The sequence below is a fragment of the Empedobacter sp. R750 genome (assembly GCF_030324345.1).
Lineage (GTDB): Bacteria > Bacteroidota > Bacteroidia > Flavobacteriales > Weeksellaceae > Empedobacter > Empedobacter falsenii_C.
The window spans coordinates 230687-288357 of the sequence record NZ_JACAGF010000001.1; the positions used below are offsets into that span (position 1 = coordinate 230687).

General features: G+C 35.6%; 55 protein-coding genes, 1 pseudogene and 1 riboswitch (2 of these 57 running past the window's edge). Of the genes and pseudogenes, 38 read left to right on the plus strand and 18 right to left on the minus strand.

Annotated features, from left to right (window positions below):
- Positions 1 to 192, minus strand: the beginning of a protein-coding gene (locus HXZ74_RS01210) for a dipeptidase (protein ID WP_286473457.1). The gene continues 1191 nt to the left of window position 1, outside the view; 192 of the gene's 1383 nt are visible here — the first part of the coding sequence; it begins with the start codon at positions 190 to 192; its stop codon lies beyond the left edge, outside the window.
- A 111-nt stretch (positions 193 to 303) separates the two neighbouring features.
- Between HXZ74_RS01210 and HXZ74_RS01215 the strand changes: the two genes are divergently transcribed.
- The 3 genes from HXZ74_RS01215 to HXZ74_RS01225 all read left to right on the plus strand — a co-directional run bounded on the left by HXZ74_RS01215 (position 304) and on the right by HXZ74_RS01225 (position 1774).
- The gene (locus HXZ74_RS01215) at positions 304 to 618 is read left to right on the plus strand and encodes a DUF4286 family protein (RefSeq protein WP_280050922.1); all 315 of its coding nucleotides are present in this window, start codon (positions 304 to 306) and stop codon (positions 616 to 618) included.
- 311 nt (positions 619 to 929) lie between these two features.
- On the plus strand, positions 930 to 1367 hold the full coding sequence (locus HXZ74_RS01220; protein ID WP_280048881.1) for a hypothetical protein: 438 nt from the start codon (positions 930 to 932) through the stop codon (positions 1365 to 1367).
- Positions 1364 to 1774, plus strand: coding sequence for a hypothetical protein (locus HXZ74_RS01225; protein WP_280048879.1), 411 nt, complete (start codon positions 1364 to 1366; stop codon positions 1772 to 1774). Before HXZ74_RS01220 ends, HXZ74_RS01225 begins: the two co-directional genes overlap by 4 nt.
- Before the next feature lie 41 nt (positions 1775 to 1815).
- Here the strand turns inward: HXZ74_RS01225 and hemL are convergent, their stop codons facing one another.
- The 3 genes from hemL to HXZ74_RS01240 all read right to left on the minus strand — a co-directional run bounded on the left by hemL (position 1816) and on the right by HXZ74_RS01240 (position 7430).
- Entirely contained in the window at positions 1816 to 3099 is a 1284-nt protein-coding gene (gene hemL / locus HXZ74_RS01230; RefSeq protein ID WP_280050921.1) for a glutamate-1-semialdehyde 2,1-aminomutase, read from the minus strand.
- A gap of 62 nt (positions 3100 to 3161) precedes the next feature.
- Complete coding sequence (locus HXZ74_RS01235; protein ID WP_286473459.1) at positions 3162 to 6608, minus strand: ATP-dependent helicase; 3447 nt, start codon at positions 6606 to 6608, stop codon at positions 3162 to 3164.
- A gap of 21 nt (positions 6609 to 6629) precedes the next feature.
- The gene (locus HXZ74_RS01240; protein ID WP_286473460.1) at positions 6630 to 7430 is read right to left on the minus strand and encodes a hypothetical protein; all 801 of its coding nucleotides are present in this window, start codon (positions 7428 to 7430) and stop codon (positions 6630 to 6632) included.
- A gap of 374 nt (positions 7431 to 7804) precedes the next feature.
- On the opposite strand from HXZ74_RS01240, the gene HXZ74_RS01245 reads away from it, so the two are divergent.
- Positions 7805 to 9034, plus strand: coding sequence for a site-specific integrase (locus HXZ74_RS01245; protein ID WP_286473461.1), 1230 nt, complete (start codon positions 7805 to 7807; stop codon positions 9032 to 9034).
- A gap of 87 nt (positions 9035 to 9121) precedes the next feature.
- Here the strand turns inward: HXZ74_RS01245 and HXZ74_RS01250 are convergent, their stop codons facing one another.
- On the minus strand, positions 9122 to 12187 hold the full coding sequence (locus HXZ74_RS01250) for a DEAD/DEAH box helicase (RefSeq protein WP_286473462.1): 3066 nt from the start codon (positions 12185 to 12187) through the stop codon (positions 9122 to 9124).
- A gap of 869 nt (positions 12188 to 13056) precedes the next feature.
- Here HXZ74_RS01250 and HXZ74_RS01255 point away from each other — a divergent pair.
- The 25 genes from HXZ74_RS01255 to HXZ74_RS01375 all read left to right on the plus strand — a co-directional run bounded on the left by HXZ74_RS01255 (position 13057) and on the right by HXZ74_RS01375 (position 40372).
- Complete coding sequence (locus HXZ74_RS01255; protein ID WP_286473465.1) at positions 13057 to 13848, plus strand: phage tail-like protein; 792 nt, start codon at positions 13057 to 13059, stop codon at positions 13846 to 13848.
- A 24-nt stretch (positions 13849 to 13872) separates the two neighbouring features.
- Positions 13873 to 14223 carry a hypothetical protein gene (locus HXZ74_RS01260; RefSeq protein ID WP_286473468.1) on the plus strand — a complete coding sequence of 117 codons (351 nt, stop codon included), beginning with the start codon at positions 13873 to 13875 and terminating at the stop codon, positions 14221 to 14223.
- A complete protein-coding gene (locus tag HXZ74_RS01265) occupies positions 14220 to 15665 on the plus strand; it encodes a relaxase/mobilization nuclease domain-containing protein (protein ID WP_286473470.1) in 1446 nt (481 codons plus the stop codon). The genes HXZ74_RS01260 and HXZ74_RS01265 overlap by 4 nt, the downstream gene beginning before the upstream one ends.
- Before the next feature lie 52 nt (positions 15666 to 15717).
- On the plus strand, positions 15718 to 16365 hold the full coding sequence (locus tag HXZ74_RS01270; RefSeq protein ID WP_286473675.1) for a ParA family protein: 648 nt from the start codon (positions 15718 to 15720) through the stop codon (positions 16363 to 16365).
- Positions 16366 to 16427: 62 nt separating this feature from the next.
- A complete protein-coding gene (locus tag HXZ74_RS01275; RefSeq protein ID WP_286473472.1) occupies positions 16428 to 16880 on the plus strand; it encodes a hypothetical protein in 453 nt (150 codons plus the stop codon).
- A 118-nt stretch (positions 16881 to 16998) separates the two neighbouring features.
- Entirely contained in the window at positions 16999 to 17322 is a 324-nt protein-coding gene (locus HXZ74_RS01280; protein ID WP_286473473.1) for a DUF4134 domain-containing protein, read from the plus strand.
- 1 nt (position 17323) lies between these two features.
- Positions 17324 to 17638, plus strand: a complete 315-nt coding sequence (locus HXZ74_RS01285) for a DUF4133 domain-containing protein (protein WP_286473474.1) — start codon at positions 17324 to 17326, stop codon at positions 17636 to 17638.
- Positions 17610 to 20678: a TraG family conjugative transposon ATPase gene (locus tag HXZ74_RS01290; RefSeq protein ID WP_286473477.1), complete on the plus strand. Its 3069-nt coding sequence runs from the start codon at positions 17610 to 17612 to the stop codon at positions 20676 to 20678. Before HXZ74_RS01285 ends, HXZ74_RS01290 begins: the two co-directional genes overlap by 29 nt.
- A gap of 50 nt (positions 20679 to 20728) precedes the next feature.
- Positions 20729 to 20989 (plus strand): hypothetical protein, encoded by a 261-nt coding sequence (locus tag HXZ74_RS01295; protein WP_286473478.1) that lies wholly within the window; start codon positions 20729 to 20731, stop codon positions 20987 to 20989.
- Complete coding sequence (locus HXZ74_RS01300) at positions 20986 to 21642, plus strand: hypothetical protein (protein ID WP_286473480.1); 657 nt, start codon at positions 20986 to 20988, stop codon at positions 21640 to 21642. The genes HXZ74_RS01295 and HXZ74_RS01300 overlap by 4 nt, the downstream gene beginning before the upstream one ends.
- A 10-nt stretch (positions 21643 to 21652) precedes the next feature.
- Positions 21653 to 22375 carry a hypothetical protein gene (locus HXZ74_RS01305; protein WP_286473481.1) on the plus strand — a complete coding sequence of 241 codons (723 nt, stop codon included), beginning with the start codon at positions 21653 to 21655 and terminating at the stop codon, positions 22373 to 22375.
- Between the two features lie 74 nt (positions 22376 to 22449).
- Positions 22450 to 23118 carry a hypothetical protein gene (locus HXZ74_RS01310; RefSeq protein ID WP_286473483.1) on the plus strand — a complete coding sequence of 223 codons (669 nt, stop codon included), beginning with the start codon at positions 22450 to 22452 and terminating at the stop codon, positions 23116 to 23118.
- A gap of 4 nt (positions 23119 to 23122) precedes the next feature.
- Positions 23123 to 23953: a hypothetical protein gene (locus HXZ74_RS01315; RefSeq protein WP_286473485.1), complete on the plus strand. Its 831-nt coding sequence runs from the start codon at positions 23123 to 23125 to the stop codon at positions 23951 to 23953.
- Between the two features lie 2 nt (positions 23954 to 23955).
- The gene (locus HXZ74_RS01320; protein WP_286473488.1) at positions 23956 to 25197 is read left to right on the plus strand and encodes a TraJ family protein; all 1242 of its coding nucleotides are present in this window, start codon (positions 23956 to 23958) and stop codon (positions 25195 to 25197) included.
- 2 nt (positions 25198 to 25199) lie between these two features.
- Positions 25200 to 25814 carry a conjugative transposon protein TraK gene (traK, locus tag HXZ74_RS01325; protein WP_286473490.1) on the plus strand — a complete coding sequence of 205 codons (615 nt, stop codon included), beginning with the start codon at positions 25200 to 25202 and terminating at the stop codon, positions 25812 to 25814.
- A 2-nt stretch (positions 25815 to 25816) separates the two neighbouring features.
- Positions 25817 to 26170 carry a hypothetical protein gene (locus HXZ74_RS01330; protein WP_286473492.1) on the plus strand — a complete coding sequence of 118 codons (354 nt, stop codon included), beginning with the start codon at positions 25817 to 25819 and terminating at the stop codon, positions 26168 to 26170.
- The gene (traM, locus tag HXZ74_RS01335) at positions 26166 to 27371 is read left to right on the plus strand and encodes a conjugative transposon protein TraM (protein WP_286473677.1); all 1206 of its coding nucleotides are present in this window, start codon (positions 26166 to 26168) and stop codon (positions 27369 to 27371) included. Before HXZ74_RS01330 ends, traM begins: the two co-directional genes overlap by 5 nt.
- A gap of 4 nt (positions 27372 to 27375) precedes the next feature.
- Positions 27376 to 28245, plus strand: coding sequence for a conjugative transposon protein TraN (gene traN / locus HXZ74_RS01340; RefSeq protein WP_286473493.1), 870 nt, complete (start codon positions 27376 to 27378; stop codon positions 28243 to 28245).
- 1 nt (position 28246) lies between these two features.
- A complete protein-coding gene (locus tag HXZ74_RS01345; protein WP_286473496.1) occupies positions 28247 to 28552 on the plus strand; it encodes a hypothetical protein in 306 nt (101 codons plus the stop codon).
- A gap of 4 nt (positions 28553 to 28556) precedes the next feature.
- Positions 28557 to 30542, plus strand: coding sequence for a type IV secretion system DNA-binding domain-containing protein (locus HXZ74_RS01350; RefSeq protein ID WP_286473498.1), 1986 nt, complete (start codon positions 28557 to 28559; stop codon positions 30540 to 30542).
- A 32-nt stretch (positions 30543 to 30574) separates the two neighbouring features.
- The gene (locus tag HXZ74_RS01355) at positions 30575 to 31417 is read left to right on the plus strand and encodes a M23 family metallopeptidase (RefSeq protein WP_286473502.1); all 843 of its coding nucleotides are present in this window, start codon (positions 30575 to 30577) and stop codon (positions 31415 to 31417) included.
- Complete coding sequence (locus tag HXZ74_RS01360; protein ID WP_286473504.1) at positions 31410 to 32129, plus strand: hypothetical protein; 720 nt, start codon at positions 31410 to 31412, stop codon at positions 32127 to 32129. The genes HXZ74_RS01355 and HXZ74_RS01360 overlap by 8 nt, the downstream gene beginning before the upstream one ends.
- 196 nt (positions 32130 to 32325) lie before the next feature.
- Positions 32326 to 34413 carry a hypothetical protein gene (locus tag HXZ74_RS01365; RefSeq protein WP_286473506.1) on the plus strand — a complete coding sequence of 696 codons (2088 nt, stop codon included), beginning with the start codon at positions 32326 to 32328 and terminating at the stop codon, positions 34411 to 34413.
- Positions 34414 to 34482: 69 nt separating this feature from the next.
- Positions 34483 to 35163, plus strand: a complete 681-nt coding sequence (locus HXZ74_RS01370) for a hypothetical protein (RefSeq protein WP_219035390.1) — start codon at positions 34483 to 34485, stop codon at positions 35161 to 35163.
- Positions 35164 to 35167: 4 nt separating this feature from the next.
- The gene (locus HXZ74_RS01375; RefSeq protein WP_435653705.1) at positions 35168 to 40372 is read left to right on the plus strand and encodes an Eco57I restriction-modification methylase domain-containing protein; all 5205 of its coding nucleotides are present in this window, start codon (positions 35168 to 35170) and stop codon (positions 40370 to 40372) included.
- 412 nt (positions 40373 to 40784) lie between these two features.
- On the opposite strand, the gene HXZ74_RS01380 is transcribed toward HXZ74_RS01375, so the two are convergent.
- The 7 genes from HXZ74_RS01380 to HXZ74_RS01410 all read right to left on the minus strand — a co-directional run bounded on the left by HXZ74_RS01380 (position 40785) and on the right by HXZ74_RS01410 (position 45764).
- A complete protein-coding gene (locus HXZ74_RS01380) occupies positions 40785 to 41540 on the minus strand; it encodes a type 1 glutamine amidotransferase domain-containing protein (protein WP_219035389.1) in 756 nt (251 codons plus the stop codon).
- 68 nt (positions 41541 to 41608) lie between these two features.
- Positions 41609 to 42364, minus strand: coding sequence for an SDR family oxidoreductase (locus HXZ74_RS01385; protein ID WP_286473508.1), 756 nt, complete (start codon positions 42362 to 42364; stop codon positions 41609 to 41611).
- 58 nt (positions 42365 to 42422) lie between these two features.
- On the minus strand, positions 42423 to 42818 hold the full coding sequence (locus HXZ74_RS01390; RefSeq protein ID WP_219034828.1) for a helix-turn-helix domain-containing protein: 396 nt from the start codon (positions 42816 to 42818) through the stop codon (positions 42423 to 42425).
- Between the two features lie 158 nt (positions 42819 to 42976).
- Positions 42977 to 43153, minus strand: coding sequence for a BF3379 family histone-like protein (locus tag HXZ74_RS01395; RefSeq protein ID WP_219034823.1), 177 nt, complete (start codon positions 43151 to 43153; stop codon positions 42977 to 42979).
- A 61-nt stretch (positions 43154 to 43214) separates the two neighbouring features.
- On the minus strand, positions 43215 to 43970 hold the full coding sequence (locus tag HXZ74_RS01400; RefSeq protein WP_219034826.1) for an amidohydrolase family protein: 756 nt from the start codon (positions 43968 to 43970) through the stop codon (positions 43215 to 43217).
- 12 nt (positions 43971 to 43982) lie between these two features.
- Positions 43983 to 44399 carry a thioesterase family protein gene (locus tag HXZ74_RS01405; RefSeq protein WP_219034825.1) on the minus strand — a complete coding sequence of 139 codons (417 nt, stop codon included), beginning with the start codon at positions 44397 to 44399 and terminating at the stop codon, positions 43983 to 43985.
- Between the two features lie 57 nt (positions 44400 to 44456).
- Positions 44457 to 45764, minus strand: coding sequence for a voltage-gated chloride channel family protein (locus HXZ74_RS01410; RefSeq protein ID WP_219034824.1), 1308 nt, complete (start codon positions 45762 to 45764; stop codon positions 44457 to 44459).
- 30 nt (positions 45765 to 45794) lie between these two features.
- Positions 45795 to 45862, minus strand: a riboswitch (Fluoride riboswitch).
- A gap of 186 nt (positions 45863 to 46048) precedes the next feature.
- On the opposite strand from HXZ74_RS01410, the pseudogene nhaA reads away from it, so the two are divergent.
- Positions 46049 to 47219: pseudogene (gene nhaA / locus HXZ74_RS01415) on the plus strand (Na+/H+ antiporter NhaA).
- Between the two features lie 35 nt (positions 47220 to 47254).
- Here the strand turns inward: nhaA and HXZ74_RS01420 are convergent.
- The 4 genes from HXZ74_RS01420 to HXZ74_RS01435 form a co-directional block, all read right to left on the minus strand.
- On the minus strand, positions 47255 to 47431 hold the full coding sequence (locus tag HXZ74_RS01420; protein ID WP_219034823.1) for a BF3379 family histone-like protein: 177 nt from the start codon (positions 47429 to 47431) through the stop codon (positions 47255 to 47257).
- A 163-nt stretch (positions 47432 to 47594) separates the two neighbouring features.
- Positions 47595 to 48035, minus strand: coding sequence for a hypothetical protein (locus HXZ74_RS01425; protein WP_219034822.1), 441 nt, complete (start codon positions 48033 to 48035; stop codon positions 47595 to 47597).
- A gap of 74 nt (positions 48036 to 48109) precedes the next feature.
- Positions 48110 to 48874 carry a type I methionyl aminopeptidase gene (gene map, locus HXZ74_RS01430; RefSeq protein ID WP_219034821.1) on the minus strand — a complete coding sequence of 255 codons (765 nt, stop codon included), beginning with the start codon at positions 48872 to 48874 and terminating at the stop codon, positions 48110 to 48112.
- Positions 48875 to 48916: 42 nt separating this feature from the next.
- Positions 48917 to 49240: a MerR family transcriptional regulator gene (locus tag HXZ74_RS01435; protein ID WP_219034820.1), complete on the minus strand. Its 324-nt coding sequence runs from the start codon at positions 49238 to 49240 to the stop codon at positions 48917 to 48919.
- A gap of 102 nt (positions 49241 to 49342) precedes the next feature.
- Between HXZ74_RS01435 and HXZ74_RS01440 the strand changes: the two genes are divergently transcribed.
- The 3 genes from HXZ74_RS01440 (at position 49343) to HXZ74_RS01450 (ending at position 51967) form a co-directional block, all read left to right on the plus strand.
- Positions 49343 to 49999, plus strand: a complete 657-nt coding sequence (locus HXZ74_RS01440; protein WP_219034819.1) for a cysteine hydrolase family protein — start codon at positions 49343 to 49345, stop codon at positions 49997 to 49999.
- 608 nt (positions 50000 to 50607) lie between these two features.
- Positions 50608 to 51693 (plus strand): Fic family protein, encoded by a 1086-nt coding sequence (locus tag HXZ74_RS01445; protein ID WP_219034818.1) that lies wholly within the window; start codon positions 50608 to 50610, stop codon positions 51691 to 51693.
- 46 nt (positions 51694 to 51739) lie between these two features.
- Positions 51740 to 51967 carry a hypothetical protein gene (locus HXZ74_RS01450; RefSeq protein ID WP_219034817.1) on the plus strand — a complete coding sequence of 76 codons (228 nt, stop codon included), beginning with the start codon at positions 51740 to 51742 and terminating at the stop codon, positions 51965 to 51967.
- Between the two features lie 115 nt (positions 51968 to 52082).
- On the opposite strand, the gene HXZ74_RS01455 is transcribed toward HXZ74_RS01450, so the two are convergent.
- The gene (locus HXZ74_RS01455; protein ID WP_286473681.1) at positions 52083 to 52457 is read right to left on the minus strand and encodes a site-specific integrase; all 375 of its coding nucleotides are present in this window, start codon (positions 52455 to 52457) and stop codon (positions 52083 to 52085) included.
- Positions 52376 to 53053: a phage integrase SAM-like domain-containing protein gene (locus tag HXZ74_RS01460; RefSeq protein ID WP_257468189.1), complete on the minus strand. Its 678-nt coding sequence runs from the start codon at positions 53051 to 53053 to the stop codon at positions 52376 to 52378. The genes HXZ74_RS01455 and HXZ74_RS01460 overlap by 82 nt, the downstream gene beginning before the upstream one ends.
- A gap of 274 nt (positions 53054 to 53327) precedes the next feature.
- Here HXZ74_RS01460 and HXZ74_RS01465 point away from each other — a divergent pair, with 274 nt between their 5' ends.
- The 5 genes from HXZ74_RS01465 to HXZ74_RS01485 form a co-directional block, all read left to right on the plus strand.
- Complete coding sequence (locus tag HXZ74_RS01465; RefSeq protein WP_286473510.1) at positions 53328 to 54068, plus strand: hypothetical protein; 741 nt, start codon at positions 53328 to 53330, stop codon at positions 54066 to 54068.
- Between the two features lie 116 nt (positions 54069 to 54184).
- Entirely contained in the window at positions 54185 to 55177 is a 993-nt protein-coding gene (locus HXZ74_RS01470; protein WP_286473512.1) for a C-type lectin domain-containing protein, read from the plus strand.
- An 11-nt stretch (positions 55178 to 55188) separates the two neighbouring features.
- A complete protein-coding gene (locus HXZ74_RS01475; protein WP_219034814.1) occupies positions 55189 to 56130 on the plus strand; it encodes a C-type lectin domain-containing protein in 942 nt (313 codons plus the stop codon).
- A gap of 21 nt (positions 56131 to 56151) precedes the next feature.
- Entirely contained in the window at positions 56152 to 57174 is a 1023-nt protein-coding gene (locus HXZ74_RS01480; protein WP_286473515.1) for a C-type lectin domain-containing protein, read from the plus strand.
- 379 nt (positions 57175 to 57553) lie between these two features.
- Positions 57554 to 57671, plus strand: partial view of a hypothetical protein gene (locus HXZ74_RS01485; protein WP_353655978.1) — the 5' portion only. It continues 230 nt past the right edge of the window; the window shows 118 of its 348 coding nt (coding positions 1-118); its start codon is at positions 57554 to 57556; its stop codon lies off the right edge, out of view.

Sequence of the window (57671 nt, forward strand, 5' to 3'; positions counted from 1 at the left end):
TCCTTCTGTTTCGCATACTTCAACATTATCAGCACCTGCTTCTTTTAAATATTTTGCAACCATTTCGGCAGCATCATTTACGTCTTGTGTGTAGGCTGGATCAGCACTAACTGAAGGAATTTTAAGTAATTCGATTAATTCATCAAGAAAACGTTGTTTATTCTCTTGTATAAATTGTTGCGTATTGTTCATCTTTGTTTGTTATGAATAATAGGTAAATTTAAAAATAAAATCTTGATTAGACTTTCTTTTTCAAGAAAAATATAATGCGAAAACCTTTGTATCTTTGCAAAAAATTAGAGAATGATATTATATAATACAACTTTTATTGTTGAACAAGAGGTGCATGACGACTGGTTTGAGTGGATTCAGAAAGAGCATATTAATGATTATTTGAAATCAAATTGTTTTATAGGAGCTCGTTTAGGAAAAATAACTTCTCATGTTGAACCAGGAGCGGTTTCTTATTCGTTGCAATTATTTGTGAATGATGAATTGACTTTAGATAAATTCAAGAATAATTTTTTATCAGAAATTAAGCAAAAAAGTTTGCAAAAATATGCCACTAAAGTGCTAAGTTTCGAAAGTGAAATGGAACATATAGGAGATTTTAGTTGATAAAAAACTGTCTAAATTGACAGTTTTTATCAATAATCATATTCTGCTTCTTTTTTTTTCTTTTTTCTAAATTCAAGATACTTCTTTCTCAACTCTCCTTTTTGTAATAAATATTGAGCATATTCAATCAAAATATTTTTTCTGTAATTTTCTTTAAATTTTTAAGACAGATTTCTATTATATCTTCATGATACAGTCAATAGAGTAAATTGATGAAAACCAATAAGTAAAAATACTTCATTTGAGGTATTTTATTTCATTTATAATTGAAAGAAATTTACTTCAAATAAACTGGTTATAAATATTTCGTTATGAAAAAAATAATTATACTATTTGTGTTCGTTTTAGGAGTTGGAAGTGCGAAAGCACAAGATTTAAGCTTAAAAGAGAAGATTAAAATTTTGACTGAAAATAATTGGCGGCTTATTCGGTTAGAAGATCAAAATGGTAAAATGTACAGTCTGCCTGATGATTTGAGAAATAAAACACTAGTTTTAAATCCTCATAATAAAACCGCTTTTTTTTATCTTCCAAACTCGAACGAAGAGGTTTATATCTATGATGGTTATAAAATTACAGATGATAAAATTTTTATTGGAAAGGATTTTGTTTTGCAATATAAACTTGACAATTTGATTGGTGTTAAAATAAGAATTTGGGATCCTGACTATGAAGCTGATTGGGTTTGGATGGATATTCCGAAAGAAACAGATGCTGCATATTTAAAAAGTATAAATTATATCAAATGAAAAATTTATTGATATTAATTCTTTTGTTTTTCAGCTTTGTATGGGTAAATGCTCAAACAGAAGAACAAACACTCGAATGGTTGAATACAAAAAAAGCGGAAGTTTATGACGTTAGTTCTATCACAGTTCAGGAAGGAGCAAGGAGATTAGAAATTAACGGTGATATAATTCATGCTTATTCCGACAATGGAGCATATACGAAAATTAATTGGAGTGGAATAAAAGATGTATCCAAAAAAGATACAAAAAATCAAATTGTTGTTATTTCAAATACAATGTATAACGGGCTGAATACTTGTATATTTTTCAAAATAGATAATCCTGAATTAATAGAAAAATACATCAAAGCACTTCGTTATATGGCAACCTTAAAAGGAGCTAAAATGATCGATGATGATTTATTTTAATAAAAAATGCAGTAGAAAACTACTGCATTTTTTGTTTATTATTAACCTTCGAAGCTTCTCACAGCATCTAATGTTTTATTGATTTCTGTATCTTTAATTGCATCAGAAATAAACCAAGTTTCGTATCCAGAAGGAGCAATGTAAACTTCATTTGTCAACAAATGATGGAAAAATTTATTGAATCTTTCGTGATTACATTTCGTTACATCTGTAAAGTTTTTGATTTCTGTTTGTTCTGTAAAGAACACAGACATCATCGAACCTAAACGATTGATATGATTTGGAATTCCTTTTTCTGCAAAGATTTTAGAAATCTCTTTATCTAAAGTTTCAGTTGCGTTATCAATACGATTAAATAATTCTCTATCATTATTAATAATATTCAACGTTGTGATACCAGCACGCATCGCAATTGGATTTCCAGATAAAGTTCCAGCTTGATAAACAGGACCAAGAGGAGCAAGGTGATTCATGATTTCGCGACGAGCAGCAAAAGCTCCAACAGGGAAACCACCACCAATTACTTTACCAAATGTTACGATATCCGCATTGATGTTTAAACGCTCTTGCGAACCTCCCATCGCTTGACGGAAACCTGTCATTACCTCATCAAAAATTAATAAAGCACCGTTTTCATCACAAATTTGTCTCAAACCTTCTAAGAAACCTTTTTCTGGAACAATACACCCCATGTTTCCTGCGATTGGCTCAACAATAATGGCTGCAATTTCATCTTTATTTTGTTCGAATAAAGCTTTTACATCTTCCAAATTATTGTATTCTGCCAACAACGTATCTTTCGCTGTTCCTTGCGTTACACCTGGAGAATTTGGATTTCCAAAAGTTGCAGCACCAGAACCAGCTTTAATCAAAAATGAATCTGAATGTCCGTGGTAACAACCTTCAAATTTTACAATTTTATCACGATTTGTATAACCTCTTGCCAAACGAATTGCAGACATACACGCTTCTGTACCAGAGTTCACCATACGAACCATGTCGATATTTGGAACAACGGATGTGATTAACTTAGCAATTTCAGTTTCCAATTCAGTTGGTGTACCAAAAGAAAAACCATTTTTCATTTGTTCAACAGTCGCATTCAAAACACGCGGATCTGTATGCCCAATAATCATTGGTCCCCAAGAATTGATGTAATCCACGTAAGCACGTCCATCTTCATCATAAATATAGGCACCTTCGGCTTTTTTGATAAAAATTGGCGTTCCTCCAACAGATTTAAATGCACGAACAGGAGAATTTACACCTCCCGGAATATATTCTTGCGCGTCTTTGAATAATGCGCTACTTCTTTGATACAACATAATTTTCTACAAATAGTTGCACAAATTTACTGAATCTTAAACGAATTAAGAAGTGATTTTAATTAGATTGTTAGTTTATAGGTAGATTTATTTTCTAAATAATCAATTAAGGTTTTAATCAATTGATTTTCTTTCAAAATGGCTTGATTTCCAATTAAAAATAATTGTTCTTTTGCGCGCGTTAAGGCAACATTCAGCTTTCTATCTACATTTCCTTGATCGTTCATATTCACCAAGGCATTCAATTGCGAATGATACGTCACAGCAAAACTATACAGAATAATATCGCGCTGACTTCCTTGATAGCGTTCCACTGTATCAACTGTAATTTGTTCGTGATTTGGAATATTTGCTAATTCTAATTTTTGTTTAATCAACGCAATTTGATTTCTAAAAGGGGCAATAATTCCAATTGTTTTCTTTGGATCAAATGGTTTTTGATTGATTTCATATAAATGAATAATTTCTTGCACAAACTTCACAATCAAATCGGCTTCTTGTACATTCGTTGAAGGCAAATAAGGATTTTCGTCAACATTGATAAATGCAAAACGATGATTCGTAATAAAGTTTTGTAAATCATTTGCTTGATTATAATGTTCAAAATGTAAATCTGCACGTTGACGATTTAAACTTTGTTTTATTTCATCATTTAAATTTGGAATATCAAAGGCTACGTTTAATTTTCCATCATAAAAATAATTGTTCGGAAAATCTGCGATTTCAGCGTGCATTCTTCCTTGATAAGTCAATTGGTCAAACGCATTTTCGTAATTATTTCGTTCACAAAATTCATACAAACGCTCGAAAATAGAATTTTTACGATTGATTAAACCAATATTTTCTAATAATTCGTTATTTGTTTTCGCCAATTCAGGATTTTGTAAAACGATTGCAGGCAACTGTTTGTGATCGCCAATCATAATAAAACGTTCTGCTTTTGGTAAAATTCCAACAATTTGTGGCTCTAAAATTTGAGAGGCTTCATCAATAATAATTGTATCAAATTTCTTTAATTTCAGAATATCATTTTTACTCGAAATCGAGGCTACAGTCGAAACAAAAATGCGTTGTTTACGAATAATATCTTGAATCGTTTTTCTCGAAAATTTTTCTCCTTTTTGTTCTAAATTAGCATCTTTTTGCTCAATAATTTTATTCAATAAATTTTGATGAAATTCAGGAGAAGTAGATAATTCATTCCCAATTCTGATGAATTTTTGTGCAATTTGATCAGAAATAGCCGAATTGATCGATTCACATAATTCATCAACTGCACGATTTGTATAAGCTAAAAGCAAAATATTACAATCCTGTTTTTCATAGATTTCTTTCACCAATTCTTTGATGATGATTGATGTTTTTCCTGTTCCCGGAGGTCCATTCAACAAAAAGTAATCTTTTGCAGAAAGTGCTTTTTTCAGAATTCGATTTTGTTCATCCGAAAGATTTGAATTAAAATAATCATAATTCATTTGACTTCTTGGAACAGATTGCGTTAAAATCAAATCTTTTTTCGCTTTAGAAGAATGAATTAATCCATACAAATTTCGATACATCGAAACAAAAGAAGAATCCATAAAATCTCGTTCTAAAGCCCATTTTCCTGTTGAATCAAACGAATCAAAAAAGCGTGTATTAGGTTGTTGATAACGAAAACGCAACACAATAAATTCTCTCGAAATACTTTTGATCGTACACTTAAAAACCTGATTCGTTAGAACAGAATCTTTGAAATTATTTCGAGTATAAAGAATGCAAATATCACCTTCGCGAATCGAAATAAAATCATTCGCAGGATTGGTTCTTTTTAGCTTGATTTCACGTTTTGGATCAGAAATATGATTTTCTACAATTTCTAAATCATAAATAATCTCGAAATTATTATTTTTTTCTTCGAAAGTATTCAGCCACAAACTCGCCAAACCATTGTTGGAAGTCGATTGTCCCAAACCAAGTTTCGCCATATATTGCTCTTTCGCAATGAAATTCGTAAAAGAGTAGAAGTAAGCCTTTTCTAATGGCGAACTATTTTTAATTGGATAGATAAATTTATCCAATTGTTCTTCTAGAATTTCTTTGAAACGAGGGTTGATTTTTCGTTTAATGAAGTTTGCAGGTTTAATCGAATAAATAGTTGATTCAATATCGGTTAATGTATGATTTGCTAAACGATTTTCATTGATAATTATTCGATTTCTTAAATCAAAAATGCGTTGAACTCGTGCTAAAGTTGGTACATCAAAACGTAAATTTCCTTGATATACTTTCGAATAGAAAATATAACCTTCGGTGTTTTTTGTGACATCTTTAAACTCTAAATCATACAAAACACCAATAATTTGGTAGTATAAAAAGAGCTGCGTCGCATGATTTGGCTTGACACTTTTTCCGTCATCAGGAAAAGGTGCACCACCAGATTTTAGCTCGATAATTTTATTCTTTCCTTCAGGATTAATGTCCAATAAATCCAAACGACCTTGAATTCCGTACTGTTCGCACAAAAAAGAAGGCTCTATTAATGCACGATCCAACGAAATATCATATTGCGGAAAGTCCTCTATCAACACTTTTTGAATACGATCAAAATGACCTTTCGCTTCCAAGTAATAATCTTTCAAATCTTGTGGATTCGTCAAATCGTTGCACGCCGTATATTCTAATGGATAATTTTTGAAATCATTCTTGAAAATCTCATTAAAGTCCGTGTTTTCAATGTTTTCTGTTGAAAAATGATCGACAACTGAATTGGCAAAATTTCCTAATCGAATGTGTTTGCTGTTTGGCGCTTCTTCAAATTTTTTCTGAATATAATGTAATTCGGAAGTTCCATAATCTTGAAAACATTCAGCAATTGCCGAAATGTCAACCAAATAATCTGGTTCGAGAATGATGAAACGTGGATGATAAATTCCTTCTTCGTCAATCGTCGAATTGACTAAATTTAATTGTGCACCAACCCAAAAATCCTCAACAGAAGTGAAGTTTTCATTTACGCCATCTTCATCAATTTGAACTGTAATATTCTCATCTGTTTCATTATCTTCATGATCGCAAATCAAACAATCTCGTTTGATTTCAATTACTTGAACACGCAATTTTTTAACCCGATTTCGAGTAAGAATTTTGTTGGTATAAAATTCTTTTTCAGGAAAATAGTAGATAATTTCTGCAGGAATCATTACTTCATAAATAGAAGAAATAAAATCCGCAACATATTTATAATGTGTAAAATATTCGTGTTCTATCGGTTCATATTTTTCGCTCAGAATTCGTTGAGCCGTTTTGCGAAACGAATGAATTTTAGTGGAAACTTGGTATTGATTACAGATAAAAGATAGTTTCGAGAAAAAGTTAGAAAACTGTAACGCTTCGTTTTTTGTCAACTCAAACGCAATATTTTCAACCAAACGTTTTAAATCTAAATATTTAGAGTTGATTGGTTTATTGGCAAGTTGGATTTGTAAAACTTCATTTAGCAGTTGATTTCCTATTTCTTCTCGATTCACGGCGATTAATTTGGTGTAAAATTAATCAATTTTTTGAAGAAGTTTTTTGAATATAAAATCATCACTTGCAAACATACTCTTTTTATGTTTTACGGCAAAATCAATGTATTTTTTTCCTCTTTTTTCATTACCTAACTTCATAAGGGCGATGCCAAAAACTAATGAATTGAGTAAATTAGTATGATGAGTAATTGTTTTTGAAACTCGATTATTTAATATAGTACATATTTCTGACCATTGTTCATTAAAAGCTAAACAAACGGAACGTGTTGAAATAAAATTTATAGATTTTGTTAATTTATTTACATCTTTTGAATATAAATCTGCCAATTCGTAATTCTCATTTAAGCTGTAGTAATAAGAAACATTATTATTTACATATTGCTTATATTGTCTATTTTTTTCTAAATTATTTAGTAAATAATCTATTTTGTTTTGGCAATCGTTTGATGAATTATTTCGGACATCTAAATAAAAATCAATGAAATGAGAATAATAATCATTTGGTTTTTGTTGCAAAATTTTTTGATTGATTTCTCTTAGACTTTCATATTTATCATTATAAATCAAATAGTTTCTTTGTTCTTCAATTTCTGAAATATGAATTATTTTATTTTTATTCAATATCAAATTGATAATGCTCAACATATCATTATCACCTGAAATCCCATTATAGTTATATTTAAATGGGATAAATGTGCTAAGAAAAAGAATGACATTAGGAAACATAATTAAATAACCAAGTATTCCATTTTGGATAAAAATTATGAATCCAATAAAAATTAAGATTGCGTTAAATATAAAGCCAGCAGAAAAAATCAAAATTCTTTTATACTTATTAAGGTTAGGATTATCTAAACTTACATGTACTGACCCAGAATTAATATGATTATAAATTTTTCTTTTAAAATTATATAATAATCACTACTATGCAGACAAACCCTGACAAAAACAGGACAACGTCAACATATTGATGATTTTATGAGGAACAAATTTAGACAAAAAAAGCCATAAATCTGCCATAGAGAGCCAAAGTTGACGCTCTAAATCGTACCCCCTTTTTATGCAGACAGAAGGGAGACACCAAAACGGTTGAAATGGCACCATTTGACTTATAACCGACTGATATTGTCCACCCTGCAAACCGCTCATTTTTAGAGGTTGAATTTAATTTTACAACAATAAAAATGAAGCGTATGAGAAGTACATTCAAAGTCCTTTTCTTTCTGAAAAGAGACAAACAGAAAAAAGATGGAAGCGTGCCTGTGTATTGCAGGATTACCATTGACGGAAAAGAAGCCCGTTTCGGGATGAAGAAAGACATTGACCCAAAGCTCTGGAACATTAAAGAAGGAAAAGCAACAGGGAAAAGTGCAGAATCTTCTGAAGTCAATGTTCTGCTTGAAAAAACAAAAGCAGGAATTCACAAAATTTACAGGGATGTTCAGGAACGGGAAAATGCAGTTTCAGCAGAAAAAGTAAAAAATATTTTCTTGGGAATCGACAGTAAGCAATATATGCTGATGAAAGCATTTGATGAACACGTTGAAGAAAAGTTTAATTTGATAGGTAAAAGAATTGTAAAATCAACCTATTATAGATATTACTATTTACGAATCAGGCTATCAGAATTTCTTTTAGAAAAATATCATCTTTCGGATATTCCACTCCGAGAAATCAACTACCAATTTATTCGTGATTTTGAAATATATCTGCTGACGGTTCGGGGAAACAAGCAAAGTACCATTGCCCAATATTTAATCAATCTGAAGAAGATTGTTGAGCTGGCTTACAAAAACGAATGGATTTTCCGGAATCCTTTTATCAATTATAAAATAGAAGACGAAAAATCAGAGAGAGGTTATTTAACCCAAAGAGAAGTCGAAATTTTGATGAATTGGAAACTGGATAAAAGACTGGAACGTACAAGAGATGTTTTTATTTTTTGCTGCTTTACCGGCTTATCTTATATTGACGTCTTTAAATTAACCAGAGAGCAAATCCAGTTATCCATTGATGGACAACAATGGATTATGGGAAAACTGGAGAAAACCGATATTGATTATTTTATCCCGATGATGGAGATACCTAAGAAAATCCTTGAAAAATATAAAAGTCACATCTTCAAAGACGGAAAACTCCTTCCTGTAAAAGTAAGTTTAACAGTGAATCGTCATTTAAAAGAAATTGCTGAAATCTGTGGAATCAAAAAGCATTTGACTTTTCACCTTTCTCGTCACACTTTTGCGACTTTAACAATGTCAAAAGGTGTTTCATTGGAAAGTGTAAGCAAAATGCTGGGGCATAAAAATATACAAACCACCCAAATTTATGCTAAAATGACGACTGAAAAAGTCGGCAGAGATATGGCAGTTTTTGCCGAAAGCATTAAGGAAACCGAAAGAAAATTTGTGGTGAATTTTTAAGAAAATTTTGTTTTAATGTAAAAAACGGAAATAGTTTTTAAAACTGTTTCCGTTTTATCTATTCTTAAATACAGAAAATCCAAAGCATTAACCTATAGTATTGACCATTACATTAAAATAATCACAAGAACCCCATAGATTTTTGTTACCAATCACGTAAAACCGTTTTTTGGCTCTGGTAAGGGCAACATTTAGCATATTAGGCTTTTGAGAAGCCCAGTTTCTCGCACCTGAAGATTGAGGATTACTGCCTAAAACAAGGAAAACAATATTGGCTTCTTTTCCTTGAAATTTGTGGATAGTGCCACAAGAAACTTTCTCGTCAGTTCTGAATGTATTTTTACAATAATTAGCAATAGATTTAAAAGGTGAAATAACATAAATACTGCCACTATAGCCTACGTCTCTTAATTCTTGAATTTTCTGTTGAAGCAATGTGATTTCTTCTAAAATGACGTGCTTATTGACCAAAGTAATTTCCGTGCTGACATTGAACCAACTAGATTTTCCGATAAATACTTCTTTCGAATTTTCATCAATGCCATTTACCATTTGGTTGGAGTATGCAATTTCATTGGCGATGGAAAACATAGGATCATCACAACGTCGGTGTGTCCGCAAAGGAAATCCTGTCCATATTTTTTCATCCGAATCACCTGTTGTCATATAAGTGCCGTTTGTGGATACTCTGTCTGCCAATTGCTGTACCGATACTTGGTATGGAGACCAATTTAATGATACTTTGTGTTCGTTTCGTATTTTTGTCGTTAACTTTTCCGGCATTGTAACCACCGGTTCCACTTGCAATGGATCACCAACAATTACGCATCGTTTTGCCCGGTGTATTATCCCCGCTGCGGATTGAGGCGTAGCTTGTCCAGCTTCGTCAATTAACAACCACCCGATTTGTTCTTTGCTTAGATTTGGGAACAAACGTCCTGCTGAAGCCAATGTGGTAGAAACTACAGGCACACAGAAGAAAAAGGAATCCCATAAATTTTGGGAAATCTCAGCATCAACTTTTACCCATCCCGATGTCATTTCAAAATAAGTTTTTAAATTATTTCTGAAATTCTTCGCATTCGCTAAGATTGCATCGTGGTGCAATTGCAATGCAGAAAGGAAAATATCGCTTCGCAACTTAGCAATTTTGGAAGAATGGTATGGATACAATAGATGAATATCACTAATATCCTTTTCGGTAAAAGCTACATCAAAAATATACTTTGGTTCAATTTCATATTCATCTGTTAGTTTCTTTTGAAGATTGTTGTAATTAGTAAAAAATGATGTTATTTCTTCCCGTAAATTATTGAGTTTGTCTCTTTTTGAAATGAACTGCTTTGTTTCTTTGGAGTTATCGCCCAGTTTTTCTTTTATTTCGTTTAATTCAGAATTTATTTTATTTAACTGGCTTATAATTCCTCCGGCTTCTTCGTTCCATTGCTTAAAACTATTGGTATTCAATAGCTTTTGAAAAAAGAATAGCGAAGGTTTGAGTTGTGTATGCAGTTGTAAAGCCGACTGAGTTTTTTCGGTATCTCTTTCTAAACTGTTTTTTACTTCGGTTAGGGTTTGTTTTTCGTTTGAAAGTTGAAATAAGGATTTATCTATTTGTTTTAATTCTGAAACAATGCTCGCTTCTCGCTTTCTATTCTCAACAAATTCAGGTAATAATTCGTGAAATTGATTTGCTATTTTTTTAAACCCTTCAAACTGATTGACAAGCGATTTAAATTTCTTGTTTTCTGCTTCAAAGGATTCTCGGTACTGGTGTGTTGTATTATTGTTTTCATCTTTATAAATACTATACAACAGATCTTCAAAACCTAAGGTTTGTTTTTCTTGATTGCTTACCCAAAATGCCTTTCTGAAATTATTCCGATTTTTCGCGTTACCAAGAGCAGCAGCCAAAACACCCCAACTTGCTTCTTGAATTAATTGTGTTGAACACTTCGAAAAATAATCAGCATTTTCAAATACAGTTGTATCAATTTTTGATTTAGCAGGTAATTCTTTACTGATGTTTTCCACCGCAGCGTTATTATTACTTGCTATTACGATGCCGAAATTATTTTGAAATTTAGCATCGAGTAGATAAGTGTGTAATGGATAACCAGATTCTTTTTCAACTTTTCTATATCCACCTCGTTTAAAGATATTATCACAACCAAGTCCAGAAATGACTTTAGCTCTTTCCACAATAACTTCGGCAATCACATCTAACAAAAGGGTTGTTTTACCTGTTCCTGGCGGACCATTCACGCCCTGTATACCAGTGGAATTTCGGAGATTGGAAAAAATTGTATTTACCGCACCAAATTGTGCTGTATATAATCCATAATCTGTATTTGACGGCCATTTTCCAGCCGTTAAATTTTTTGGATTAATGCTATCAAATAAAAACTGCTTTTGTTGAATTAAATCTTTGCGATTATTTAATGTCGGTTCTATGGTTAAATAGTCTAGTAAAGCCTTTCCATACTGTTTTTTCTCTATCCGAGATAAATAATTCAAATCATCCAAAAAGAAACTGTTCAGAAATCCTGTGTTTTGCTCACTATCTTTTGGTAATTCTTCTGCCAAAAGAAAAACTTTGATTTCATCATTGCACCATAAAGTATGTTTTTTAAGATACTCAATCTCTTTTTCGATATGTTTCGATGTAACAATATCGCCTTTTGGTTGGTTTTGATCTTTATCGTCTTCAAGACTTATTTTGGGAATATTATATCGTTCTAAAAAATCTTCTTTTGCATCTTCTAAATCTAATGAAACGGTAGATAATACCTTGCTTCCTTCCAAAGCTTTTATACCAAAAACATAACTTGCCACAACATAACTATCTTGCTGTGGACGACCTTCTTCGTCTAACGATAATGTTGAAAAACAGCTAAATCCTTGAACGGGTTCTTCCCAATCATTCACTTCATCCGTTTTCAGCAAAGTGTTTAAATGTTCAAGAATCTGCTTTTTTTCAATCTTTCCAAAGATTAGAGTAAAGCTCCATTTGTAGTGCTTTTTCGGAGGAATTACAGAACTCAACCAAGGTAAATTTTCATTTGGTTTTAATATTGAAGCTTCTTTATTTAAATCAGGAATATCGAATATTTCTATATCCCTCCAAAAGTTGAGTATGTCTTGTTCTTTCAATTTTATTTCAGGTAATTTGTAGGTAGCAATTTATAAAATATTTTTTCAATTCGTATGGTGTTGGGATAAGTAAAATCTTTAATTTTCAACATACATTTAGAATCATACGGAGGAGTTCAATCAGTAAAAATATTGTAAGATTTAACCACTTACCTATAAAAAATATTACAGGGTTCAAACGACCAACCTGTAAAGAATAAGATAGGGTGTTACAACCGACCTATAAAAAATAGTTTAGGGTTAAACACTCACACCTGTAAAGAATAATGGAAGGTTAAACTACCAAGCTGTAAAAAATAACGCAAGGTTCAAACTACCCACCTACAAAAAAAATATAGGGTTAAACATCCAACCTGTAAAGAATAAGACAAGGTTCAATCACCCACCTATAAAAAATAATGTAGGGTTAAACACTACAACCTGTAAAAAATAGTGCAAGGATAAACTGCTGACCTATAAAAAATAATGCAAGGTATTAATTTCATACTCTGAAAATCAGATTTACAAAAATTGATATTGATAATCAACAACTTATTAAAATCAGGATAACTGCCTTATCCTCTTTTCAGAACTCTGAAAAAATCAGCCCATTTATTAAGCAAGATGTGTCTTTGTATATACAAACTTTTCAAGTTTTATATCCAAAGACGATCTTGCCTTTTTTGCAAAAGGAGAAAAAACGGCGGAACTTGTTTTTTTCTTAAAAATGAGGTAGAAGAATCCAAATTAGTACAATTTATTCTTTTTTAATCCACGCCTATTCCAGAGTAATCCAAAATAGTCTTATTCAGTCCAAAGCCTTTGAATACTATTGTTTTCACGATTTTGATGCTCCAATTTTGTAGCAGAAATTTTAAAATAAAAACAGAATGAAAACAATGATTTATTTTTTTCTGCCTTTTATCGGAATAGCTGTTCAGGGACAGGTCGGTATCAATACCGAAACACCCGAAGCTACTTTGGAAGTGGTAGGAAAACCCAACGACACCACTCACTATGACGGTATTATTCCTCCCCGCATTACGGGGAACCAGTTAGCAGCAAAAGTATATTCGTCTGCAAAAAAAGGAACAGTTATTTTTGCCACAGCTCCGGCAACCAATTTATCGGGACAGGTAATTCATGTCACGGAACAGGGATTGTATTGTTTCGACGGCAATGTGTGGCAGCCTCTTTCCAAAGAAAAAGATCCTATCGAATATTACATCCAATTAGTACTTGACCCCAATAGTACCGCAGCACTATCTGCTTCTACTACGTGGTCAGCTCCCGGAAATCAGTGGGGAAATACAAATGCTTATTTAACATCATTTAAACGTTATAACATCGGAACTAAAAATTATGGAGGTTTAACAGGAGTTATCATATTCAGAAAAATTCAAGGAGTTGTAAACGTTCACTTTCAGATGTACAGATCATCTGCTTCCGTCATTACAGGAAATGCATCTCTTAACCTTGAGAATTTATACAGAGATCTGGGCTATTTTCCCAGTCAGATCGTTTTATTGCATACGGAAAATTCAACACAACATTTTCCTGCCCTGCTTGAAAACTATTCCTTACAGATTCCCCAGACTTCATTAAGTGCAATGTCTACCTCGTATTACACCTACGGTGACGTAGACGGATATTCATACTGGAGGAAACCTTTTTATCCCTAATGTTTTCAGAAGATTGATAATAAAATGGGAAAAGAAGACTTGATTATCATAAGAGTGCAAAAATTCCGAAAGGATAACTGGAAGAAGCTCTGTCTGGAAAAGCAAATTTCCTTAACAAGTTTAATCATTGATTCAGTTGAAAACAGACTTATGAATGATGAGAGGAGAAAAGTATTAGCGTTCATTGAAAAGCAAGACAACATTTTTGGAAAAATAGAAACCAATATCAATCAGGTTGCAAAAATTGTGAATGGACAAAAATTTATTTCAGAAAATGAATTACAGAAATTCTCCAATCAACTGACTGAAATCACAAAACTGAAAGTCCGGCAGAATGGAATTTTCCTCAAAATCTATTCAATTCTCGGAAAATGATTGTAAAAATTATGAAACCCGCAGGTCCCAATTTTCCCGGAGTGCAATACAACGATAATAAAATAGATGAAGGAAAAGGCGAATTAATGCTGATGAAAAATTTTCCGTCATTCATTAACGAATCAAGCAGTAAGGAAGAAGTAAAATCTTATCTGGCTTCGGTTTCCATAAATGAAAAAGTAAAGAAACCACAGTTCCATGCAGCTTTATCTACAAAGTTCAGGGAACACTCCAAAGAAGAGCTTACCCAGGTAGCCGAAAAGTTTATGGATGAAATGGGTTACGGAGATCAGCCGTTTATCGTGGTTTTTCACAACGATACCGAAAACAACCACGTTCACATGGTTTCAACAAGAGTAGATAAACAGACAGGAAAAAAGATCAACGACAGTTACGAAAAGCTGAAATCACAAAGAGCTTTAGCTAAAGTAATGCAAAATATATATGGAATAAGCAATGTAGAAAATATCAATAAACTTCTGAGTTACCGGACCAGCTCTTTAAAACAATTGGAACTTTTACTGGAAAGACATGGATTCCGGTTAGCTCAGAACAAAGAAGACAAAACCAAATTAGATATTCTCAAAAACGGAGTCCGAGAAAAAACGATTACCGGAAATGAGATTGTTTTTGACAACAAAAAGAATGAAAACAGGACAAAACAGATCAAAGCCATTCTATCGAAATACAAGGAGCTTCATTCGTGCAATGTTTTCAAAGTCGAAGACCGCCGAAAACAGGAAGCAATGCTTCCTGAAGAAAAGCAGGATGAAGAGGGGAAACCAAAAATTGAATTTGAAAGTGAGCTTCAAAAAAAATTGAAAGACACTTTTGGGATTGACATCCTATTTCATCATAAAGACGGACAGAAACCTTTCGGATATTCTTTGATCGATAATAAAACCGGAACAGTGTACAAAGGAAGTGAGATTATGAAAATGAATGAATTGTTTGAATTTACTTCCCTGGAAATGGACAAAAGACTTTTTGAGCGATTGAAAGATTTTAACATTCCGGACAAAGAAACCAAAGCAGTTCTTCTGAACTATTTAAAAGATAAACATCCCGAAAATGAGCTGCATGGCTTTATGCTTTTTGAGAACAAGAAATTTAAAAATAAAGAAATATTTAGTGCTGTCAGAAATGATGTGAAAGATCATCTCAAAACACAGAACCACAATGATGTCAGCATCGTAAAATCAGAGAACGGGAAATATTACGCTATTCATTCCGGCTTGCACTACATCGGAGAACTGGAAACATTGATTGGAAGTAAACAGCTTCAAAGTTTATTAAATCCTACTGTAAAGACTGACAATAAGAAAGCAGACGGTTTGGAAAAGGTAATTGATGATTTCTTTTTTGATATGATGAAATCATCAGCAGCAGCAAAAGACCCGGTAGAAGATGAACTCAAAAAAAGAAGAAAAAAAAGAAAATGAAACTGATAGTTGTCTACTAAAAATCATCAACTATCAACTAAAAACCAATACAATGATTATCACATTTGCGACACAAAAAGGAGGAGCCGGAAAAACCACATTGGCTATTGCTTTTGCCAATTATATTTCAGCAGTATCCGAGAGAAAGATCAATGTTTTTGACTTTGACTATCAGAAGTCCTTTTACAATAAATGGAAAGAAGATGAAGTATCAGAATTGCCGAAACTCTATGAAGTGGAAATTGCAGGAGATGAACAGCGCCCTTTTTCAGACTTTGAGCAGCTGATCGGTCTGAAGGAAAGCAAAGATGTGAATGTCTTCGATTTAGCCGGAACACTTGATGAAAAATACAGCGACCTGTTGATTTACAGCGATGTGATCATCATTCCTTTCGAATATTCCGATGTATCGGTAAAATCCACATTGGTTTTCAAAAATGTTCTGGGAATGCTTGAAAGCGAAGCAGAACGGATTTTCATCCGCTCAAAATACGACAAAGGATACAAGTATCTCAATCAGAAAGAAATGGATACCGAGATTTCAAAATACGGAATGCTGATTGAAAGTCCGGTATTTAAAAGAAACTGTCTGCAAACCATTGATACCAGAAAGCTGACCTATGAACAGAAATATGCAGTAAAGAATCCTTTCAATGAGATCATAGAATACATTAATGAAGCACTGCAAACCACCATTTGAAATATGAAATCAGAAAAGATTAAAAATTTGGCATCAGTAACTCACCATTAAACCCTAAAAAAATGATAAAATTTTCGCTCCTGCTTTTAACAGCCTACGTTCTTTATTATGCAGGAAATATTATTTACGACCTATTTCTCAAAAAAGCAGCGACAACAAACCAGGAAGAATCAGAGGTCTTTTCCCTTTCAGACTTTACCGATGAGAAAGAAGATGCAAAAATTGTAGGCATCGAAGATGTTGAAAACCTCAATACACCACAGTCGTTCACCAAAAAAGAAATCCTGCTGAAGCCTTCCTCGGAGGATGAAGAAAGACTGAGTTTGGATGAACTAAGACAGCGTTTTGAATCCGAGCAGGATTTGGATGATATTTCGGATAACGAACCCGAAAAGGAAAAAGAAGCCCCGAGAACCAAAGATAACGGATGGCAGCATATCCTTAACCTTTCGGAAACAATGGTTCAGCTGGTTTCCAACATTGATGGACACAAGGTTTATCACTCTACCATGTAACCACTAAACAAAACATAATCACTTGATATATAATGTGTTTTCTAACACGTTACAGGGGATTCTATGCCTTTAATACTAACATATCATTCATTATTAACCTTTTATAATCTTATTTATTATGATGAAAAAATTTTTCAAAAAAAATGTGACAACAAAAAAAATCCTGACTCTTGCTTTAGTGATGATGGCAATAACTCCCGCATTTGCACAGGGAGGAGCAACGGCTATCTCAAACGCAGCAAGTGACATCAGAGATTACTGGGATCCCATTAAGCTAATTCTTAAAGCCGTCGGCGGATTGGTTGGTTTTATTGGAGGTTTAAGGGTGTATAACAAATGGACGAACGGAGATCAGGATGTCAACAAAGAAATCCTTGGCTATGGCGGAGCGATGATCTTTTTGATCGTGGTTCCTGAATTTGTAACAGCATTCTTTGCCTAATATGGGATTCTACCTTTACAAGGGGCTCAAAAAGCCCCTTGTCTTTTTCGGACTCAAAGGCAAGTACATATTTTATGCGGTGGGTGTTATCGGAGGCGGTGTAATTGCGGCGCTCATATTATCCAAATTCGGATTACTGGGTTCTTTACTGGGACTTGTTGTAACGGGAGGAGGAGTTTATCTCATCTTCAAAAGACAGGACAAATACGGCTTGTACGACAAAACCAAAAACTTCGATCAGATTTTAATTTTCCCTAAAAGATTAGACAATAAAAAACTTCTAAAGAATGGCAACAACAAAAAAACAGGCATTTAACATTCCTTTTATCGGCTACGATTATGGAAAAGAATTCAATTGGGATTTTGATGTTCTTTTCGGGCAGTACGGAAATCCGATTATCGGTATCAGAATAAAAAATAGTGTTGAGCAATATTCGGCTGACCCTGATAATTACCTCAATTTTCATACGGTTTTAAATCAGGTTGTATCCATTATTGGAGAAGGCAGAATTGTTCAGAAGCTTGATATTTTTTCAAAAAAGAAATATACAGCTGAACCATCCAATCAATTTCTTCAGCAAAAATATTCCGAACATTTTGATGGAAGACTTTTTAAAACCATAGAAACCGTTCTTTTCTTTACGGATATTGTTGATGACAAGCTGAAAAAGAAAACCAAGCAGTACCAATTTTCAGAAAAAAGCTATAAAGAACTTCGTGACAAATGCCAAAAAGTATGGATGCTTTTGAAACAGAGTGATTGCGAACCTCAGTTTTTATATGAGAAAGACTTTGAGTACTATATTTCCGGAGCTTTGTCGATGCAGTTTTCAGATGCACCCACTTTTGACAATATTAAGAGTACCAACGAAAATTTACATATCGGAAACCGATTCGTTAAAAACATTTCTTATGTTGATGTCGAAAATATTGATCTACCTTCCGAAATAGAACCTTATTCCCTATTGGGCGGAAACGGAGCCGCCGCAGAAACGGCAGTGGATAATTTTACCTTCGTCAATGAACTGGAAGATTACGAAACCATTATTTATAACCAGGTCATTACCATTCCACCACAAGCACAGCAGCAAAGAGAACTTGACAAGAAAAAGAAAAAGCACGAAGGAGCCGCCAACAATTCTCCGTCCAATGCCATTATAGCGGAAGAAATCCAAACCCTGCTTCATAACATCGCCATTGATGGGCAATTAGTGGTCAATGCCCATTTTTCACTCTTATTTTCGGCAGAAACACAGGAGAAAATGGAAAACATTCAGTCGATGATTGAAAACAAGCTTTTCACGAAAGGTATCATCGTTTCCAAAAATGCCTATAATCAGTTAGAACTCTTTCGGTCAGCACTTCCTGGCAATGCCACGGAACTCAGGGAATACGATTTATTTATGACAACAAGCGAAGCAGCCTTGTGTTTTTTTTTTAAAGAGAGTTACCCCGTGAATGAAGAATCTAATTTTTATTTGAGATTTACCGACAGACAGGGCGTTCCATTAAGAGTAGATCCGGCAGATTTACCAATGAAAACAGGAAGGATCAACAACCGGAATAAGTTTGTTCTCGGACCTTCAGGCAGCGGAAAATCATTCCTGATGAATAATATCATCGAACAATACTTAACCTACAATTATGACGTGGTTATCGTTGATACCGGAGACTCTTATTCAGGAACCTGCAAATACAAAGGCGGAAGATATATCCAATATACCGAAGAAAAACCCATTACGATGAATCCTTTTCTAATGGACAAAAAGGAATTTAATATTGAGAAAATTGAATTTTTAACCAACTTAATCTTTTTAATCTGGCAAGGTCCCGATTCTTCGATGTCGGCGGCACAAAAATCCATTTTGGATAATGTGCTGATGTCGTATTATCACCAGTATTTCAACAGAGGTACGCAGTGGTATGATAACAAAAGTTCAGAAGATCTGATTCTTTATTTAGGTAAATACAACATTCACGAAGAGGATATTTACACTGAATACGAGAATGAAGTTAACGGACAGAATACCTATTACGATATTTTGGGAATTGCTTTTGATGCTAATGCGGAGGAAATTAAAGAAGCTGGAAGAAAGCTTTTGAAATTCTATCATCCGGATAAAAACGTGAACAACCCTGATTATGACAGTGAAAAATTTTATAAGGTCTATGAAGCTTATGAAACGCTGAATGATGAAGACAAAAGAAAAATCTACAATGAAACCCAGCTGATTCTCATTAAATCCAGTGAAATCATCAAAAAACCTGAAACAGCCGATCAGTGGAACGAATCGTTTAGAAAATCCATTATTAAAAAAATCAAGGAACTTGAAGAAAAGTTGGAAGCAAAAGAACTTTCTTTCAATGGGTTCTATGACTATTGCGATAAATTCCTTCCACTATATCTGAACAACAAAAAGCACGCAATCACAGAAAAAGAATTTAACCTCCGAACCTTTTTGTTTGTCCTGAAGGACTTTTACAAAGGCGGACGATATGGAACCACTTTGAATGAATCTGCTGACAATACCTTGTTTGATGAAACGTTCATCGTTTTTGAAATCGACAATGTAAAGGACAATCCGAAACTGTTTCCAATCGTAACGCTGATTATCATGGATACGTTCATCCAAAAAATGAGACTACGGAAAGACCGCAGAAAAGCGCTTATCATCGAAGAAGCATGGAAAGCCATTGCTTCAAAACTAATGGGCGGTTACATTTTATATCTCTATAAAACGGTACGGAAATTCTGGGGTGAAGCCGTTGTGGTAACGCAGGAACTGGACGATATCATCGGAAATGCTGTGGTAAAAGATTCCATTATCAATAATTCCGATACATTCATTTTGCTTGACCAGACCAAATTCAAAGATAATTTTGACCGTATTGCAGCTTTACTATCCTTAAATAAAGTTGAGCAGAACAAAATTTTCACGATCAATAATCTGAACAACAAATTTGGAAGAAGCCGTTTCAAGGAATTTTATCTAAAGCGGGGTTCCAAGGGAGAAGTGTACGGCAATGAAGTTTCCCTTGAGCAATATTTAACCTACACCACTGAAAAACCTGAAAAATCTGCCTTGGAATATTATGTACAGGAGTATGGAAGCTTTGATGAAGCTTTGGAAATTTTTACGGCACAGGTAAAAAACTTCGAGGATGATATGGGGAGTATGATATCCCTGATTAATCTCTATCAAAAGCCTTTAGACCGAGAAGCTCTTGAGTTCTACCACGAGTTTAAAATCAGGCATAAGGGACAAAATATCTTCAAAAATTTACAAAATGAACTGGAAATGAACGAACAGACTTTGGAGGAATATATCAGTAGTACCCTGTCTTCCAGCCTGTAGTGAGAATTCGGGAAGAGAGTAAATAGGTGTAATAAACTAAAAGCCAATCTATGAAAGATGTCATCAAAAAAGAGAAAGAACAGGTTAATGGTGTTTCCGCACTTGTTGAGAATGAAATCCGAATAACAACCTGGGAAAAGGTAGTCCTTCTGTCTCACTGCTTTAAAAAGAGTACACTAAAAATAGACACGCAAACAGATAAAGAGATTATGATCACGTTTTCCGGTTTTATCGAAGATTCAGCATGCGAATCTGACTGTCGGAAAAAAGAGGAAATATGGATTAAAACGGTAAAATACAAAGCATTATGAAAACATTGAGTACCATTATCTTTTTAGGATTCGGCGTCTTATTGTACGCTCAAAACACCTATATAGACCCTACGGTAACGGCGGCAATGATCCTGTATTCGGAAAATCTGAAAGCCAAGCAGAATGATGTCATTGAGGAAACCTCCAAGCTGAAAGATGCCCAGGCATGGGTAGGAACCCAGATGGTCGTAGCCAATGACATTCAGAATAAAATACTGAAAGGGCTGAAAGAAGTTTCAGGGACTTTACAAAACGGAATTCAGGTACAGCAGATCTATTCTGAGTTGAATAAATGTTATACCTATTCATCACAGGTGGTACAATTGGCATCACAGCACCCGCAGTATGCCATTTTCGGAGTTAAGGCATCCCAAAAAACCTATGAGCAAAGCCTGAAGATCGTTACCGATATTTCAGATATTCTTGCATCCGGAGAGCTGAATCTTGCTACTGCCGGAGACCGGTATAAAATTCTTCACAACATATCCGAAAATGTAAAAAACCTGAAGCTATGGCTTTTAGCCATAAAACTTCGGTTAGAAAAAGCCAACCGATTAGGATTCTGGAATTCTATAAATCCATTTGCAGGATACATCAATACAGATAAAGGAATTGTGGAAAATATAATGAACCGGTATAAACGAAATTTTTAATCTTTTTTATATGAAATCGAAGAATGTGGTTCGCCTGCTTTATGGAGGCAAAAAACAACTATTTCTGGGCTTATTGATTCCGGCTGTTTATGTGGTAATGACTTCTATGGGTGGCGGTTCCACTCCTGCGTGGCAAAAAGAAAATGTTTCCTTCCCGATGATGGATATTCAAATCAATGCTGCGATGAAAGAACACGACAGGCAAAAAGAAATGAGGCAGAAACAGACCCTCAATGCCAGTGCGGAAGTTGCCAACAGAACACAATGGAACGACTTCAAAGACAAAGTTACCAAGATTCAGGACAGATTACGCATTGTGTCATTTGCTATCCAGGCAATACCTACCGGAATTGCGATGAGCAGAGAAATTACAAAAATAACTAACAACCAGACGGCAATCATTAACGAGATCAATACAGCACCTTATTCCATTATTGCGGTACTGCCTTCCCAGGTACAGTTTGTAGATGATCTGCAAATGGTAACCCGATTAATAACGGGGATCATTCTGTCTTATGGTGCCATGAACCAGATGGAAAAGTCAGAGCGTAAAATATTACTGGATTATGCTTTGGCAGAAGTGAAAACCCTGAGCCGGAACTCTACCCATATGCTTTTAAAGATCAGAGATATTAAAGCGAAAGTTTTACGGAACAAAAGAGCATTTCAATATTACGTTAACAGGGATAGGCAGGTCGTGGAAAATATAATGAACAACATTAAATCCTTTTAAAAATGAAATCGAAGATTATCTCCTATCAGTCGATGAATGCATTTCGCAAATTCTATAAAAAAAATAAAAGAGACATGAGCAAACAACTATTTTTTTGTGGCATCTTCCTGTTTTCTGCCATTTCAGTGAACAGCCAGCAGATTGTTATCAATGACAAGCTATTGGTACAGCTTACGAAAGACCATGCCGTACGATTGGCAAGTGAACAGACATTTTTGGATTCTTATGAAAAGCAGAAAGAGCTTTATGACGAAATCAATAATAAAACCACCCAAATCATTGCGATTCAGGAATACATCTATCAGCAGCTAAAAAATGTTAATTCAGCCCTTACGCAGAGCAAAAAGCTGATCTATCTCTATCAATATCTTGGGAAGATTGTAGAAAACTCCGACAGAATGTTAGAACTATCTGCTCAACATCCTGAATATGCCGTATTGGTTTCAAAGTATTATGTTGAAATAGGTAAACAGGTCGTAAAGCTTCAGCAGGAAGTAACACAGGACATCCTGAACGAAAATAAAGATTACCTGATGGATGCAATGGACAGGGAAATGCTTATTGAAAAGGTCTTTACCCGAGTCAGAAATATCAACGGGAACATTCTCTATATCATTTTGCGATTGGAGAATGCAAAGAAGATCCCTTACCTGTATCAGGTTCCTGTACTTAGAAATTACATCAATATAGACAAAGCCATTGTCGGAGATATTATCACAAAATACAAATACATCTTTAATTAAAATTATGGAACAACTATTCAAAAAAGGAAAATCTTTCCTCTTTCTATTTATTGCAGCCAGTGTATCGGCACAAATCAGTGTCAAGAGATTGAACGACCCTTCTATTGTCGCCCAGCATAAAAGGATGACTTTTGAAAGCTGGGGAGACTGGCGGCCATATCCCAAATATTTCCTGGGTATTCAGACGAATTTCGCTTATGCCACGGTTTGGGGAATGTGGGCGCCCAGCATCAATAGGGATTATAAGGATGGCGACGATATAAGACCATTAAAGCCTACGGGAGTACAGAATCAGAGATACGCTCAATTAAAATTCGAGGAAGAAGAAGCCAAAAAGATAAAAGCGGCATCCGACACTATTTATAAACGAAATGTACAGGATTTTGCCCATTGGACTTCAGCTACTGTGGATGCAGACCCTCTTTGGCTGCTGTATTACAAACGAATGCTAAAGCCCATTACTGAATTTCCCGACATGCCCCAAAATTTTATGGAATGGCGGCTGAAAGACCAGCAGACGTATGAAACTCTCAATACGACGGGGACACTAAAAAGGCTTCAGGAAGAACTGGATTTAATCAAGGAAAAATATGCAATGTCCCGATCTATGGATATGCCGAGAGGAAAAAGGTTCATTATGTATCATGAAACACTGATCAGATGGCGAAAATTTGTTCAGGAATTAAGAAAGTATAATAATAAGACCACACTGCTTTTAGATTATAAAAATATTCTGAAGAACCATTTACCTACTGCTTTACCTGCCAACTGGACTCCTGCGTCAGATAAACAAATCGTGCATAATACCATGCAACAATACAAACACCGATATTAGATATGAATAAAACACTCACACTATTTTGTTGCCTATTGGCAATACTATTGCCTGTCATGGGGTTTGCCCAGACAGACAGTGATTACAGCAATCTCCTCCAATTTTTAAAAGGCGACGGTGCTTTTGAAAAATGGTTTATGGAAGTTTTTACAAAACTGGACAACAGTGTACAGGACAGTGCTGCCGGATCCGCATTGGTCGGAAGAGCCATCGGAGGTCTGGGAGCTTTGATGTATCTTGGATATATGGGCTGGCAGATGGCAGCCGGAGATCGTGAATGGGAAATTACCCCCATGCTGAAACCTATCCTCATTGGATTTACACTCGTGTATTGGAGTGGATTTGTAAGTATGATTCAAGCTCCTTTTGAGGCGATTGCTGAACCGGGAATCTCCATTTTCAGCGATATCGAATCCGAGGTCAATGATTTAAGGATCGAAAGATTTAAAAAGCAGCAGCAATTGCTGGATGCGGTAATAAAGCTGAGGGCCGAAGAAGATGCCAAACAGGATGTCATTGACAATACAGGCAAAGATGCAGACGATTCGTGGTTTGATATCAGCGAGGGATTGGACAAGCTCATTCAGCCGATCAAAGAATGGTCAATAAGAATGGAGTTTCAAATGCAAAAATTAGTGGCTGAACTCATTGAATTTGTATGTCTTTCCATTCTCAGGGTTTGTGTCTATCTTATTTTCTTTATCCAGAAAATCTGGGCGTACATTCTTATCGTTTTAGGACCAATCGCAGTTGGAATGGCTCTCATCCCCGGATTTGAAAATTCTTTGTATAGCTGGGTATCCAAATTTATCAATATCAATCTGTACACTTTTGTCGCTTACACCATTATCAATATCGGTCAGCAACTCATCGCTTCCGGCTATGAAATGGAAATTGAAAGGTATGATACACTTTTAACCAACGGAACCATTACCAATTTAGATGCATTGCTGGTTTATGTAAGTAATTCAGGCATGATCTACAATCAGCTCTTTACCTGTGTGGCATATATCGTAACGGGAATCGGAGTTTTAATGACACCGACCATTGCCGACACGATTGTTACTGCCGGAGGAGCCGGAGCAATGACCAAAATGAAAAGTGCCGCAGGAAAAATGGCGAGCAGTGCCAAAGCCGCTGTTTTGGCTGTTAAAACAGGAGGAGCCTCTGCCGTAAAATCCGCAGCGGCAGGCTCTGCATCCAGTAGAGTGAATAGTGCAATGAATAATAAACAAAACAAATAAAAATGCTTATCAAAAATATAGAACAAAGAATTAAAGTCAATAAGATTGTTTCATTGTCAGCCATTGCTTTTGCGGTTTTCATTGTTATCGGTGGTTTTTTCTTTGCGTACAAAATGATTGAGGATGCCCGAAAATCCATTTATATTCTGGACAATGGGGTTCCGGTTCTGGCAAAGCAGACCGATGTCTTATTGAACAGACCTGTGGAATACAAAGCCCAGATCGAATTGTTCCACAGGCTGTTTTTTACGCTCGCTCCCGATGATGCCTATATTAAGGATAATATTCAAAAATCGCTGTATCTGATTGATGACAGCGGAAAAAAAGAATATACCAACTTAAAGGAAAAAGGCTTTTATAACCAGATTATTGCTTCCAGTTCCATGGTAAGCATCCATACCGATTCGATAGCAGTCAATATGGAGCAGAAAAAATTCGCTTTTTTTGGAAAACAGATGATTACAAGAAAATCATCCGTCATTACACGAAAATTAATTACAGAAGGCTTTTTTGAAGACATCATCCGAAGTCCCAATAATCCTCACGGTGTGATCCTTAAAAACTGGCGGATCATCAATAATGAAGAGATTTCAAATCAAACTAAAAATTCGTATTAACAATGAATGCTTTCCTCAAACAAACCGGACAAAAGTGGCTGGATTGGGCGGTTAAAAACCCAAAAAAGTTTTTTACCTATTCAATGCTTTTTCTGTCGGTTTCATTCGTCATATCTATGATACAGGGAATTTTCTTTCCTTCTGAAACCGCATTTAAAATAAAGCCTCCAATTCTGTATTCCAATAGCAATACAAGCCAAAATACAACTGTAAACAACGAAAAAGAAATGGAAAAAATAGTTACCGAGCTCAAGTCTTTAAAAGTAAAAAGGGACAGCCATGCTTTACAAAAAGAAGACAGCCTTAGAATTGAATATTTGTTTAACCAATTTCAAAAACTAAAAAATGGACATTAAAAAAATTGATTTCAAGCAGAAGAAATATATACTGCCTCTTTTGGCATTACCGTTTCTGTTGCTTTTTGTATATGTAGGCACTCAGTTTACCAAAGAAGATACATCGAAAAAAGATAAGCCCAAGGAGCTTTCTCTTTCGTTAGGAGAAACGCAGGATTCCATTATGACTAAAAACGATGCGTATGATGCTTTTTTCAAAAAAGATGATAACAGAACCATGCTGGAAGGTCTGAGTAAAGAAGAAGACAGCTTATTAAATTATGGAGATCAGCTGTCATTAGCCCAGAAAAGAAAGATCGATTCATTGAAAGCAGTTTCTTCAAGGCAAAACGGGTATCAGGCAAAAGGAAACCCGTCATCGTATTATAATCCGAATCAGCAGAATGACGACAAAGATTACAAAAGGTCTTCGGATATCATCAGAATGCTGAATGATAAATCGTATGGAAAAGAGGAAAATAATTACGCTGATGCTTCAAAAGAAAAGACACAAAGTGTCCAGCAAGACCCAGTTAAATATCTGAAGCAGCAAATGCTGGTGATGGATTCCTTAGAAAAAGCAAGAGATCCTGAGTATCAAAGTAAGCTGGCGGCAGAACAGATGCTCAAAGCGAATAAAGAAAAAATGGACGAGTTTCTCAATTCCACATTCAATGTCAGCAAATCCGGCATTAACAACGGCTTCAATGCTTTCTATAAAGAAAAAGAAAACAGCTTTATCAAAGCCGTGATTGATGAAAACAACAAAGGTCTTCTGGGAAGCAGAATCCGGTTCCGGCTATTGGAAGACATCTTCGTAGGAAACAGAAAGATCGATAAAGGCTCAATTCTTTACGGACAGATTTCAGGATTTTCCATGCAGAGAGTTGACCTGACGATTGTATCGGTATTTACCAAAGGGGAAATTTTCCCTGTTAATCTGTCGATTTATGATATTGACGGAATGAAAGGATTGTATGTACCCCAAAGTGTTTTCAGGGATATGTTACGGGAAATGGGAAGCAATTCTGTTCAGGGAACTCAGATGGATATGGGTGGACAGGGATTTTTTACCAGCATTGGTTCCAAACTATTTACTTCTACTTCCAAATCCATTGCTAACCTTATCAAAACCAACAAAGCCAAATTGAAGTACAATTCCTATGTATTCCTGATTGACGAAAAACAATTAAAAGATTCACAAAACCAACAAAAAAAATAATAAAATGAAAGCAATTTTATATGCCCTGCTACTATTTACAGCCCAATTTTTAACAGCCCAAACTGCCACTAAAGAACAGATCATTTCCGATTTACCGGAATTGGAAATTACTGAAGGAATTAACCTGCATATTATTTCACCGGAACCAATTCAGTATGTGGATTTATCTACTCATAAGCTCACAGGAGATTTGCCATCCGGCAATATTGCAAGAATTAAAATTACAGACAATCCCGAATCTAATGAGGGAGAAAAAATGAAAAAACCTTCTGCTTTTTTTAATGGAGATAATATTGGAATTATCACTGTTGTCGGGCAATCTTTCATCGCCCAATACAAAGCGGTTTACAGAAATTCCGAAAATTTGAATACGGTTACCAATATTCATATCCAGCCGGAAGAAATGCAGCCCATAGAGTTTGATAAAATGAGCTTTTCAAATTATGAACTGAGAAAATTTGCAATGGGCATCATTCAGAAAAAATCGGAGAAAAACCCTATACGGGAAGAGAAAAACCTGAAGCTTACGGTTCAGCTCAATAATGTATATGTGATGAGCGATTACATATTTTTAGATATGACTTTTAAGAATAACTCAAACCTTAGCTATGATATTGAGGCGTTGAAGTTTTCCATAGAAGACAAAAAAATCCATAAGGCTACGAATAATCAAAGCATTGAGATGATTCCCCTTTTTCAGCTGAACCCACAAAAACACTTCAGGAAAAATTTCAGGAATATTTATGTGTTCAAAAAATTCACATATCCGAACTCTAAAGTGATGATGATCCGCCTGATTGAAGAGCAGCTCTCAGGACGAACCATTGAAATGAAGGTTAACTATTCCGATATTCTTAAAGCAGATACATTTTAACATGGAATACACTATAAAATTATCAGAATCCAAGGCTAAAGAATTGAGAGAGGAAGCTATCCTGTTTGGAATAGATGATATCGGAGAGTTCGTATTGGAGAAGATGAAAGCAACGATACGATGGGAAGAAAGTGAATCCATTAGAAATCTGATGCAGGAGAAAATATTATCTGTGAAGGAAAAAAATACCCTGAAAGAATTTGGAAAGAATTATTTTGAAGACTTACACAAAGCAAAAGTATTTTTTGACAATGAAGAGTTTTTTGTGATCAGCCTCAAATCAAAATTAAAGGAAAATAAAATTTAGAAAAATGCAAGAACAACAGCACCAGATCAAAATTTACGGATTTCTGCAAAAAGTAGTGTATGCAGTAGTTGCGTTGGATTGTGCATCGCTCTTTTATCTGTATGCCGATATTCCGGTACTTTCCAATTTGCTGAAAAATTTCTCAAAAATGAGTTTCATCTATCCTCCTGTCAATGCCAAGTTTGCGACACTTGTTTTGATAGGATTGGTTGCTATCGGAACAAAAGCACAGAAAAAGAAAGACTTAAATGTTGGTACTGAAATCGTTATTCCTATAACATTAGGCTTAATCATGATTTTCTCCTCACTGATATGGCAGAACGAAGCAGGAAATACCAAACTCCCTAAAATTTTCCCGGGATTTAACCTATATCAGGTTATTTATGTGGTTCTTTCATTCTTAGGAGCGGTTATTCTTCAGATGGGTGCAGATTCGATTTCGAAATATATGCGTCAGAAAATGGGAAAAGACCGTTGGAATGTAGAAGAAGAAAGTTTCGACCAGAACAAGGAACTGGTAGATACGGATACAAGTGTCAATATTCCGTATCTGTTCCGGTACAACGGAAAAAACAATAAAGGCTGGATCAATTTGAATCCTTTCAGGGGAACAATGGTCATCGGAACACCGGGATCGGGTAAATCTTTTGGTGTCATTAATCCGGCAATCCGACAGATGATCGCCAAAGGTTTCTGTCTATGTATTTACGACTTTAAATTTCCTGACTTGGCACAGATAGCCTATTACCATTATTTATTGAAGAAAAGCAAAGATTTGGATTATAATTACAACTTTCACGTCATCAATCTGAATGAAGTCGAGAAATCAAAAAGAGTAAATCCATTCCGGAAAGAATATGTAAAAACACTGGCAGAAGCTCAGGAAATGGCGGAAGCAATGGTTTCCTCACTTCAAAAAGGAGGGGCAAGTGCCGGTGGCGGTTCAGACCAGTTCTTTACACAGTCTGCAATTAATTTTCTCTCTTCGTGCATTTATTTTTTTGCCACACACGAAAACGGAAAATATTCGGACTTACCGCATATTCTTTCCTTCATGAATAGAAGCTACAAAGAAATTTTTGATACACTTTTTCATCACGAAGAATTGTATTCCCTGCTTTCGCCTTTCAAAACAGCTTATGATAACAAGGCGTTTGACCAGTTAGAGGGACAGGTAGGAACACTCAAAATTTTCCTCTCCCGATTAGCAACCAAGGAAAGCTTCTGGGTATTTTCAGGAGATGATGTGGAACTAAAAATTACCGATAGAGAAAATCCGTCTATTATTATCCTGGCTTCCGACCCGGGAACGCAGGATATTAATTCAGCTTTGTATTCTGCTGTTTTGAATAGAACATTACGTTTGATAAATTCCAAACATAATTTACCAGGAGGAATCATAACAGACGAATTTCCAACGATTTACATCCACAAAATTGACAATGTGGTGGCAACCGCAAGAAGTAACAGAGTTGCTGTATTATTGGGACTTCAGGAACTTCCACAACTTCGCCAGTTCTATAAAAAAGAAGTAGCAGACACAATTTCCGCAATTGTCGGAAATATTCTTTCCGGTTCAGCGAGAGATAAGAATACTTTGGAGTGGCTCGAAAAACTGTTTGGTAAAATCAAGCAAAAATCGTTTTCCCAATCCATATCACAGCAAGGAACCACTACCAGCATCAACGAAAAAATGGATTTTATGATTCCTGCCGGAAAAATCGCGGCATTAAGAACCGGAGAAATGGCTGGAATGATTGCCCAGGGGGAAGAAAATGACACCGATGAATACAAGACGTCTGCTATCAACGGAAAAATCAATCTTGATATGAAAGCCATTAAACAAGAGGAAAGCAATTACGTCAAAATGCCCTCCTATTATTCGTTTGTGGACAAAGCCGGAAACAACCGCAAGGAAGATGTTCTGATGACCAATTTCAGAAAAATCAATAAGGAAGTAGAGCTGATTGTTAATGAGCTTGTGAAATAATTAAAAGATTTAAATAGTAAAGAACTGAAAAAATGAACAAAATTTTACAGAAATACATGACTGTTGTTTGTATCGCTTTCGGAAGTTTTGCCTTCGGGCAATTCAACACACTGAAACCGTCTGCACCCAAAAAGCAGGAAACAAACATCACCTCAGATTCGGATAATAGTAAAATCACGGAACCTCAAAAAGAAAGGAAAGAAAAAAAATCATGGAAAGATGTTTTCGGCATTACCACAAAAGCTGATTTAAAAAATGAAATTGATTCCCTGAAAGCCATGATTAAGGAAAGTTTAGCATCCAACAATACAAAATGGAATCTGAAAAAATCACAGGATTCCCTGCTCTTCTCCTTTCAAAGTAAAATGATAGACCAACCTCAAAATAACAGAAACAGGTTTGCTCAATATGATTTTGTCAATGAACCGAAAGAAGCAAATTTTTCAAAAATCGTAATGCCATTAAACCGGAAAATATCCGTTACATCACCTTACGGAACAAGGATACATCCGATTTTCGGAACTTCTAAATTTCATAACGGAGTTGATCTGGCTGCCCATTACGAAAATGTCTATTCGGTTTTAGACGGAATTGTTACCGAAACAGGCTGGGACAATAAAGGAGGTGGAAATTACATTAAAATCCGGCATTTTAATCGCTTTGAAACCGCTTATCTGCATCTTTCCGAAATTTATTACCGTGCAGGTGAGCAGGTAAATGCAGGATTCATCATTGCCAAAAGCGGGAATTCCGGAAATTCTACGGGACCGCATCTGCATTTTTCAGTAAAAGAGTTCGGACAAAGCATCAATCCTGCTCATTTTTTAAACGACCTAATAAAAGTAAATAATCTAATCGCGCTATACAATGAATAACGAAACATTACCTACAGATGATTTAAAGAAATACGGAATCATCAACGAAGACCTATCATTCTCCAAAAAACTCAATGAGGGTGATATTCAGAAATTTCTGCAAGGATATACTATCGTTGCAGACAATGATAAAAACAGAGCTACTTTTCAATTGGTAGAAAACAATACCAGGCTGAAGGTTATCTTTTTGGAAAGGGATAAAAGCCTGTCAGAAATCCTTGAAAAGAGCAAAGAAAAAATTCAGTATTCTGAAACAAGAGCACAATATGGTATTAATGACGATAAGCATTCTGCCCAATTAAGCTTTTCAAAACAGGCATTTATTTTTGACAGGGAAACGGACACCGTAAAGGAACTGGATTTTATCAAAAATGCTCCTGAGCTTACAAAACTCGTGACAGAAAGGAAAAAGCCGGATGAAATCAGCCAATACAAATCAGAACTTGAAAATTTGAAAAATTTTCTCTACGATAAAATAGACCAATATCCGGAAATAGCCAAAGATATTGCTGGTGATTTGAATATTGTCGATAAGGAAATCAGTTCAATTTCTACAAGCTTCAGTACGGAACGACACCTTGACAATGACCAACATAATGGAGTTCAGCTCGACGTAAATGACCCTGATATGTATGAGGATGCCAATCGACACCGTGAAGAAGAACAGCAGCAGGAAGAAGAATTACACAGACCCAAAGGCAGGGGAAGATAATTTTTCTGATGATATTCAAAACAAGTACTTATATAAGTGCTTGTTTTTGTTTTCAGATCGATATTTCCTTTTAGAGTAGTTTTTAGTCTTAATTAGTAGTTTTTAGTATTCAACCTATTGATAGTATATGTTTTATGGCTTCTAATGGTCAAATTTGCGAGATATTTCTTAATTCAAATAAGATAATCCTAATAAGATGGAAAACGAACTATCCTGGTTAGACAGAATCATTATTCCTAAGACACAAGCATATAAAAACTATATTAAAGAAATGGAACGTACACCTACAGAACGGTGGATGATGGATGGGGAAAGAAAATTTACAGAAAAAGAAGAAAAGTTTCTTCAAATCTATGATCATAAAAATGGAAATAAAGCGAATATGAATCCTAGTCGATTTGTTGTTCTTGAAAATGACAAACGGCATCATTTTCCAAATTTTGCTGAAACTGTAAAATTTATAGAAAAAATAGATTTTTCTAATTCTAAAACTTATGTTGTTCAGGATCGTCAAAATGATTTGCAATTAAATATTAATAAGCTGATTGATAAGCACAAATTATTAGCCGATTTATATGCCAAAGAACTTACTCAAAAAACAGATTTAAGCTCCGGAATGACCAAAACACAGATAGATGAAAAACAAGCCTATCATTTCCGGAATTATGAAATTGAAGCTAAAAGGCTAGGAATAGAAATAACTCCATTTATTGAAATTGGTAAAACCAAATTGGACATCCAAAATAAAGCTTCAGAAATAGTAAATATTTTGAATAATAGTAAAAAAACACTGATGCTTGATGCTTCTACTCCTGGTATTGCAGGATCAATTACAGAGATTGATTCGCCTGAAAGTCTTGTAAAGAATTTGGAGAGACATTTTATTCCGGAAGGTTACAATAAATCAATTTCTATAAGACCATATGGAGAACATTCAATGCCTCCAATTTTTCATACAACTGACGAAGGTTTGAAAAACGAATTCGTTTCTAGTTTAAAAGAAATTCTTAATGGTAGAAATTTATCGGCTATTCGACCTGATATTTCTCATGAGTTCTCTAAAGATCAGATACAAGAACTATCAACGAAATTACAAACTCATTATGATAAAAATGAAATTCCTGGGTATAATTTCAATGAAAACGTTACAAAAAACATCCTTCCAGCTGCAATAGAAATTGCAAAAATGGATGAAGGATTAAAGAATACAGTTCTCAGTTATATACAAACTTTTCCACCTTATTATCCACAACAGGCAGATTTTAGGGATGACAGTTATGACAGAGGGGAAAGTGATTATCAAAAAAGTTTATTTGAATACAATAACGTTACCGAGCCTGAATACTCAAGTAAGCTAAATTCTTTATCAAGAACTCTTGAAGCCTCTAATATTAATGTTTCAAATCTGCCAGAGATGGAGAGTCAATTTGAGGCACATTATTTCTCGGAATTAGTTGATGAGTTAAAGAGAAATTTTTCCAAAGAAATATCAGAAATAAACATTCAAAATTTATATAACAATAAAACCCCAGAAATTATGGAAAAAGAATTCGACCAGTTAGAATATTTGAAAGCGCAATTCAGATATTTAGGTTTCGGAGGCGGAGAACAACTCCACAAAGATTTAGAAAAAGGCGTCAATTCCAAGAAACAGCAATTTGAAATTAAAACCACATCCGACAAAACATTGCCCGGAAACAAGGTTGATTTTACCTTGAAATTCAACAAAACTGAAAAAGGTGGCGTTTTTCTGAACTCTTACGATGCAAACCTGACCAACGAAAAGGGAGAATCCGTTTCCCAGAATTTCAGAGTAAGTAAGGAAAACTCGTATACAGCAAAAGAAGCGATCAATCTTTTAGAGGGACGTTCTGTAAAAATTGAGTTCGATAATCCCAAATCGAAAGAAAGAGAGCCAGCTTTTGTAAAGCTGAACTTTGGAGAGGAAAAGAACCAATGGGGCAACTACAATTTTCAGATTTTCTACAAAAAATATGGTGTAGATGCTGCCGACATTGTAGAAAAATCCAATTTGGTTTTTGATAAGCCGGAATTCAAAGCAGACACCATTAAATCTTTGGAAAAAGGAAATATCGTCAAGGTAAAATTTGAAATGGATGACCAAGTTGTTGAAGGAAAAGCGGTTTTGAATCCTCAAAACAGAAATTTGAAACTCTATGATTCTGATATGAATCGAATCAATACCAACAAACCATTGGAGGGATTGGAACAAGACAACAAGCACGAAAAAAACAATGTGAAAGAACAAAGCATTAAACGCTAAAATACTACCTGACCCATATCTGAAAGCGGTAGGTCTTGTTGATTTACCGCTTTTTTAAATCCATCTAAAATGAATAAAAATTTAATACTCCCATTTTTTGTTTTGTTTTTTTTCTTGATTTCCTGCCACAAAGAAATCAAGGCAGAAAAAGGCGGAATCGACCTTATATCCAATGTGTATTTTGATGCTTCCAAAGGTTTAAACAAAATGCAGACTTTCCACGTTTCCAAAATCAATTATCAAAATGATTCGATCATTGAATTGGTTCCCGATTTGGAGTTTCCGGAAATGACAATGACCACCTATTTCATCAAAGATTCAGTTTTTTATGCTTTGGAAAATGATAATGCTTCAGCAGTTTTATCAGAAATACAAAAAAAGCAAAAACCGATTTCTGTTTATAGCAAAACTTCCGGAGCAGTCTTCACGAAAGACCCGATTCTCAATTACAGGAACCGCCGGAAATTAAGCGATACCGTCCTTTTTAAAAAGAACTACAAGCGTTTTGAAATCAATTCACCTTGGAATTATACCCGATATTACATTTATCCGACTGACACTATTCTGCCTTATTCCTTTTACAAAGAAGTTGATGAAAATTATCATGGAAGAATTGAAAGAATAGATTCTTACGATAAAGAGAAAGATATTTTCGTATCCATGCAGCTGATTCCACGAAAAAACTGGGATTCGGAAGCCGAAGAACTATTCAGATTCAACCGCTTTATTGAAAGCAGGAAAAAGAAGTAACCGTATGAATTTTCCGAAACAAGAAGCCACAGCAGTTGCGGAGAATCAATCCTCTGCAAGAATCATCAGTCAGATAAGCCCCAACAGATATAAGCTCACAGAATATTTTGAAGAAAAAGGGATTTCAAAAAATCTCATTCATCAGAATACCTCCCAGGTTTATTACGAATATTCAGGGAAAAAATATCTCGGCATCGCCATACCCACTCATTCCGGAGGATTTGAAATTCTGTATCCGCAGAATCATAATTCAATCGGCAAATCCGGTATTTCTGAGATCAAAGGAAGCAAAAACGAAATGGTCGTTTTTGAAAATGCGTTGGACACCCTGTCTTTTCTCCGGCTTTTGGAAATGGAGAACAGGAAGAACAGCAGAACCTTAATCACACTGAATTCTACGGAAAATACGGATTTTCTTTTTGAACGGTATAAAAATTTTGATGGAAAAATAATGCTGTGCCTGAACGGAAATTCCACAGGAAATACCACAACCCAAAAGATTTCGGATTTTTTTGAGGGCAGGAATATTCGGGATGTCCGTTCATTTTACGGCATTTCAGAATCAGGAAACAGCAGTTTGCATCATTATTTGAGAAACAAGCTCAGCAATGAGCAGAAAATCACTAATTTTAGCACATTAAATAGTTCAAAAGATGAAAACACTGCAATTAAATCCGGAACAGTTCCCGAAACTCAGCAAGTGGAATCCGGAACATCTCGACAAAACGCTGGAAAGTCTTTCGAGGAAAGCCAATCCGTCCAAGACCGAAATAACACTTCAAGAGAAGGAGTGGGCAGCGACGATGCTGGAAATGGACTTGCAGGCACAGAACGGAGCCATGTGGGAGGAGGACAACCAGGAAGATCCGCAATTAGCCCACAACAAAATCATGTTCGAAAAAATGAAGAAGGAGAATATTCCCTGGGAGGAATATTAGATCTGGCGACAGGAATACAGGAATTAGATGCTCTTATTTTACAATACAAAGGGCAAAAGCTTACCAATGAACAGGTTGCGGAAGTAGTTTCCGCAGCCTGCTTTGTTTCTGATGATCAAAAAATCCTGCTCAAGGAAAACCTGAGTATTACGGATGATTTAAAGAACATCTGCAACCAGTACAAATCCGGAGGAACAGATAAGAAAGGTCGTGGAATACTCGATGAATATTACACCGATTCCAAAATTGTCGATGCTGTTCAGAATCTCATCAGAAACGAATTTAAAGGGCAACATCACATCAGCGTTTTGGAACCGAGCATCGGAACAGGAAATTTTGTTTACGCTGCAAAAGGTCTTGATATAAAAAGTGATATTTCCGCCTTTGAAATCAACGAAACTACGGCAAAAATTGCCAAAATCTTTCATCCTGAAGTAAGCATCAACCTTCGTTCCTTTGAAACCGAATTTATCGGGGAAACAGGAATTAAAACCAATCCCGAAGAATTTAAAAATAAGTACGACCTTATCATCGGCAATCCGCCTTATGGTGACCACAGAGGCTATTACAAAGGATTAGGAGAAGAACCCAATATTTCCAAATATGAAGATTATTTCATAAAACGCAGTCTGGATGTTCTGAAGGACGGCGGAACTCTGGCAATGGTTCTTCCTTCTGCATGGCTGAACAGGCAGAAAAAATTAAACGGTGCCGAGATAACCAATGCGTTCAGGCTGCCTTCGGGAGTTTTTGCCGGGACTAAAATCGGTACCGATATCATTATTCTTAAGAAAAATACCCATAAACAAGCTCAGGATATTTCCGGATATTTTACCCAAAATAAGGACAGAGTTTTGGGCGAAATAAAAGAAAGAAGCAACCAGTTCGGAAGAATGGAAGCTTATGTTTCCGGAAACCTTGATGATGCCCTGATTCAAATTGAAAAAATCCAATCTCAAAAAAATACCGAAAGAATCGGAAATCTCTTTGAAGATCTTTTTGCTGATAACGGCACCAATAAGGAAGCTAAAGAAGCTTCGACTTCAGGCAGGACAGCAAAAAAAATACAGACCGCTATTTTGGATAAAAGGCAGGAAAGAAAAGCGTTGCTTACCAATGCTCAGAATAAAGTAATTGAAGTCCTCCAAACGCTCAATGATATTAAATTCAAATCTCCGGCAGTCAGTGCTGAAATCCGAAAATATGAAAAGTTAAAAACAAATGTCGACACTCTTTCCCCTGACCAGCTGAATAAGCTTTTTCAGAATGCAGAAAAAATACTGGAAAGAAATTCTGCAAAAAATGAAGAGTACAAAGTTCAGAATAAACCTGATATAAAACCAAGTATTCTCAAATACCAATTCAAAAAAGAAGATGCCATTGTCCCTACATCTTTGCAGAACAGCCCTGATATTTCACAGGAACTCATTGATGCTTTCAGAGATACCGATTATGACGGAACGCTGAATAATTACGGTAAACACTACAAATTTGCCAATTATATTGACGGACAATGGATTCACGATTTTTATTACGCTGAAGGAAATATTTACAAAAAATTAGAACAGCTTGAAATTGATTTTTCTGATAAATATGCTGTCGGAGGAACTAAAGACCAATATGAAAAACAGAAAGCATTATTGGAAAAAGTGCTTCCTAAAGCCAAAACATTAGATGAGATCATTATCAGTCCGAATCATGAGTTTGTGCATCAATTTCATCTGGGAACTGTTGAGAAGATGCGATATAATGCGGCTTTAAGGCAACAAGAAGCGTTCATTGAAAGTTACAGTCTTGCTGATAAATTCAAGGACTTTATCCTCGAGCTTCCTTCTGAAGCCTTTGCAGGTTCATCTTCATGGGAAGTCCGCCAGTTTGTCGATAATGAAACCGTTACCGGAAGCGACAAGGAGAGAAATGCCCTGATTCGGGAAAGGAGAAAAGAAGCCGCTAACGATTTATTCGGCAAATTTCTTCGGGAAGAATTGCAGGAAGATTTAAAGAAGCGTTTTGTAAAAGATTTCAACCGGAATTACAATAGTATTTACGTCCCCAATTATTCCCAATTTCCTTTGTTTTCAAAAATTCACCAAAATTTCAAAGGAAAGGAGCTGCGTTTAACAGAAGTTCAGAAAGGAGGAATCGGAAGAATGACCACAAAAGGTGTTGGATTATTGGCACACGAGGTCGGATTCGGGAAAACCCTTTCGGGAATTCTCTCGATGCATGAAGCAATGGAACGGGAAAATGCTGCAAGACCACTCATAGTTGTTCCGAACAATAGTATTCTCAAACAATGGGTGGATACGATTTTTGAAACCATTCCGGATGCGAAAGTAAACGTTTTAGGAAATCTCGGCAGAGATTACGATTTGTCAAAATTCGATAATAAGGACGGTGAAATTACGCTCGTTACTTATGAGGGTTTCAATAATATCGGATTCTCAAAGGAAATTACGGAAAGACTGGCTTCCAGATTTAATTATATCTCTGCAAGCGAGCTCAAAGGGATAACAAATTCCGAAAGGGATTTTCAGAAAGAACTGGAAAAAGATAAAGAGGTGCAGGGAAAGATGAAACGTGGAAAAATCTATGACTGGGAAGATTTCGGATTCGACCATATGACTTTTGATGAAGCTCACAATGCCAATCACATCATTGGAAAAGTAAGAATCGAAGACCGTCGTTTCGCTTCCGATTTCCGGAGCCAGAACCAGCAGACTTCCAAGCTCGGAATCAATACATGGATGGCGGCACAATACATTCAGGAGCAGAATGACGGAAGAAATGTTTCTCTTCTTTCTGCAACTCCTTTTACCAACAAACCTTTGGAGTATTATTCCATTCTTTCACTGATTGCCAATAACCGTCTTGAAGACTCCGGCTATTTCAATGTCAATACGTTCTTTGAAACCTTTATGGAAGCGGATAATGATATGGAAATTGACGCCAAAGGCGATGTGAAATTCAAAACCAATGTCCGCAGGTTTAAAAACAATTCTCTTTTTCAGCAGTTGTTATCGGAATTTATTGATGTTAAAGGCGAAGAAGACAATCAGGAACTGATTCGTCCAAACAAACTCAATAAGGAATATAAAATTGAGCAGAATGACCTTACCGAAGAGCAATACGATATATTGGCGAAAAATTTTGACGGTGGTCAAAAAGGAGCAATTCTAACCCACATTTTAAATGCAAGAAAAATTGCCATATCTCCATACCTGTCACCTTATTATGATGGTGAAATCCCTACGGTAAAAGAGTTTGTTGAAAATTCTCCGAAATTAAATGAGACAATGAATTTAATCCGGCAGAACAAAAAAGATATTCCAGAATCGGGACAGCTCATTTATTCTGAGCTGGCAGTAGAAGAATTTCCAAAGCTCAAAGAATACCTTATACAGGAATTGGGCTACAAACCCGAGGAAATTGGAATCATTACCGGAGCAACAAGCAAAGCAAACCGTCTGAAAATCCAGGATAATTTCAATTCGGGAAAAATAAAAATTGTCATAGGCAGCGAAGCCATTCAGGAAGGAATGAATCTTCAGGAAAATACCTCAGATTTATATTTACTGACTTTGCCGTATAATTTCACATCATTAAGACAAGTAGAAGGAAGATTTTGGAGGCAGGGAAACAAGCACGAAAATATCAGAGCAAACTTTATGCTGACCAATGACAACATTGATGTTTTTATGCTTCAGAAACTGCAAGCTAAACAGGCGAGATATTTGGAAGCTATGAAGAAAGGCGCAGATGTAATCGACGTTTCGGACATTAATACGCAGGAACTGAAAACTGCCATTATCACCAATCCCGAAACCAGAGCCAATATTGAGATTGAGCTAATGAAAAAGCGGATTGAGAGCGAAAAGAATAAATTTCTTGCAGATAGTGCTTTTGTGTTGAGAAAGTATGAGGATTATAAAAAGGGAAAAATCACGAGGTCGGAACTGGCAGCAAAAGGGGTAAATGTCATAGAAATAGAAAAGCAAACTGAAATCACCGAAGCCAAGATCAAAGAGCTGGACTTACAGATAGAAAACCTGTCAGAGCTAAGAAAAGAATTAATCGCTCAATACAGATTAGAGAAAGAAGAATCCCTGAAAATCGCTAAAAACCGGGATTATGTAAAAGAAAGAGAAACGGATAATTCTGAATTATTTATACCTAAAGAACCTTATGCTGTTTTAAACAATAATCCCTTGATGGAAAAAGAAAATATTTTGAACGAACAATTTGAAATATTTTCAGGAAGAAAAAGGTGAAACTAAATCCCATTTTTATTCTATCATTCTGCCTTTGTAAGTAGACACAGGCATTTCCAAAAGTCACAATTCATATAAAAGAACCTAAAACAACTTGTATGTTATAGGAAAACTATCAGATCCCAATGTAATTTTTATTAAGAGTAATTATATAAGTTATACGAAAATAGTGTAAAATATTCACAGAAATTTTAGTTAAGAATTAAGAACAACACACATGATGGGAGTATTGCGGTGGATTCTGAAATAATGAAAAATTGTTATATATCAAAAATACTATATGCTGTAAAATATGATACCTACAGATAATATGTAATAAAAGGATTAAAATTTGTGTTTTTAATTACAAAAAAAAGTGGGAAGAAGTAACCCTTTCCACTTTTCCCTTATTGTTCTTACCAGGAAAAACAATCTATTCTGAAAGAGCCTCAATTACCAGTTGAGAGGCAAGGAAACTGCTGTGTTGCTGTTGTGCGGTAATCAATAACCCATCTCTTACAGCAAAAGGTTCTAATGCTCCGGCAACTTCAAAATTGGTGTTTGGATTTTTTCGTGCTTCGGTTTCGATAGTATAATCGTTTACTGTCATCCCGAACATTTCGTTAATCATATCTTCTTCGCTGTCTGCAAATCCCGTCCAGGTTTTTCCGTCGGCCAAAAGTTCTCCGTTGTTCAATCGTGTCCATAGCAATAAGGACGTGCCGTGGCAGATTAAACAAGTTACTTTACCCGCTTCATAAAAGTCTGCAATAAGCTGATGCAGTTTTGTGTCATCTTTGAAGGTAATCAATGGAGCTCCGCCACCGGCTACACAAACAGCATCGTAATCGTTTACATTGACATCACTGATTGCGATGGTATTTTGCATCCACCTCCCAAATTCTTTATGGTGTACAAAACCGATGCTGATCAAATCGTTGGGATAAGCTCCTTCGGGATTTTCGGGGTTGCTGTGTCCGTCAAACACAACTTTTCCGCCTTGGGGAGAAGCCACATCAACATCGTATCCTGCGTGGATGAAATCGAAAAATGGGCGTGTCATTTCTTCGGCAAAAAAACCGACTTCCATTCCGTGAAGTGGTGCGGCATTAGATACCAGACAAAGTACTCTTTTCTTTGGATAGGTATGCTGTGCTGATTTTCTGATTACATTATTTTGGCTGCTCATTTTTTAGAAATATTTTGTTGTTAAAAAAGAAAAAGGGAAATGGGTAAACAACCATTTCCCTTTATAAACTATCGGGTTGTATAACCACCATTTGCAAAAATAGTCTGTCCGGTAACCCACCAACCGTCAGTTACCAAAAATTCTACCAACGGAGCAATATCTTTGATGTCTGTCAAGCCACCCAGATCAGATGCCGATTTGTGATAAGCCACGGCATCATCACTTTCCTGTCCGTAGAAAAACGGGGTATCCATCGGTCCCGGAGCTACTGCTGTTACCGAAATTCCTCGGTGTCCAAATTCTTTAGAAGCGGCTCTGGTAAAATGTTCTACCGGTGCTTTTGCTCCTGCGTAGGTTGAATAATATCCGGTGAATGCTGCCAATAATGAGGTAACAATGGTATTGATTTTACCGTTATCATTTAGTTTTTTACCAGCTTCCTGAATAAAGAAATAGGCTACTTTTGAGTTAATATCACTCATTTTGTCATACTCTTCCTCAGTGGTATCTGCAAATGGTTTTTTCAGCACCATCCCAACAGTATTGATGGCGATATCTACTCCTCCGAATTTTTCGATGGCTGCATCAAAAAGTTTGGTGATGTTCTTTACATCGGTCAGATCTGCCTGAAACAAAAATGCTTCTCCACCGGCATTGGCAATGTCTGCCAATGTTTTTTCAGCATCTGCTTTTGTACTATCGCTATTGTAGTGGATCGCTACTTTTGCTCCTTTTGCTGCGAAATCGCGGCTTAATAATCCGCCTAAGTTTTTTGCACCACCTGCAATTAAGACTACTTTTCCGTTTACATCGTTTCTTGCCATTTTATTTGATTTTAACTGATTTACAATTTAATACTACAAAGATGGCGAGATGATCTGCTTATTTCGTGGTGAACTTTTCGGAATTTTTATTTTCTTTGCGATATTGACCTGGTGTTTGACCAACAAACTTTTTGAAAAATTTGGAGAAATTGGAGGGGTCGTAGGTGAGTATTTTTGCTATTTCAGCAATGGATTTATCTGTTTTGGAAAGCATTTTTTTTGCTTCATCAATAATTTTGTGGTCGTAAAAATGACAGGGATGATTACCTGTTTCTTTCTGAACGGTGTCGCTCAGGTGTTTGTGGGAGAGGAAAAGTTCTTCCGCAATTTGGTTGATTTCCATAAAATCACTTACAGTACCCGAAACCACATCCGCAATATGTTTGTCCAGAAACCGAAAGTAGGTTTGGGTAATTTCTTCGCTTCTCGTTATGTCCTGCTCTGTCTTTCCCATTTGGCGGTCTGTAAAATATCACAAAGATAAACTTTTATGCAAGCTTATCGATGGTGAACTTTTCGGATTTTTTATGATTGGAGCCTATACTTTATTATTGCAAACAGAAAATTCCGATAACAAAAAATCCCCTCAAAAATAGATAAGAGGGTTTTTTTTTAGCTTTTTGAAGCTTCTAAAGATGCTTTTCTGAACTCTTTTAATAGTTTCTCCAGTTCAAGTGATGCTTTACGGGCTCTTGTTCCGGCTGCTTTGTTGCCTTTTTCAGCTTGCAATTCTGCATCGGCTTTTAATGCTTCAAATGAAGCACTGATTTTTTCGATTAGTTCGTTCATTACGTTGATTTATTAAAATTCAATGGCAAAAATAGAAATAAAAAAATGGATATGTTCACGATTATCCGATTTCGACCCTACTATACCATTCAAAAGCATTGTTATAAAAGATATTTTCAAGTTCATCTGCCGAAAAATTTTCCTTTACCCGTTGTACATCTTTGTCTGAAAACGGAATTTTGGCACGTGTGGAAGGCAAGTCCGTACCGAACATTAATGCCTTTGGGTTGATGTGATAAATGGTTTTCATTGCTTCGATGGGATCAAAATCAATTCGTCCGAAACCTGTTGCTTTTACCTTTACGCCTTTTTCTACCCAATAATATAAATCTTTAAGTCCATCCTTTGATAATCCCAAATGGTCGATAGAAAATTGTGGAATATTTTGCAGAACAGATTTCAGTCTGCTTAAATCTACGCTGTCAATATAAAGTTCGGTATGCCATCCGTATTTTTCGAAAAGGTAGTTGGAAAGTTTTTCTATGTGTTCTATTTTTTCAGAACCGCCCCGTTTTACATTGAAACGCACGGCAACTATATTGGCATTGCTCAGCCGTTCTAATTCTTCATCCTTGATTGTTGCAGGAATATTGGCAACACCAAAAAAGTTATTGCCTAAAGTTTGCAGGGCATCTATCAAATATTCCTGGTCAAAAGCCTGAAACGAACCCGATACAATGGCTCCGCCTGCAATATCATAACTGCTTGTTGTGGTGAGATAATCCGCTGCGGTAAACTTGGGAGGTAAATAACCGTTGTTTTCTACCAACGGAAATTTAGGATTGATGATGTGAAAATGGGCATCAAATAATTTCATCGTCTTTTGTATTTAAAGTTCTTTGTTTAATCTCTTTTTAGCACTTCCTATTAGCCGTTCTGCACTTACGATCGCTCTTGTGTGTTCGCCTTTGCCAACAGAACCACCTTTGTCGAATACTTCAACATTGAAGTGGTACAACTTGCCTTCTTGTTTTACAAATGTAGCCAAAGCTCTCACTTCTTCATCTACCGTTGTAGCAGCTGTATGCAGAATATTTACCCCAACGCCAACAGACAATTCTCCTTCTTGTAAAAGAGATTGCATCATCCTTGCGGCTGCCAATTCCATTAAGGCAATCATTCTTGAGGTAGCAAATACTTCGGGAAATGCATCCTGTTCTGTTAATGGCAATGCGCTTGCCAGATCTGATGGTTTTACGATTAAAACCGCTTCGCTTGTTTGGTTTTCTTTTAATTGTTCTGACATATTGTTTGATTTTAAGTTATTCCTGTTTTAAAATAGTTCATTCAAAAAACACACATTTTAGAGATCATTTATTCGCTTTCGCTGATAATTTGAAAACCTTTGGTTTTTAGGCTCGCCAATCATCTGTGTCCGGTAAATGCTGTTGTGGCCAGACAACAGATACGCAACAATACAGGCAATGGCGGCATAAACGCCACATTCGGCACCAAAAAGTTCAATTGCCATAATACTGCAAGCAATAGGTGTATTGGTCGCTCCTGCAAAAACCGCAACAAACCCCATTCCTGCTAGAAGTCCGGTAGGCAACGGTATAAATAAACTTATTGCACTGCCCAATGCGGCTCCTACAAAAAACAAGGGTGTCACTTCTCCGCCTTTAAAACCTGCCGATAAGGTGATAATGGTAAACGCCATTTTCAAAGCAAAATCATAAGCAGGCAATTGTTGGTCGAAAGAAGCAACTATGGTAGGGATGCCCAAACCAATGTATTTTGTTGTGCCTATTGTCCAAACTGCCAATGCTATGATGATACCACCCAATAAAGGCCTTAGTGGAGGATAAGCGATTTTTGATTTGAAAACAGTTCCTGTGTGATGTATCACTTTGCTAAACGTGGCGGCACATAGCCCAAAAATAATCCCTGCAATGACGGCATAAATTATATTCAAAAAAGAAATGTCGGGAATAAAGCTAATATGGTAATGTGTATGATGTGTCTGCCATAGTTTGGTTACCAAATCGGCAATAATAGAAGCCGCAAAGGCAGGAAAAAGAGCATTGTATTTTAACCGTCCGATCAAAAAAACTTCCAAGCCAAAAATGGCTCCAGCCAATGGTGTTCCGAAAACAGAACCGAAACCTGCAGCGATAGCAGCGATAATTAAAATTTTGCGTTCACTTTCTATCAGCCGAAAAGGTTTGCTGAACTGGTCGGCAATAGCACCTGCCATTTGCAGTGCAGTGCCTTCACGTCCTGCCGAACCGCCAAAAAAATGTGTGGCAATGGTTCCGATATACACAAACGGTGCCATCCGGAACGGAATAGTTTTTTTTGGTTCGTGAATGGTGTCAATAAGCAGATTGTTTCCTGCTTCAACGTCTTTGCCAAAGTAATGATAAAGCAGCCCAATGAAGAAACCGCCCACCGGCAGTAATGCAATCAACCATAAATGGCTTTCGCGAAAATCAGTAACCCGATCCAAAGATTGTAAAAAACCTGCGGAAACACTTCCCACACATACTCCGATACATAAACAGATCAATGTCCATTTAAGAATATAGGGCAAAGCAGGATAACGTCTGAAAAAAACTTTTGCTGATAAATTGATTTTTTGACCGAATGACTTTTTGTTATTTATTGACATAACCAACCTGATTAAAATGTTAAACATTTAATTTAATCAGGCGTCATCAGCTTCTTTAAAGCGGTTGGGCAAGGAAGAACACCATTTCCTTTTTTGATACGTACAAATGTATATTTTTTTTGTTACAAATCATCGATTGCAATGAAATTTCCTTCGTTTTTTTATTTTTTAATGTCAAATAGCTGTTTCTACTATCTTTTTCTGTCCCGAATGTTCTGCCTTCGAAAGTTCCATTCTTCTGGTTAATATTGGTATATTGCGCTGTTTATTAGTAAGTCAGATATATGTCCAATATAATCAATTTAAACGTTTTCAAAAACTTTGTAAAATCGAGTAATTTTGGTGGTTTTCTCCTTTTTGTATGTGTCATCATTTCATTGATAGTAGCCAATACGTCTTGGGCTATACCGCTGCAAAACTTACTGGATACCAAATTGGGTTTTGAAAGCTATGGCATACATCTTCGTTATTCCATCAGTATGTGGATCAATGATGGCTTGATGGCTGTGTTTTTTCTTTTGGTAGGGCTAGAAATAAAACGGGAAATGGTAGAAGGCGAACTATCTTCTCCCAAAAAAGCAATGCTACCGATAATAGCCGCTATAGGTGGTGCGGTGGTACCAGCACTGATTTATATGTTTTTTAATTCGGGCAGCGAAACCTCTGGAGGATGGGGAATACCGATGGCTACTGATATTGCTTTTGCTTTATTTAGCCGTCATTTCTCTTTTAGATAAACGAATACCCGCTAGTTTAAAGATCTTTTTAGCTGCCTTAGCAATTGTAGATGATTTGATAGCCATTTTAGTAATCGCCGTTTTTTACTCATCTGGAATTGAGTATGATTATTTGATGTATGCTGGAGTGGGAATGATAGTGCTTGTATTGATGAATAGGCTAAGGGTGAAAAATCCTTATTTATACTTAATTCCAGGTGTTTTTATATGGTATTTTGTGCATCATTCGGGTATTCATGCTACAATTGCAGGAGTATTGGTAGCTATGACTTTGCCTACCAACGATACGGCTGTGGAGTCGCCATTGGAAAGATTGGAACACGCTCTTGTAAAACCTGTTAATTTTCTGATTATTCCCATCTTTGCATTTGCAAATACCAATATCACTATTCAGCACGAAATGATCGAAGGACTGACCTCTCCTTTGGGATTGGGTATTTCTTTGGGATTAATTTTTGGAAAACCTATAGTGATTGTGATCACCTCTTTTTTATGTTCCAAATTTGGCATTGGGCAGTTGCCAGCCAACAGTACCCTTATTCACATGATAGGTTTGGGCTTGGTAGCGGGTATAGGGTTTACGATGTCTATTTTTATATCAATGCTCTCTTTCGATAATCCTATTTTTATAGAGGAAGCTAAATTATCGGTATTAGTAACCTCGCTTATAGCAGGGATTTTAGGCTATTTGGTATTGAGATATTCGAGTAGAAAATAGTAATAAAACCCTCTAAAGTTCAGAGGGTTTTATTTTTAGCTTTTTGAAGCTTCCAAAGATGCTTTTCTGAACTCTTTTAATAGTTTCTCCAGTTCAAGTGATGCTTTACGGGCTCTTGTTCCGGCTGCTTTGTTGCCTTTTTCAGCTTGCAATTCTGCATCGGCTTTTAATGCTTCAAATGAAGCACTGATTTTTTCGATTAGTTCGTTCATTACGTTGATTTATTAAAATTCAATGGCAAAAATAGAAATAAAAAAATGGATATGTTCACGATTATCCGATTTCCACCCTATTATAGTATTGATTTTCTTTTCCAGTATATCTTTTCCCGAAATAAAAACAGTACGAATACAACTTAAAAATGCTCTAAATTATTTAGTTTTGAGCATGATATTGCTTTTCTCCGTTGATGTATAGTGCTGTTTCTTTCGCATCGAATTTATACACATCGTTCTGAAAAACATCTCCTTCCGATTTATCTAAAACAACCGTCTGCTTTTCATTACCAGGCAAAAACAATTCAACTTTTGAGCTGTCCTCATTAAGTAAAACAAATGCACTCATTACAGCTTCTCCTTCTTTTGGTTCTGTGGGATTTAACCGCTGTCCTACGTTAAAGACCTGTATGCAGTTTTGTTTTAGTTCACTCCACGTTTCACCTGCGCCAACAAGACAGCTGTGGTCATCTTTTTCGCCTCCAATGGGTTGCTGGGTTGTTTTTTGCTCATCTATATTTTCGGATGAACCGTTTTTCTGATTGTTGTTGCAGGCAACCAAGGTAAATAAACCCAATGATAATAAAGCTATTTTCTTCATTTTATACTTGTTTTAAATGGTTTTACAATTTTAATTATTCATTCGAAGCTGATTTATGAATTCAGGTATAGTTGTTAGTTCCAAATTCCATTCATCTCAGTTAGTATCATCGGTTTTCCGTCTGTCACAACAATGGTATGTTCGTGTTGTGCCATAAAACCGCCTTTGTTTCCGACCATTGTCCAGCCGTCATTTAATTCCGCTGCATAGGTAGAAGCTGTGGAAATAAAGGTTTCAATCGCTACAACCGAGTTTTTCTTAAATCGTCTTTGGTCAAATCGGTTTCTATAGTTCATTAATTCATCAGGCTCTTCGTGCAGACTTCTGCCAATACCGTGTCCGCCCAGATTTTTAATAACCTTAAACCCTCTCTTTTTCGCTTCGGTTTCCATTATGTGCCCTATATCGGCAATCTTAATTCCACCTTTAATATTGTTAATAGCTTTTTGCAAAATTTCTTTTGATGCGTTCACCAATTGCTGATGTTGATGTATGTCATTACCGATAACAAACGAAGCTCCATTGTCCGCCCAAAAACCATCCAGTTCGGCTGAAACATCGATATTGATCAAATCGCCTTCTTGTAATATCCGTTTGTCCGATGGAATACCGTGGCAAAATTCGTTGTCAACACTGATGCAGGTCCAACCAGGAAAACCGTAAGTAAGATGAGGTGCAGATTTAGCTCCGAAACTGGAAAGTATTTTCGCACCATATTCATCCAATTCTTTTGTGGTCATTCCGGGTTGTACAAAATGTTGCATTTCTTTTAGCGTCAAAGCAACTGCTTCACTCGCCTTTTTCATCCCTGTTAATTCTTCTTCTCTTGTGATTGACATATGGCATTGGGTATTGTATAGTTGAGCAGTAAAGGTATAAAATTAAATGCTGTCATTTTTTAGTTTTGTTAGGGTTTCTTCAATCAGTTCCATGCGTTTTTGCACTTTTTCAGAAGAAGCATCCAAGGTATAACCTTCGTCCAAAAGTTCTTTGATAAGTAACATTTTTTTGATGTTCTTATAGTCGTATCGCCTGTTTTTTCCTTCTTCTTCGGTTAGACTTGTGATAATTTCTTTGTCTTCCCAATATCTTATTTGTCTTGTTGGAATGCCTGTAATTTGGGCGACTTCTCCAATTCCTACGACCAATTTGTCTAAGAAATCGAAGTCAAATGATACATCTTTTTTTGTTCCGCTTTTGCTCATTTTGTAATTTATTTACATTAATTGTTGCAAATATAAACTTTAAGTCTTTTTTTTGCAATTGTAAATTATTTACAATTATTGATAATTAAATTCAATTTTAAAATGAAAAATTTCTTTTTATTAATTCTAACAGTTATGACAATGGCAAGTAAAACAAATGCACAAAAACGAGGAAAATCAGCTTTAATCCTTATTGAAACACAAAACGAATGGATGCATAAAGATGGAAAACTCAATAAAGCTTTGGTAAAGGACAGGGAAATGATGCAGACTTCCATTGACAATATTGAAAAGGCGTTGGAATACGCTCAAAAAAACGGAATAGAAGTTGTTCACGTTGGTTTACGTTTTGAAAAAGGTTATCCTGAATTAGCCAACGGTAAAAGTGGTTTGAGAAAAGCTATTCCAAATGCAGGGACTTTTCCGGTAAACGAATTTGGTTCGCAGTTTTATGAAACCGTAAAACCGATAGAAGGCGAATTTATTGTTACTGGAAGAATAGGAGCAAGTGGATTTACAGGCTCCAATTTAGATGCTTATTTGCGTAACAATAAAATCGAAAACCTTTATTTAGTCGGTTATGCTACGCACGTTTGCGTGGAAAGTACTTTGCGTGATGCTCACGACAAAGGTTATAACACTTTTATAATTTCAGATGCGACTTCGGCTTTTAATAGAAAACAACAAGATTATGTTTTGAATGAAATTGTTCATCATTTTGGGGAACATTTGACCACTTCTGAATTTATTAGTGAATAAGGAATTAAAACAGACATTGTTGTTATCCGTTGCAGGTGCAAAATGCGTTTCGTACCGAAAGTAGGAATGGTGTAGAGAAGGTGCAAATCATAATCTTTTAGATTGCGAAAAACCTCTAAAAGGCAGCCGTATTTATCAGAAAGATAGATAACCCTTTGCTGTAAACTTGGGTAGTAAATAACTGTTGTTCTCTACAAGCGGAAATTTAGGGTTGTTGATGTGACAGGTATAACTGGAAATTATCCGTTTTATATAATAAAATGTAAAAAGAATACCATTTAATTACTGTTATTTTTTACAATCCTGCTCGTTGAAGGTATTTTTAATTTAGTTAATTTGTTGGAAAATATTTCTGTTTGCAACTTGTTGGTGATCATTGTAACAGAGCGTTATGCTATAGTAATAAGATAAAGTCAGAATCATTCTTTCTAATCAATAACTATTAGACATTGTAAGCTGACAGAAATTTTTGATTATGGCGCTACACATTCTACCAACTGTACAAATTGAACGAGAGTAATTTTTACCTGCATTACACTAACGAGAGCGATTTTTTTGTATTTTTACCCTCGTATTAAAGACGAGAGTAAAACTTACACTTGAACAATATGAGAAAATTTGACCGAAAAATACCGTATAACGACTTGCCTTTGCTTCCACCAAAGGTAGACATAGAAACAAAAGAAATACTTCGCAAAACTATTTCAGCAGGTAGAGCATTGGCTCAACTGAAAGGAACTTTGTTGAACTTACCAAATCCTACTTTGTTTTTAGACACTATTTATTTGCAAGAGGCAAAGGCAAGTTCGGAGGTAGAAAATATTATTACGACAACCGATGAACTTTACAAATCCTTGGTTGCTGACAAAAAAAATGATAATTCTGCTACTAAAGAAGTTTTGAGTTATAAAGAGGCACTTTGGTTAGGTTTAGAACAACTCAAAAAAAAGCCATTCATTACAACAAATCTTTGCGTAAGTATAGTTCAGTGTATTAAACAAAATTCGGCTTCTATTCGCAATACGCCAGGCACTACCTTGAGTAACACAAAAGGTGAAGTGATTTATACACCACCAAGTGGCGAAGCTATTATTCGTGAGAAGTTAGCTAGTCTGGAAAAGTTCATCAACGAAAACGACAGTATAGATCCACTTATCAAAATGGCATTAATGCACTATCAATTTGAAGCCATTCATCCATTTTCAGATGGCAACGGAAGAACGGGAAGAATTTTACTGTTGTTGTATCTCAAGCTTTCGGGCTTGTTGGATACACCTGCAATTTATTTGAGCGAGTACATTATAAAAAACAAGGCAGAATACTACAACCGTTTGCGAAAGGTAACTGAAAATAATGAGTGGGAAAATTTCATTTTGTATATGTTGGATATGATTGAAGAAACTTCATTAAAAGGTTTAGAGCGACTAAATAAAATTACAACAGCAATGGAAAAAACAGCAAACGAAATCAAAACGAAATTACCAAAAATTTATTCCAAAGACTTAATTGAAATTTTATTCCGTTTGCCTTACACAAAACGTCAACACTTGATTGATGAAAACATTGGAAGTTTAAAGACTGTAGGAAATTATTTGATAATATTGGAAGAAAACGGATTTTTGAAATCAGTAAAAGTGGGAAAAGAAAAATTATATTTGAACCAACAGCTACTGAAAATTTTAGAAGAAAAATAAAGACTTTGAAATAAAAAGAAACCTGATATAAGTTTAACTAATTGAAATGAAGAAATTTATATTTGCTTCTTCAATAACAAAGGAAGCTCAAACGTATGGACAAGGAACTTACATTAGTAAAGACAGATTTGAAATGTTTGGAGGAGTTAAAATTTTCTTTTACGACAAAGAAATCATAGAAGAAGAATTTGGAAAATACGGTTTATATGAAATTATCGAGGTACAAGAAAACTATCCGTTTTATCTAATAAAATGTAAAAAGAATGTCGCTTGATTGTCGCTGGTTTTTATAATTGTGATTGGTGAAGGTATTTTTAATCCAGTAAATCTGCCAGTAAAAAAAATAATTTTTCCACTCTTTTTCTATTTCATTCTTAAATTCTGATTCCTCATACCGCCATTCTTTCCTCATACACTCTATCAAAATAATCTCCCAAAGCAAGAATTCTCTCATTATTAGTAGGATTAATGTACCGTAAAAACATCTGTTCCGTACTGTGTCCGGTAGCTTCCATTAATAAGGGAGTAGGGATTTTTCCATAGAAATTGGTAGCAAAGCTACGTCTTCCGATATGACTGGTTATTACCTCATATTTTTGAACTTCAACATTTCTGGTTCTGAAACCAATACGTTTTCTTGCTTTTATTTTTTCATTAATACCTGCATATTGCCCAATTTGTTTTATTTTTTCATTGTATAGGTGGTAAGCGTAATGATTTCTTTTCTTTGTTTTTCTCGTCGAAGTTCCAGCTCTCTTACACAAGTTCTTATGCTTTTTCGCTCTGCAAAATTCAAGATTGTCTTTACAAAATGAATGGTTCTATAGATCGTATTCTCACTGTATTCTTCCTCTTTCCCGAAAATCATAAATTCCCGAATGAAATCCGAATTGATTTCTTCTACATAAAGTTTTTTACAGACAAAACCCTCGAAACGTTCCATCAGGTGATAAAATACTTTATATCGTTTATATGTGGAATTGCAGATGAGTTCCTTTTTTGTTTCAATATACCACTTCATATAAAAGAGTAATGAATTTTCAGGAAGTTTTTTCTTTTGTTTAGAACAAATATCTTTTATTTTTTTAGATATAGATCTTTGAGGTAATTGTTTGTTTTCTTCGCGTTTGAATCGAATACTTTCAGCTAATTCTATTTTTAGGATATCGAGTGTACTATTTAGTTTTTTATACTTTTTCAGATAGATATTCGAAGGACGTTGTTTGTTTTTGTCCCAATCTTTTTCAGAAATTCTTAATTGTGTACGAAAAGTATAGGTTCTGTTTTGTTGTTGGTCGGTAAGGTTTAAGTGGATGTTTTTTACAATACCTTTTTCAGGCAAAAAGAATTCAAATGTCATTTCGTTGAGTTTTAATCGTGTTATTTCTCAACGAATTTAAGATAATAAAAGTAGTCTGCTTTAGACTACTTTCGAAGCAAAGATAATTCTTTTCTTGATAACTCCAAACATTTATGCAATAGTGTTTTAAATTAAAATAATTTGATTTAATGTTTTTGCATTTTTCTTTTAAATAAAACCAATTTCAATTACTTACATCTTAAATAATATTGTATTACAATACAATAAGATAAAATAATAGTCTAAAGCAGACTATTTCAACCAACCAAAACCGATGAAAAAGAGTTTCTACATAAAAACATTTATCCGAAAGGGTTGTAATACCCTTTTGGTGTTTTTGTGTTCTCTTTTTTCTCTATTCTCTTATGCGCAGATTTATACTACTGGTGACGCTATTTTATATGTATCGCAAGATGCTACCCTAACACAGAAACTGATAACACCCACCAAACTATTTATTGCGAGTGGAACAACAGTTGTGGGAGAAGTATCTAGTGATATAGATATTGAAAGAACAACAATATCTACTATAGAAAAAAGCAAAATCTTTATTTTAGAAGGAACCTCCGTTTCTGGGTTGGAAGAGCTTGGAAGTACCAAAATTGTATATATCCAAAAAACTTCCAAAAACGTAAAACAATACGCCAAAAATACACCCAAACCGAAAAAAGAAAAAGCACAAAACAATAAAGTACATAAGGAAGAAAACCAACAAAAAAAATACAAAATATACATAAAGGACGGCAACCCACAGCAGTTTATACATTTTAATACCAATTACGCTTCTGCCTTTTCGCCCTCTTCCAATCACAACATTAAACTATCTGTATCACCTTCCGAAACTATAAAACAGCTCTTCTTTGCTTACCATCAGCAAGAAACCACTGATTCCCCATCTGTTTATAAAAATGTCAAATTTTTAATTGCGGGCAGAATCCGCCCACCGCCCGTCCTTGCGAGCGAAAGGAAGCAAGCCCTAATTAAGTACAACGGATTGCTTCGTCGTTTCTCTTGACAAGGACAAATTAATTACACAACAAAAATTTAAAGTGTTTAGTTTTTAACACTTATTTAATGCTTTGCTAATAATACACAACAGGTTATCTAAATAATAACCTAAAATTTTTGAACATGATAAAAAATATATTAACATCAGCTCTTTTACTGATAGCAGTTTGTTCATATGGACAAACAGGAAAAGCAGTTGGGATTATATCGACAGATACTACAATCCCAAATGATTTCCCCCATCCTTCATCCATTTTGGATGTACATGCCGAAACCAAAGGATTTTTGGGTCCCAGAGTAGCTTTAACTTCCCTTACCTCCAGAACTCCTATTACTACTACTACTACTACTACTACTATCACAGCCGATTTGAAACCAGGGCTTTTAGTGTATAATACCAATGCAACAATAGGCAAAGGATATTATTACTGGAGTGGTTTGAGTTGGATTCCTTGGCAGAAAAGCTCTAATACAATCCAAAACTATGCAATAACAGATATCAGCACATCAACATTAGGGTACGTGCCGGAAGGAAGCATGGCTACAGCACCTGCTGAATATGTTTATGGCAATATAAAAGCGACCAAAGCAGGATGCTACAAATTTACTACAGGCAACAATCACTCATTTTGCGGATATAGTCTTACCGATAACACCACAAATGCAGCTGTTGGTACAAATTGGACAACAGCTTTCACGATTGCCAAAAATCTGAATGGCTACATGGCTACAATTACCAGCACAGAGGAATGGGATTTTGTAAAAAACAACCTTCTTTCTACTTCTTTACCTTCACAAAACCAAAATAACGTATGGTTGGGCTTCAACAAAATAACCTATCCCGGAAATCCTCAGAAATTTACATGGATTACAGTAGAGGTATCTATGGTTGCCTGGGAACGTGCAGGAATAACAACAGCTCCGTATTATAAAAATTCCAGTTTTGAATTTAACTTTGATGTAAACCAACCTGATAACAATGGTGGTACGGAAGGTTGTGCTCATATATCAGCTACATCAAAAAGCAGCACCAGATTATGGTACGATACCAATTGCAACAATACCACTATCGACACCAAACCGGTATCATATCTTATTGTAGAATATCAAAATTAAAATTGCAACTTATGAAAAACATATATCTTGCTATAGTATTCAGTATAGCTTTTGGCATAGGCACATCTGCACAGGTTCAGATGACCAATACAGCAACCCCTCCGGCAATAGTTGCATCTGCAATGTTGCAACTGGATGCTGCCAATAAAGGTGCGTCTTTGCCCAATGTAGCATTATCAGCTACCGATGTAGCAACCATTACTTCACCAAAAGACGGGTTATTAGTATACAATACCAGTACAACAACCAATCCTAATCCCAATACCAATGTAACACCAGGGCATTATTACTGGTACAATAACCAGTGGAATCCCATGGGAAAAATTGCAAACTCTTATCTCTTCCAACAAAAAATAGATGTAGAACTTTTGGGATATACACCTAACAATACTGGTATCACTGCGGATAACTCCACTGGAACCATTAGTTATGGTGGTGCAACCTGGAATAAAAAAGGTTGTGTAAAATGGTCTGTAAGCGCTGGGGGTAATGACCATACTTACTGTGCTTATACAGCTTCCAGTGATAGGACATGGGCACAAGCATATAACTTTGCACAAAACAGAGGCGGTTATTTGGTTACCATCACATCCGATACGGAAAGAAACTGGATTACGACCAACATCATTACAGCTAAAAGTTTAGCTACTAATATTTGGCTGGGCTACAACAAATTCCAGAGCCGCTACATTCCGTTGGATGGAAACAACAACGATACCCCTTTCAACAGATATCGCTACAAATGGATTACCGGGGAACAATGGGCTGTAAATTGGGAGGTTGCTGGAGGAGCAACGGTACAACAAAACTTTGACACTGGAATGCCAAGCATTGTTAGTGCAAATGGCGCTGCATATATAATGTCAACTGGAACCAGAAAATGGGCTGACAGAGATGGTGTAACCGCAACAAATGCCAAGGATGTAATCGTAGAATTTCAGGATGCTTACTAAATTATTAAATATTAAAAATTTATGAAAAAATCAATATACAAATCTATATTTGCTTTTGTTTGTGTATCAAACATAGCATTCGGGCAGGTCGGCATAGGCATCGAATCTCCCCATACCTCTGCCGTGTTGGATGTAGTGTCTTCCGACAAAGGATTTCTTGCCCCACAGGTAGAGCTAACAGCTACCAATGTTTGGGCTCCACTTGTAAATCCTGCAACAGAAGGGATGTTGGTATACAACACAAAGACTACTAGCACAAACCCTGCAACAGATGTAGCACCCGGATATTACTTTTGGGCTGACAACAAATGGCAACCAACAGGATTAGGATCCAGAACGTATGTAGTATCAGATGGAGTAATTCCTTCTATTCTAGGATATACTCCGAATGGAATTGCTTCGAGTGCCGCCAGCTCAGTTGTTGTTGATGGTCTAACATTTACAAAGAGAGGATGTACACAGTGGACGGCAGGAAACGGCCATTACTACTGTGTCTATACAAGCGGTAATAATGGTACCAGTGGTAGCAGTCCAGGAACAGGAGGTGCCAATTGGGGAACCGCCTATAATGTAGGAAAAACTTTAAACGGGTATTTGTTAACCATTACTTCTGATGCCGAAGAAACTTTTGTAAGAAATAATATTATCAACGGCTCTAATAGTGGTCATGGTAATCTAAGAAACAACATCTGGATAGGAAACAACAAAGCTATCAATATGTCTTATTCTCCAGCCAATCAGCCTGCTCCGGGGATCCCAATCGAATTTTATTGGATTACTGGAGAAAACTCTAAACACAACTGGAGCAACGCAACAACCGTACAGCAAAACTTTGCAAGTAATGCGAATATTCAGGATGAGCCCAATAACCTTGGCAATAATGAGGGGTGTACACATATTTGGGCAAACGGAATGAGTAGTGGTATGGACGGATTGAAACTCAAATGGAATGATGCTCCCTGCGATGTTACTACATTTTCTCCAGGAGGTATAGCCGCTGAGTTCAGAGCATTAAACCAACTGATTATAGAATTTAACCAATAATGTATTTAATATACTATATAATATAATCTTAAATTTAAATAATTAACTTATTTATATTTTATAATTCAGAAAAATTTTATTTCACGCCGTAACTATCGCTAATTTTTTTGATTCAACATTGTTATGTCTTTAAAAAATGAATAACGAAATTTTATGCAGTTTCTTATCTTAGTTTCGTGAAAAGAAATACAATACTAAATCTCTTAAAATTCCCGAATGACACACTAACTATTAAACTTTAGTATAAATTAATATTAGAGAATAACAAGATGATGATAAAAATTATTAAAAAGTGAATTTCAAAGAAATCCATATAGGCTCTTTAATCAATCAACTTGTTACAGAAAGCGGGATAGAAATATCCCGCATCTGTAATTTTATGAAAGCAACAGAAGCAGAAATCAAAGAAATGTATAAAGAAGAGCATCTATCTACCGATTTACTTTTAAAATGGAGTAAGCTTTTGGAGTATGATTTTTTTAGGTTATACAGTCAAC

Coding starts and splice junctions, on each gene's coding strand:
- HXZ74_RS01215 (WP_280050922.1), top strand. CDS start 304: ATGATATTATATAATACAACTTTTATTGTTGAACAAGAGGTGCATGAC.
- HXZ74_RS01220 (WP_280048881.1), top strand. CDS start 930: ATGAAAAAAATAATTATACTATTTGTGTTCGTTTTAGGAGTTGGAAGT.
- HXZ74_RS01225 (WP_280048879.1), top strand. CDS start 1,364: ATGAAAAATTTATTGATATTAATTCTTTTGTTTTTCAGCTTTGTATGG.
- hemL (WP_280050921.1), bottom strand. CDS start 3,099: ATGTTGTATCAAAGAAGTAGCGCATTATTCAAAGACGCGCAAGAATAT.
- HXZ74_RS01245 (WP_286473461.1), top strand. CDS start 7,805: ATGAGAAGTACATTCAAAGTCCTTTTCTTTCTGAAAAGAGACAAACAG.
- HXZ74_RS01255 (WP_286473465.1), top strand. CDS start 13,057: ATGAAAACAATGATTTATTTTTTTCTGCCTTTTATCGGAATAGCTGTT.
- HXZ74_RS01260 (WP_286473468.1), top strand. CDS start 13,873: ATGGGAAAAGAAGACTTGATTATCATAAGAGTGCAAAAATTCCGAAAG.
- HXZ74_RS01265 (WP_286473470.1), top strand. CDS start 14,220: ATGATTGTAAAAATTATGAAACCCGCAGGTCCCAATTTTCCCGGAGTG.
- HXZ74_RS01270 (WP_286473675.1), top strand. CDS start 15,718: ATGATTATCACATTTGCGACACAAAAAGGAGGAGCCGGAAAAACCACA.
- HXZ74_RS01275 (WP_286473472.1), top strand. CDS start 16,428: ATGATAAAATTTTCGCTCCTGCTTTTAACAGCCTACGTTCTTTATTAT.
- HXZ74_RS01280 (WP_286473473.1), top strand. CDS start 16,999: ATGATGAAAAAATTTTTCAAAAAAAATGTGACAACAAAAAAAATCCTG.
- HXZ74_RS01285 (WP_286473474.1), top strand. CDS start 17,324: ATGGGATTCTACCTTTACAAGGGGCTCAAAAAGCCCCTTGTCTTTTTC.
- HXZ74_RS01290 (WP_286473477.1), top strand. CDS start 17,610: ATGGCAACAACAAAAAAACAGGCATTTAACATTCCTTTTATCGGCTAC.
- HXZ74_RS01295 (WP_286473478.1), top strand. CDS start 20,729: ATGAAAGATGTCATCAAAAAAGAGAAAGAACAGGTTAATGGTGTTTCC.
- HXZ74_RS01300 (WP_286473480.1), top strand. CDS start 20,986: ATGAAAACATTGAGTACCATTATCTTTTTAGGATTCGGCGTCTTATTG.
- HXZ74_RS01305 (WP_286473481.1), top strand. CDS start 21,653: ATGAAATCGAAGAATGTGGTTCGCCTGCTTTATGGAGGCAAAAAACAA.
- HXZ74_RS01310 (WP_286473483.1), top strand. CDS start 22,450: ATGAGCAAACAACTATTTTTTTGTGGCATCTTCCTGTTTTCTGCCATT.
- HXZ74_RS01315 (WP_286473485.1), top strand. CDS start 23,123: ATGGAACAACTATTCAAAAAAGGAAAATCTTTCCTCTTTCTATTTATT.
- HXZ74_RS01320 (WP_286473488.1), top strand. CDS start 23,956: ATGAATAAAACACTCACACTATTTTGTTGCCTATTGGCAATACTATTG.
- traK (WP_286473490.1), top strand. CDS start 25,200: ATGCTTATCAAAAATATAGAACAAAGAATTAAAGTCAATAAGATTGTT.
- HXZ74_RS01330 (WP_286473492.1), top strand. CDS start 25,817: ATGAATGCTTTCCTCAAACAAACCGGACAAAAGTGGCTGGATTGGGCG.
- traN (WP_286473493.1), top strand. CDS start 27,376: ATGAAAGCAATTTTATATGCCCTGCTACTATTTACAGCCCAATTTTTA.
- HXZ74_RS01345 (WP_286473496.1), top strand. CDS start 28,247: ATGGAATACACTATAAAATTATCAGAATCCAAGGCTAAAGAATTGAGA.
- HXZ74_RS01350 (WP_286473498.1), top strand. CDS start 28,557: ATGCAAGAACAACAGCACCAGATCAAAATTTACGGATTTCTGCAAAAA.
- HXZ74_RS01355 (WP_286473502.1), top strand. CDS start 30,575: ATGAACAAAATTTTACAGAAATACATGACTGTTGTTTGTATCGCTTTC.
- HXZ74_RS01360 (WP_286473504.1), top strand. CDS start 31,410: ATGAATAACGAAACATTACCTACAGATGATTTAAAGAAATACGGAATC.
- HXZ74_RS01365 (WP_286473506.1), top strand. CDS start 32,326: ATGGAAAACGAACTATCCTGGTTAGACAGAATCATTATTCCTAAGACA.
- HXZ74_RS01370 (WP_219035390.1), top strand. CDS start 34,483: ATGAATAAAAATTTAATACTCCCATTTTTTGTTTTGTTTTTTTTCTTG.
- HXZ74_RS01375 (WP_435653705.1), top strand. CDS start 35,168: ATGAATTTTCCGAAACAAGAAGCCACAGCAGTTGCGGAGAATCAATCC.
- HXZ74_RS01380 (WP_219035389.1), bottom strand. CDS start 41,540: ATGAGCAGCCAAAATAATGTAATCAGAAAATCAGCACAGCATACCTAT.
- HXZ74_RS01385 (WP_286473508.1), bottom strand. CDS start 42,364: ATGGCAAGAAACGATGTAAACGGAAAAGTAGTCTTAATTGCAGGTGGT.
- HXZ74_RS01390 (WP_219034828.1), bottom strand. CDS start 42,818: ATGGGAAAGACAGAGCAGGACATAACGAGAAGCGAAGAAATTACCCAA.
- HXZ74_RS01395 (WP_219034823.1), bottom strand. CDS start 43,153: ATGAACGAACTAATCGAAAAAATCAGTGCTTCATTTGAAGCATTAAAA.
- HXZ74_RS01400 (WP_219034826.1), bottom strand. CDS start 43,970: ATGAAATTATTTGATGCCCATTTTCACATCATCAATCCTAAATTTCCG.
- HXZ74_RS01405 (WP_219034825.1), bottom strand. CDS start 44,399: ATGTCAGAACAATTAAAAGAAAACCAAACAAGCGAAGCGGTTTTAATC.
- HXZ74_RS01410 (WP_219034824.1), bottom strand. CDS start 45,764: ATGTCAATAAATAACAAAAAGTCATTCGGTCAAAAAATCAATTTATCA.
- HXZ74_RS01420 (WP_219034823.1), bottom strand. CDS start 47,431: ATGAACGAACTAATCGAAAAAATCAGTGCTTCATTTGAAGCATTAAAA.
- HXZ74_RS01425 (WP_219034822.1), bottom strand. CDS start 48,035: ATGAAGAAAATAGCTTTATTATCATTGGGTTTATTTACCTTGGTTGCC.
- map (WP_219034821.1), bottom strand. CDS start 48,874: ATGTCAATCACAAGAGAAGAAGAATTAACAGGGATGAAAAAGGCGAGT.
- HXZ74_RS01435 (WP_219034820.1), bottom strand. CDS start 49,240: ATGAGCAAAAGCGGAACAAAAAAAGATGTATCATTTGACTTCGATTTC.
- HXZ74_RS01440 (WP_219034819.1), top strand. CDS start 49,343: ATGAAAAATTTCTTTTTATTAATTCTAACAGTTATGACAATGGCAAGT.
- HXZ74_RS01445 (WP_219034818.1), top strand. CDS start 50,608: ATGAGAAAATTTGACCGAAAAATACCGTATAACGACTTGCCTTTGCTT.
- HXZ74_RS01450 (WP_219034817.1), top strand. CDS start 51,740: ATGAAGAAATTTATATTTGCTTCTTCAATAACAAAGGAAGCTCAAACG.
- HXZ74_RS01460 (WP_257468189.1), bottom strand. CDS start 53,053: ATGACATTTGAATTCTTTTTGCCTGAAAAAGGTATTGTAAAAAACATC.
- HXZ74_RS01465 (WP_286473510.1), top strand. CDS start 53,328: ATGAAAAAGAGTTTCTACATAAAAACATTTATCCGAAAGGGTTGTAAT.
- HXZ74_RS01470 (WP_286473512.1), top strand. CDS start 54,185: ATGATAAAAAATATATTAACATCAGCTCTTTTACTGATAGCAGTTTGT.
- HXZ74_RS01475 (WP_219034814.1), top strand. CDS start 55,189: ATGAAAAACATATATCTTGCTATAGTATTCAGTATAGCTTTTGGCATA.
- HXZ74_RS01480 (WP_286473515.1), top strand. CDS start 56,152: ATGAAAAAATCAATATACAAATCTATATTTGCTTTTGTTTGTGTATCA.